The 57,671-nt window shown below is 34.7% G+C and carries 56 protein-coding genes and 4 pseudogenes (1 of these 60 only partly in view); 38 read left to right on the top strand and 22 right to left on the bottom strand.

The features are described 5' to 3' along the window. On the bottom strand, nt 1–1,602 hold the 5' portion of the coding sequence (locus tag ACQ9BO_RS10835; RefSeq protein WP_431244710.1) for a glutamine synthetase III. The gene continues 588 nt to the left of window position 1, outside the view; only the first 1,602 of its 2,190 coding nucleotides appear in the window; it begins with the start codon at nt 1,600–1,602; its stop codon lies beyond the left edge, outside the window. 428 nt (nt 1,603–2,030) lie between these two features. Between ACQ9BO_RS10835 and ACQ9BO_RS10830 the strand changes: the two genes are divergently transcribed. Both ACQ9BO_RS10830 and ACQ9BO_RS10825 read left to right on the top strand, forming a co-directional pair. Then, nucleotides 2,031–3,047, top strand: coding sequence for a glutamine synthetase beta-grasp domain-containing protein (locus tag ACQ9BO_RS10830; protein WP_431244709.1), 1,017 nt, complete (start codon nt 2,031–2,033; stop codon nt 3,045–3,047). A gap of 256 nt (nt 3,048–3,303) precedes the next feature. Beyond that, a pseudogene (locus ACQ9BO_RS10825) lies at nt 3,304–4,277 on the top strand (TerC family protein). 68 nt (nt 4,278–4,345) lie between these two features. Here ACQ9BO_RS10825 and ACQ9BO_RS10820 read toward each other — a convergent pair. From ACQ9BO_RS10820 to ACQ9BO_RS10790, 7 genes are all read right to left on the bottom strand, one after another. Beyond that, entirely contained in the window at nt 4,346–4,846 is a 501-nt protein-coding gene (locus ACQ9BO_RS10820) for a hypothetical protein (RefSeq protein WP_431244708.1), read from the bottom strand. A 208-nt stretch (nt 4,847–5,054) separates the two neighbouring features. Beyond that, a complete protein-coding gene (locus ACQ9BO_RS10815) occupies nt 5,055–6,794 on the bottom strand; it encodes a T9SS type A sorting domain-containing protein (RefSeq protein ID WP_431244707.1) in 1,740 nt (579 codons plus the stop codon). After that, nucleotides 6,760–7,947 carry a hypothetical protein gene (locus tag ACQ9BO_RS10810; RefSeq protein WP_431244706.1) on the bottom strand — a complete coding sequence of 396 codons (1,188 nt, stop codon included), beginning with the start codon at nt 7,945–7,947 and terminating at the stop codon, nt 6,760–6,762. The genes ACQ9BO_RS10815 and ACQ9BO_RS10810 overlap by 35 nt, the downstream gene beginning before the upstream one ends. A 16-nt stretch (nt 7,948–7,963) precedes the next feature. Continuing rightward, on the bottom strand, nt 7,964–8,746 hold the full coding sequence (locus ACQ9BO_RS10805; protein ID WP_431244705.1) for a hypothetical protein: 783 nt from the start codon (nt 8,744–8,746) through the stop codon (nt 7,964–7,966). 571 nt (nt 8,747–9,317) lie between these two features. Continuing rightward, nucleotides 9,318–12,443 (bottom strand): hypothetical protein, encoded by a 3,126-nt coding sequence (locus ACQ9BO_RS10800; RefSeq protein ID WP_431244704.1) that lies wholly within the window; start codon nt 12,441–12,443, stop codon nt 9,318–9,320. Between the two features lie 532 nt (nt 12,444–12,975). After that, nucleotides 12,976–13,836 carry an alpha/beta hydrolase gene (locus tag ACQ9BO_RS10795; RefSeq protein WP_431244703.1) on the bottom strand — a complete coding sequence of 287 codons (861 nt, stop codon included), beginning with the start codon at nt 13,834–13,836 and terminating at the stop codon, nt 12,976–12,978. Nucleotides 13,837–14,008: 172 nt separating this feature from the next. Then, nucleotides 14,009–14,881 (bottom strand): AraC family transcriptional regulator, encoded by an 873-nt coding sequence (locus ACQ9BO_RS10790; protein WP_431244702.1) that lies wholly within the window; start codon nt 14,879–14,881, stop codon nt 14,009–14,011. A 450-nt stretch (nt 14,882–15,331) separates the two neighbouring features. Between ACQ9BO_RS10790 and ACQ9BO_RS10785 the strand changes: the two genes are divergently transcribed. The 4 genes from ACQ9BO_RS10785 to ACQ9BO_RS10770 all read left to right on the top strand — a co-directional run bounded on the left by ACQ9BO_RS10785 (nt 15,332) and on the right by ACQ9BO_RS10770 (nt 18,096). Further along, nucleotides 15,332–15,733 (top strand): secretion protein, encoded by a 402-nt coding sequence (locus ACQ9BO_RS10785; RefSeq protein WP_431244701.1) that lies wholly within the window; start codon nt 15,332–15,334, stop codon nt 15,731–15,733. A gap of 450 nt (nt 15,734–16,183) precedes the next feature. Beyond that, complete coding sequence (locus tag ACQ9BO_RS10780; RefSeq protein ID WP_431244700.1) at nt 16,184–16,585, top strand: secretion protein; 402 nt, start codon at nt 16,184–16,186, stop codon at nt 16,583–16,585. 346 nt (nt 16,586–16,931) lie between these two features. After that, entirely contained in the window at nt 16,932–17,336 is a 405-nt protein-coding gene (locus tag ACQ9BO_RS10775) for a DUF3244 domain-containing protein (protein ID WP_431244699.1), read from the top strand. A gap of 373 nt (nt 17,337–17,709) precedes the next feature. After that, complete coding sequence (locus ACQ9BO_RS10770; RefSeq protein ID WP_431244698.1) at nt 17,710–18,096, top strand: secretion protein; 387 nt, start codon at nt 17,710–17,712, stop codon at nt 18,094–18,096. A 56-nt stretch (nt 18,097–18,152) separates the two neighbouring features. Here ACQ9BO_RS10770 and ACQ9BO_RS10765 read toward each other — a convergent pair whose 3' ends face one another. After that, a complete protein-coding gene (locus ACQ9BO_RS10765) occupies nt 18,153–18,641 on the bottom strand; it encodes a hypothetical protein (protein WP_431244697.1) in 489 nt (162 codons plus the stop codon). Between the two features lie 323 nt (nt 18,642–18,964). On the opposite strand from ACQ9BO_RS10765, the gene ACQ9BO_RS10760 reads away from it, so the two are divergent. Continuing rightward, nucleotides 18,965–19,279: a flagellar motor protein MotB gene (locus ACQ9BO_RS10760; protein WP_431244696.1), complete on the top strand. Its 315-nt coding sequence runs from the start codon at nt 18,965–18,967 to the stop codon at nt 19,277–19,279. Nucleotides 19,280–19,442: 163 nt separating this feature from the next. Then, nucleotides 19,443–20,417: an integrase core domain-containing protein gene (locus ACQ9BO_RS10755; RefSeq protein ID WP_431241922.1), complete on the top strand. Its 975-nt coding sequence runs from the start codon at nt 19,443–19,445 to the stop codon at nt 20,415–20,417. A 138-nt stretch (nt 20,418–20,555) separates the two neighbouring features. Here ACQ9BO_RS10755 and ACQ9BO_RS10750 read toward each other — a convergent pair whose 3' ends face one another. Then, complete coding sequence (locus ACQ9BO_RS10750; protein ID WP_431244695.1) at nt 20,556–21,758, bottom strand: hypothetical protein; 1,203 nt, start codon at nt 21,756–21,758, stop codon at nt 20,556–20,558. A gap of 212 nt (nt 21,759–21,970) precedes the next feature. Here ACQ9BO_RS10750 and ACQ9BO_RS10745 point away from each other — a divergent pair, with 212 nt between their 5' ends. Next, nucleotides 21,971–22,453, top strand: a complete 483-nt coding sequence (locus ACQ9BO_RS10745; protein WP_431244694.1) for a hypothetical protein — start codon at nt 21,971–21,973, stop codon at nt 22,451–22,453. Between the two features lie 436 nt (nt 22,454–22,889). Here the strand turns inward: ACQ9BO_RS10745 and ACQ9BO_RS10740 are convergent, their stop codons facing one another. Next, the gene (locus tag ACQ9BO_RS10740; protein WP_431244693.1) at nt 22,890–26,255 is read right to left on the bottom strand and encodes a methylmalonyl-CoA mutase family protein; all 3,366 of its coding nucleotides are present in this window, start codon (nt 26,253–26,255) and stop codon (nt 22,890–22,892) included. A 373-nt stretch (nt 26,256–26,628) separates the two neighbouring features. Between ACQ9BO_RS10740 and ACQ9BO_RS10735 the strand changes: the two genes are divergently transcribed. The 8 genes from ACQ9BO_RS10735 to purU all read left to right on the top strand — a co-directional run bounded on the left by ACQ9BO_RS10735 (nt 26,629) and on the right by purU (nt 32,637). After that, a complete protein-coding gene (locus tag ACQ9BO_RS10735; protein ID WP_431244692.1) occupies nt 26,629–27,159 on the top strand; it encodes a hypothetical protein in 531 nt (176 codons plus the stop codon). Next, the gene (locus tag ACQ9BO_RS10730) at nt 27,128–28,183 is read left to right on the top strand and encodes a L,D-transpeptidase family protein (RefSeq protein WP_431244691.1); all 1,056 of its coding nucleotides are present in this window, start codon (nt 27,128–27,130) and stop codon (nt 28,181–28,183) included. Before ACQ9BO_RS10735 ends, ACQ9BO_RS10730 begins: the two co-directional genes overlap by 32 nt. A gap of 196 nt (nt 28,184–28,379) precedes the next feature. Next, nucleotides 28,380–28,676 carry a hypothetical protein gene (locus ACQ9BO_RS10725; protein ID WP_431244690.1) on the top strand — a complete coding sequence of 99 codons (297 nt, stop codon included), beginning with the start codon at nt 28,380–28,382 and terminating at the stop codon, nt 28,674–28,676. Nucleotides 28,677–28,859: 183 nt separating this feature from the next. Further along, the gene (locus ACQ9BO_RS10720) at nt 28,860–29,729 is read left to right on the top strand and encodes a hypothetical protein (protein ID WP_431244689.1); all 870 of its coding nucleotides are present in this window, start codon (nt 28,860–28,862) and stop codon (nt 29,727–29,729) included. A gap of 145 nt (nt 29,730–29,874) precedes the next feature. Further along, nucleotides 29,875–30,303 carry a cytochrome c oxidase assembly factor Coa1 family protein gene (locus ACQ9BO_RS10715; RefSeq protein ID WP_431244688.1) on the top strand — a complete coding sequence of 143 codons (429 nt, stop codon included), beginning with the start codon at nt 29,875–29,877 and terminating at the stop codon, nt 30,301–30,303. Continuing rightward, entirely contained in the window at nt 30,290–30,736 is a 447-nt protein-coding gene (locus ACQ9BO_RS10710) for a hypothetical protein (RefSeq protein ID WP_431244687.1), read from the top strand. Before ACQ9BO_RS10715 ends, ACQ9BO_RS10710 begins: the two co-directional genes overlap by 14 nt. Before the next feature lie 221 nt (nt 30,737–30,957). Further along, a complete protein-coding gene (locus tag ACQ9BO_RS10705; RefSeq protein WP_431244686.1) occupies nt 30,958–31,674 on the top strand; it encodes a DUF4197 domain-containing protein in 717 nt (238 codons plus the stop codon). Nucleotides 31,675–31,782: 108 nt separating this feature from the next. Then, a complete protein-coding gene (purU, locus tag ACQ9BO_RS10700) occupies nt 31,783–32,637 on the top strand; it encodes a formyltetrahydrofolate deformylase (protein ID WP_431244685.1) in 855 nt (284 codons plus the stop codon). A gap of 177 nt (nt 32,638–32,814) precedes the next feature. Here purU and katG read toward each other — a convergent pair. The 3 genes and pseudogenes from katG to pyrF all read right to left on the bottom strand — a co-directional run bounded on the left by katG (nt 32,815) and on the right by pyrF (nt 37,799). Then, nucleotides 32,815–35,023: pseudogene (gene katG / locus ACQ9BO_RS10695) on the bottom strand (catalase/peroxidase HPI). Between the two features lie 977 nt (nt 35,024–36,000). Then, on the bottom strand, nt 36,001–36,801 hold the full coding sequence (locus ACQ9BO_RS10690) for an ABC transporter substrate-binding protein (protein WP_431244684.1): 801 nt from the start codon (nt 36,799–36,801) through the stop codon (nt 36,001–36,003). A 157-nt stretch (nt 36,802–36,958) separates the two neighbouring features. Beyond that, nucleotides 36,959–37,799 (bottom strand): annotated as a pseudogene (gene pyrF, locus ACQ9BO_RS10685) (orotidine-5'-phosphate decarboxylase). A gap of 383 nt (nt 37,800–38,182) precedes the next feature. Between pyrF and ACQ9BO_RS10680 the strand changes: the two are divergent. The 11 genes and pseudogenes from ACQ9BO_RS10680 (at nt 38,183) to ACQ9BO_RS10630 (ending at nt 44,931) form a co-directional block, all read left to right on the top strand. Next, entirely contained in the window at nt 38,183–38,656 is a 474-nt protein-coding gene (locus ACQ9BO_RS10680; protein WP_431244683.1) for a Dps family protein, read from the top strand. 108 nt (nt 38,657–38,764) lie between these two features. Beyond that, a complete protein-coding gene (locus ACQ9BO_RS10675) occupies nt 38,765–38,950 on the top strand; it encodes a CsbD family protein (protein WP_012024385.1) in 186 nt (61 codons plus the stop codon). Between the two features lie 164 nt (nt 38,951–39,114). Continuing rightward, nucleotides 39,115–39,666, top strand: coding sequence for a helix-turn-helix domain-containing protein (locus ACQ9BO_RS10670; protein WP_320566681.1), 552 nt, complete (start codon nt 39,115–39,117; stop codon nt 39,664–39,666). A 21-nt stretch (nt 39,667–39,687) separates the two neighbouring features. Next, nucleotides 39,688–40,136 (top strand): annotated as a pseudogene (locus tag ACQ9BO_RS10665) (response regulator). A gap of 14 nt (nt 40,137–40,150) precedes the next feature. After that, a complete protein-coding gene (locus ACQ9BO_RS10660; RefSeq protein ID WP_431244682.1) occupies nt 40,151–41,401 on the top strand; it encodes a CHASE3 domain-containing protein in 1,251 nt (416 codons plus the stop codon). After that, complete coding sequence (locus ACQ9BO_RS10655; RefSeq protein ID WP_431245103.1) at nt 41,290–41,934, top strand: sensor histidine kinase; 645 nt, start codon at nt 41,290–41,292, stop codon at nt 41,932–41,934. Before ACQ9BO_RS10660 ends, ACQ9BO_RS10655 begins: the two co-directional genes overlap by 112 nt. A 405-nt stretch (nt 41,935–42,339) precedes the next feature. Beyond that, on the top strand, nt 42,340–42,921 hold the full coding sequence (locus tag ACQ9BO_RS10650; RefSeq protein ID WP_431244681.1) for a DUF4142 domain-containing protein: 582 nt from the start codon (nt 42,340–42,342) through the stop codon (nt 42,919–42,921). Nucleotides 42,922–42,957: 36 nt separating this feature from the next. Next, complete coding sequence (locus ACQ9BO_RS10645) at nt 42,958–43,602, top strand: porin family protein (RefSeq protein ID WP_431244680.1); 645 nt, start codon at nt 42,958–42,960, stop codon at nt 43,600–43,602. 35 nt (nt 43,603–43,637) lie between these two features. Next, nucleotides 43,638–43,790, top strand: coding sequence for a lmo0937 family membrane protein (locus ACQ9BO_RS10640; protein WP_109192514.1), 153 nt, complete (start codon nt 43,638–43,640; stop codon nt 43,788–43,790). A 371-nt stretch (nt 43,791–44,161) separates the two neighbouring features. Further along, entirely contained in the window at nt 44,162–44,521 is a 360-nt protein-coding gene (locus ACQ9BO_RS10635) for a hypothetical protein (RefSeq protein ID WP_431244679.1), read from the top strand. 32 nt (nt 44,522–44,553) lie between these two features. Then, a complete protein-coding gene (locus ACQ9BO_RS10630) occupies nt 44,554–44,931 on the top strand; it encodes a hypothetical protein (RefSeq protein ID WP_431244678.1) in 378 nt (125 codons plus the stop codon). 359 nt (nt 44,932–45,290) lie between these two features. Here the strand turns inward: ACQ9BO_RS10630 and ACQ9BO_RS10625 are convergent, their stop codons facing one another. The 5 genes from ACQ9BO_RS10625 to prfA all read right to left on the bottom strand — a co-directional run bounded on the left by ACQ9BO_RS10625 (nt 45,291) and on the right by prfA (nt 48,313). Then, on the bottom strand, nt 45,291–45,557 hold the full coding sequence (locus tag ACQ9BO_RS10625) for a hypothetical protein (RefSeq protein ID WP_431244677.1): 267 nt from the start codon (nt 45,555–45,557) through the stop codon (nt 45,291–45,293). Next, a complete protein-coding gene (locus ACQ9BO_RS10620) occupies nt 45,530–46,150 on the bottom strand; it encodes a DUF5723 family protein (protein WP_431244676.1) in 621 nt (206 codons plus the stop codon). The genes ACQ9BO_RS10625 and ACQ9BO_RS10620 overlap by 28 nt, the downstream gene beginning before the upstream one ends. After that, nucleotides 46,147–46,335, bottom strand: coding sequence for a hypothetical protein (locus tag ACQ9BO_RS10615; protein ID WP_431244675.1), 189 nt, complete (start codon nt 46,333–46,335; stop codon nt 46,147–46,149). The genes ACQ9BO_RS10620 and ACQ9BO_RS10615 overlap by 4 nt, the downstream gene beginning before the upstream one ends. Beyond that, complete coding sequence (locus tag ACQ9BO_RS10610; protein WP_431244674.1) at nt 46,332–46,619, bottom strand: hypothetical protein; 288 nt, start codon at nt 46,617–46,619, stop codon at nt 46,332–46,334. Before ACQ9BO_RS10610 ends, ACQ9BO_RS10615 begins: the two co-directional genes overlap by 4 nt. Before the next feature lie 617 nt (nt 46,620–47,236). Continuing rightward, entirely contained in the window at nt 47,237–48,313 is a 1,077-nt protein-coding gene (gene prfA / locus ACQ9BO_RS10605; RefSeq protein ID WP_431244673.1) for a peptide chain release factor 1, read from the bottom strand. Between the two features lie 299 nt (nt 48,314–48,612). Between prfA and ACQ9BO_RS10600 the strand changes: the two genes are divergently transcribed. The 7 genes from ACQ9BO_RS10600 to ACQ9BO_RS10570 all read left to right on the top strand — a co-directional run bounded on the left by ACQ9BO_RS10600 (nt 48,613) and on the right by ACQ9BO_RS10570 (nt 53,961). Beyond that, nucleotides 48,613–49,005 (top strand): hypothetical protein, encoded by a 393-nt coding sequence (locus tag ACQ9BO_RS10600; protein ID WP_431244672.1) that lies wholly within the window; start codon nt 48,613–48,615, stop codon nt 49,003–49,005. 324 nt (nt 49,006–49,329) lie between these two features. Next, nucleotides 49,330–49,950 carry a HEPN domain-containing protein gene (locus tag ACQ9BO_RS10595; RefSeq protein WP_431244671.1) on the top strand — a complete coding sequence of 207 codons (621 nt, stop codon included), beginning with the start codon at nt 49,330–49,332 and terminating at the stop codon, nt 49,948–49,950. Nucleotides 49,951–50,074: 124 nt separating this feature from the next. Next, entirely contained in the window at nt 50,075–50,524 is a 450-nt protein-coding gene (locus tag ACQ9BO_RS10590) for a hypothetical protein (protein WP_431244670.1), read from the top strand. Between the two features lie 2 nt (nt 50,525–50,526). Beyond that, nucleotides 50,527–50,709 carry a hypothetical protein gene (locus ACQ9BO_RS10585; RefSeq protein ID WP_431244669.1) on the top strand — a complete coding sequence of 61 codons (183 nt, stop codon included), beginning with the start codon at nt 50,527–50,529 and terminating at the stop codon, nt 50,707–50,709. Nucleotides 50,710–51,233: 524 nt separating this feature from the next. Then, nucleotides 51,234–51,779, top strand: coding sequence for a hypothetical protein (locus ACQ9BO_RS10580; protein ID WP_431244668.1), 546 nt, complete (start codon nt 51,234–51,236; stop codon nt 51,777–51,779). A gap of 348 nt (nt 51,780–52,127) precedes the next feature. Continuing rightward, complete coding sequence (locus ACQ9BO_RS10575) at nt 52,128–52,532, top strand: hypothetical protein (protein WP_431244667.1); 405 nt, start codon at nt 52,128–52,130, stop codon at nt 52,530–52,532. 610 nt (nt 52,533–53,142) lie between these two features. Then, nucleotides 53,143–53,961: a DoxX family membrane protein gene (locus ACQ9BO_RS10570; protein WP_431244666.1), complete on the top strand. Its 819-nt coding sequence runs from the start codon at nt 53,143–53,145 to the stop codon at nt 53,959–53,961. A gap of 106 nt (nt 53,962–54,067) precedes the next feature. Here the strand turns inward: ACQ9BO_RS10570 and ACQ9BO_RS10565 are convergent, their stop codons facing one another. The 3 genes from ACQ9BO_RS10565 to ACQ9BO_RS10555 all read right to left on the bottom strand — a co-directional run bounded on the left by ACQ9BO_RS10565 (nt 54,068) and on the right by ACQ9BO_RS10555 (nt 55,549). Continuing rightward, nucleotides 54,068–54,526: a DUF5995 family protein gene (locus ACQ9BO_RS10565; protein WP_431245102.1), complete on the bottom strand. Its 459-nt coding sequence runs from the start codon at nt 54,524–54,526 to the stop codon at nt 54,068–54,070. 13 nt (nt 54,527–54,539) lie between these two features. Next, on the bottom strand, nt 54,540–54,875 hold the full coding sequence (locus ACQ9BO_RS10560; protein ID WP_431244665.1) for a DUF5995 family protein: 336 nt from the start codon (nt 54,873–54,875) through the stop codon (nt 54,540–54,542). Between the two features lie 257 nt (nt 54,876–55,132). Then, the gene (locus tag ACQ9BO_RS10555) at nt 55,133–55,549 is read right to left on the bottom strand and encodes a lipocalin family protein (protein ID WP_431244664.1); all 417 of its coding nucleotides are present in this window, start codon (nt 55,547–55,549) and stop codon (nt 55,133–55,135) included. A 220-nt stretch (nt 55,550–55,769) separates the two neighbouring features. Here ACQ9BO_RS10555 and ACQ9BO_RS10550 point away from each other — a divergent pair, with 220 nt between their 5' ends. The 3 genes from ACQ9BO_RS10550 to ACQ9BO_RS10540 all read left to right on the top strand — a co-directional run bounded on the left by ACQ9BO_RS10550 (nt 55,770) and on the right by ACQ9BO_RS10540 (nt 57,551). After that, a complete protein-coding gene (locus tag ACQ9BO_RS10550; protein ID WP_431244663.1) occupies nt 55,770–55,970 on the top strand; it encodes a YqaE/Pmp3 family membrane protein in 201 nt (66 codons plus the stop codon). Between the two features lie 307 nt (nt 55,971–56,277). After that, nucleotides 56,278–56,796, top strand: a complete 519-nt coding sequence (locus ACQ9BO_RS10545) for a hypothetical protein (protein ID WP_431244662.1) — start codon at nt 56,278–56,280, stop codon at nt 56,794–56,796. Between the two features lie 362 nt (nt 56,797–57,158). Then, on the top strand, nt 57,159–57,551 hold the full coding sequence (locus tag ACQ9BO_RS10540; protein ID WP_431244661.1) for an SRPBCC family protein: 393 nt from the start codon (nt 57,159–57,161) through the stop codon (nt 57,549–57,551). Nucleotides 57,552–57,671: the final 120 nt, after the last annotated feature.

Below are 57,671 nucleotides of genomic sequence, written 5' to 3'. Positions count from 1 at the left end.
AAGAATTTTTTTAGATTGTTTGATATATTCTCTCAAGACATTAAAGATAGCATCATCTTTTTTCATGTCTTTATTTTCAATCAAGTTTTCAACTTCATTCTTAAAATCGATTAATTGTTTGGCAACAATCGCATTCAAAGTTGTCATTGCATTTGAACAGTTTGAATTTGAACCTACAGCTCTAAACTCAAATTTGTTTCCTGTAAAGGCAAAAGGCGAAGTTCTGTTTCTGTCTGTGTTATCTAATAATACGTCTGGAATTTTTCCAACAACGTTTAATTTAAGATCTGTTTTTTCTTCTGGAGAAAGTTTTCCTGTTGTTACACTTTCTAGTTCAGATAAAACTTTAGTTAATTGCGCTCCAATGAAAACCGACATAATTGCTGGCGGTGCTTCGTTTGCTCCTAACCTGTGATCGTTGCTCGCAGTTGCGATTGATGCTCTCAATAAAGTTTCGTTGTCGTTTACCGCTTTGATTGTATTAATAAAGAAAGTCAGAAACTGTAAATTACTCATTGGCGTTTTGCTCGGACTCAATAAATTAACGCCAGTATCTGTAGCTAACGACCAGTTATTGTGTTTTCCAGAACCGTTTACTCCTTTAAATGGTTTTTCATGGAATAAAACTTTAAAATCATGACGCTCAGCAACTCTCTGCATTACATCCATTAATAAAGAGTTGTGGTCAACTGCAAGATTTGTTTCTTCAAAAATTGGCGCTAATTCAAACTGATTTGGTGCAACCTCATTGTGACGCGTTTTTACCGGAATTCCCAACAACATACATTCTTGCTCCAAATCTCTCATATAAGTAAGAGCACGAGTTGGAATCGATCCAAAATAATGATCGTCTAACTGCTGTCCTTTTGCAGATGTATGTCCTAATAATGTTCTTCCAGTCATCATCAAATCTGGACGAGAATTTGCCAAAGCTTTATCAATTAGGAAATATTCCTGCTCCCAACCCAAAGTTGCAGTTACCTTTTTTACGTTTTTATCAAAATAGCGACAAACTTCGGTCGCGGCTTCATCAATTGCCGATAATGCTCTTAATAATGGAATTTTATTATCTAAAGCTTCACCAGTGTAAGCGATAAAAACTGTAGGAATACATAAAGTTGTACCATATATAAATGCTGGCGAAGTTGGATCCCAAGCGGTATATCCCCTCGCTTCAAATGTATTACGGATTCCTCCATTCGGGAAACTAGATGCGTCTGGTTCTTGTTGCACTAATTGCGCACCGCCAAATTTCTCTACAGATTCACTTCCATCATATGAAGTTTCAAAAAAAGCATCGTGTTTTTCTGCAGTTGTTCCTGTAAGAGGCTGAAACCAGTGCGTATAATGCGTCACACCTTTAGACAAAGCCCACTCTTTCATTCCCATAGCAATATAATCTGCCAGTTTTCTGTCGATTTTAGTTCCATGCTGAATGGCATCTCTTACTCCTTTTAATGCATCTGAAGTCAAGTACTGCTTCATCGCTTTTTCGTTAAACACATTTGATCCGAAAAGATTTGATTTTCGACCAATTTCTTCAAAATGCACCGGCTTTCTGTTTGAAGCTTGTTGTAAAGCTTGGAAACGTAATGTTGACATGGTATGTAAAGTTTTAATTCGTACTAATTTTCATAAAAAAAATGAAGAACAAATATAAACAATAAAAGTGCCTGTTCAGAATATAAATTTGAGTTTTTTGAGCTATGAATTCTCAACAGATCAGTCTTTTTTCAGAGAATAAGCAAAGGCATTTGAAGAAATATAACAATTAACAGCAATATTCTCTATTAAATAAACATTTTTTCATAATTCCTTAACTCAAAAATTCAAAAATAGCCCTTAATTATTACGAATTTATTTTTTATACCCGTCTAAAATTGCTTTTTTAAAAATATACCCCTACCAAAATTACGCTTCTCTAAAAAATTATACTCTGCAAAACAAAATAGCCCCCTAATTTTTAGGAGTAAAAAAATAAATCTATATTTGACCCAGCGAAAAAACAAAAAAAATAAATTTATATTATTATGGCTAAAATTAAGTTAGAGTACATTTGGTTAGATGGATACGAGCCAACTCAAAATCTTAGAAGTAAAACTAAAGTTGAAGAGCACGAAAATTTCAAAGGAACATTAGAAGAACTTGGAAACTGGTCATTTGATGGTTCGTCAACTAAACAAGCTGAAGGTGGTTCTTCTGACTGTCTTTTAGTTCCTGTTGCAATTTATCCAGATCCAACTCGTATCAATGGATGGTTAGTAATGTCTGAAGTTATGTATGCAGACGGAACTCCACACCCATCTAACGGAAGAGCTACAATTGATGATGAAGATGATGATTTCTGGTTCGGATTCGAGCAAGAGTATTTCATCATGGATACTAAAACTCAACTTCCACTTGGTTTCCCAGTTGGAGGATACCCTGCTCCACAAGGGATGTACTACTGTTCAGTAGGTGGAAAAAACACTCACGGTAGAAAATTAGTTGAAGAGCATGCTGATTTATGTATCGTCGCTGGAATCAACTTTGAAGGAATCAACCAAGAGGTTGCTTGCGGACAATGGGAATTCCAATTATTCGCTAAAGGAGCTAAAAAAGCTGGAGATGAAATCTGGGTTGCTCGTTACTTATTAGATCGTTTGACTGAGAAATATGGCTATTATATTGAATATCACCCAAAACCTCTAGGAGATACAGACTGGAATGGTTCTGGAATGCACGCTAACTTCTCTAACTCAGTTCTTAGAACTTGTGGTTCTCAAGAAACTTATGAGAAAATCTGCGAGGCTTTCCGTCCTGTTACTAAAGAGCACATTGCTGTTTACGGAGCTTACAACGAGCAACGTTTAACTGGTAAGCACGAAACTGCTTCTATCAACGATTTCTCTTATGGAGTTTCAGACAGAGGATGTTCTATCAGAATTCCTTTGATGACTGTTCAAAAAGGTTGGAAAGGTTGGTTGGAAGACAGAAGACCAGCTTCAAACGGAGACCCTTACAAAATTGCCGCAAGAATTATCAAAACTGTTAAATCAGCGCTATAATTCAAAGCTTAAATTATATTCTAAAAAGTGCCAACTTAATTGTTGGCACTTTTTTTATGCTATTAATATTCCTGATTAAACCCGACAGGTTTTAAAAACCTGTCGGGTTCAACAGCAACAACTTTGACAAAGTTCCAACAACCAACACCAACAACCAACAATTAACAATAAACAATTATTAAGAATACCTTTCTTATAAATAATTTTTAATTTAAACTTCAAAACTTATCTTTGTAGATCATTAAAAAAAATTGTTATGATAGTCTGGTCACTCTTTTTACTTGCTGTAGTTTTTATTCTTGCTTTAGACCTTGGTGTCTTCAACAAAACTCCTCATATTATTAGCACCAAAGAAGCCAGCAAATGGACCTTGATTTGGGTTACATTATCTTTTTTGTTTTCGGGAGTAATCTATTGGCTTTACACTACAGATTATATTGCAAATCCTGACAAACTGCAACCTGCAGTAGCTTCAATGAAGTTTATCACGGGTTATCTGATTGAGCTCTCACTGAGCGTAGACAACATTTTTGTGATTGCAATTATTTTTGCTTCGTTCAAAATTCCGCAAAAATACCAGCATCGTGTTTTGTTTTGGGGAATTTTAGGCGCAATAGTTTTCCGCGGCTTGATGATTTTCTTTGGCGTAATGCTGATTAATAAATTTACTTGGACAACGTATTTATTTGGTGCATTCTTAATTTTTACAGCTGTAAAAATGTTATTTTCTGGCGACGATGAAGATTTTCACCCAAAAGATTCTTTTATATATAGAATATTAGGAAAAGTTATGCCAATTACCTCTGAAATGGATGGCGAGAAATTTTTTATTTCGACCAAAACTGCAAAAAAGTCGCAACGCCATTATTTGTAGCGTTGATTGTAATTGAAGTAATGGACGTTTTATTTGCAGTTGACAGCGTTCCAGCAATTCTAGCCATTACTAAAGATCCGTTTTTAGTATTCAGTTCTAATATTTTTGCTATTCTAGGATTACGTTCTATGTATTTCTTCTTGGCAAATATGTTGGCAAAATTCAGTTATTTGGAATATAGTTTAGTTGCGATTTTAGCTTTCGTAGGATTAAAAATGCTTCTCCATGATTGGATTGAAGTTCCAGAATGGGCTTCTTTAGGATTTATTGCATTATCACTTTTAGTGGGAGTTTTAGTTTCTCTTAAATTTGGAAAAGAAAAACTATTGACTGATTCAGATGTAACTGAGAAATAATCTTTGTAAAACATATAGACATAAAAAAAGGAAATCTTGCGATTTCCTTTTTTTATTTGTTAATTCACTTAATTAAGTTTTTTCACATTTGAATCATCAATGTTGTATCTCTTAATAACTTCATTATAATTAGAATAATCAGGTTTAGTAGTCGATTTACTAAACACAGCACCTGGAATAATAACAACTCTAAATGTTTTATTCGCTGTAAAACTAGAAGGTAAAGAATTCAATGCAAGATTAGAATCTATAAAAATTGAAAATTGATCAAATGAAAAATCAAAATTATATTGTGCAGTTCCATTAGGGAAATAATATACTTGTGGCAATAGCGCCCATGCATCAATTCCGTCATTAGTATTAACTAATTCATAGACCAAAATATTGTCAGTTTTCGCTATAACTGGATCAAGCACAAATGTCCTTCCGTAATTATTAGCACTAGTAAAATCAAAAGTGACCTCAAAAACTTCATTAACTCCAGTTGGTCCGGGAGGCCCTTCCGGTCCTTCACAGCTTGAAAACACAATTAATCCAACAATGGCAAATAAGGTAAGTATCTTTTTCATAATATTTGTTTTTTAAAGTTTATAAAGGTATTCCAAAAACCAAACCAAAAAAAGAAAAACATGATTTTTCCTTTATTTTTTTTATCTCACCTACATTTAACAAATCGTTTTACTCGTAAAACACACATAATTAAAGGATAAAGAAAAAATAATTTTCAAAAAAAGCATCCGCTTTTAACGGATGCTTTAAATAAGATTTATAAATTAATTAATTACTGGCAGAAATGATTTTTTTAGTACTACTGCCTTTACTAGTCGTAATTTGTAGAATGTAAACTTGAGATTTGCCAACATAGAAATCAATATTAAAGTTGTATTCTTTTACTAAATAAGAATTTGTATCTGTTTCTGAAGCTAACAATTTTCCTGATAGATCAAACAATTCAATTTTAACATCGCTCGCATAATCAAAGTTATAACGTATGGTAATATTATCTTTGAATGGAACAGGATAAGCATCAAAACTAGGTTTTTTACTTTCTTTCGCATTGCTTTCTACAACAGCTGTTTCTGTAGTAGTAGGTGTCTGAGTAACTATTGACCCTTGAGTAGCAGTACAAGCAAGCGGCTGAATGTTGTATCCCATTGATATTCTACATTCATCAAATGCATTATTTATCAAATCTACCAAACTTGCAATGTCAGAAAGAGAAAGTCCATAAGTGTTTCCGCCTCCCAATGCTTGATTAGCCAAGCTAAACAAATCACCAACTGTTTTATCTCCCGCTAGTTTACTAACCACATTATTCGGAATAGTGTAATATTTGTATTCATTACTTACTGTTCCGTCAGGATTACAAGAACGTACTTTTGGAGTTTTAGATCCGCAACCACCTTCAGGTTGAGCAACTGCCAATATACCTGCCTGCAATTTGAATTTACTTAACTCACTATCAATACCTAAATTAAGTCCTAAGGTAATGGTTTGAGCCAATAAGGTATTATCAATCGTTCCTTTTTTAAGATACGATGCAGGCAATGCACTAATATGAGGATTTCCATTTGCCAACACTTTACTTGGTCCTCCTCCTGGTAGAACTGCTATCACAGCATTAATATCAGTTTGATTGTTAGATATTAAAACAGATTTTCCAATTAAACCAATTGTCATTGTTCCTCCTGGATAACTACTTAATGCTTTCGCAATAAGCTGTACGGTATTATAAGATTGTCCTCCTACACATGCATTACCACCAGGGCTTCCATAAGCTCCTTGGGTGTAAGTGCAAATTGGAGTTGTACATGGAGTAATCAAAAATGTTGATACTTTTTTAATCGTTTCACAACTGTTCGAAACAACATATTCAATAACTAATGCCGTTCCTACCTGAGGTTTCACAAATTGAGATAAATCTGTAGCCTGAACATTTCCAGCACATCCTCCAGTAAATTTAAATCCAGCAATCCATGCTAAAAATGCACCATCTGGATCTTCACCGCAAACAACAGTTTTATTTGGAGGACTCAAAACATTAAGCAAATTAACTTTAGTAATAGTGAAGTCTCGGCTAATAGTTGTTTCATAACATTTATCGGTTACTTTATAAGTCACTGTCACTGTTCCGCCGTCGCATAGTTTCGGTGCAACCGGACTGCCTTGGATGACTCCTTTCGCATCGCATCCGCCACTTACTTTAAAGCCCGCTTTGAAGGTCTCGAAAGCGGCATCCAATGCGGCTTGATCCACATAAGCGCAGGCTGAGGAATTCACTGCTGTCGGAGCTTCAGTGCTTACCGCTGAAGGAACGGTAATAGTGAAGTTTTTAGTGATTGTAGTGGTATAACATTTATCAGTGATCTTGTAACTTACACTCGTAGTTCCACCCTGACATAAGTTTGGCGCCACTGGACTGCCTACAAATACACCTTTTGCATCACAACCTCCGCTCACCTTAAAGCCTTCTTTGAAGGTTTCAAAGGCGACGTTTACAGCAGACCTGATCGGCATACGCACAGGCTGAGGCGTTCACTGCTGTCGGAGCTTCAGTGCTTACCGCCGCAGGAGCCGTGATGGTGAAGTCTCGGCTGATTGTAGTCTCGTAGCATTTGTCGGTCACTTTATAGGTCACTGTCACTGTGCCTCCATCGCATAGTTTCGGAGCCACCGGACTGCCTTGGATTGCTCCTTTCGCTTCGCATCCTCCGCTCACTTTAAAGCCCCCTTTGAAGGTCTCGAAAGCAGCATCCAGTGCGGCCTGGTCGGCATAAGCACAGGCTGAGGCGTTCACTGCCGTCGGAGCTTCAGGGGTTACGGCCGCTGGAGCTGTGATCGTGAAGTCTCGGCTGATGGTAGCAGTGTAGCATTTATCAGTCACTTTATAAGTAACTGTCACTGTTCCGCCGTCGCACAATTTTGGCGCTGTCGGACTGCCTTGGATCTCTCCTTTTGCATCGCATCCGCCGCTCACCTTAAAGCCCGCTTTGAAGGTCTCGAAAGCGGCATCCAGTGCGACCTGGTCGGCATACGCGCAGGCTGAGGCATTCACTGCTGTTGGAGCTTCAGGGGTTACGGCTGATGGAGCTGTAATGGTGAAGTCTCGGCTGATGGTTTGCTCATAGCATTTGTCGGTAACTTTATAGGTCACTGTCACTTTTCCGCCGTCACATAGTTTCGGCGCTGTCGGACTGCCTTGGATCTCGCCTTTTGCATCGCATCCGCCGCTCACCTTAAAGCCCGCTTTGAAGGTCTCGAAAGCAGCATCCAGTGCGGCCTGGTCGGCATACGCGCAGGCTGAGGCATTCACTGCTGTTGGAGCTTCAGGGGTTACGGCTGATGGAGCTGTAATGGTGAAGTCTCGGCTGATGGTTTGCTCATAGCATTTGTCGGTAACTTTATAGGTCACTGTCACTTTTCCGCCGTCACATAGTTTCGGCGCTGTCGGACTGCCTTGGATCTCGCCTTTTGCATCGCATCCGCCGCTCACCTTAAAGCCCGCTTTGAAGGTCTCAAATGCGACATCCAATGCGGCCTGGTCGGCATACGCGCAGGCTGAGGCATTCACTGCCGTCGGAGCTTCAGGGGTTACGGCTGATGGAGCTGTGATGGTGAAGTCTCGGCTGATGGTTTGCTCATAGCATTTGTCGGTAACTTTATAGGTCACTGTCACTGTTCCTCCATCACATAGTTTCGGAGCAACCGGACTGCCTTGGATCTCGCCTTTTGCATCGCATCCGTCCGCTCACCTTAAAGCCCGCTTTGAAGGTCTCGAAAGCGGCATCCAATGCGGCCTGGTCGGCATACGCACAGGCTGAGGCATTGACTGCCGTCGGAGCTTCAGGGGTTACGGCCGCCGGAGCTGTGATCGTGAAGTCTCGGCTGATGGTTTGCTCATAGCATTTGTCGGTAACTTTATAGATCACTGTCACTGTTCCGCCGTCGCATAGTTTCGGAGCCATCGGACTGCCTTGGATCTCGCCTTTTGCATCGCATCCGCCGCTCACCTTAAAGCCCGCTTTGAAGGTCTCGAAAGCAGCATCCAGTGCGGCCTGGTCGGCATACGCGCAGGCTGAGGCATTCACTGCTGTCGGAGCTTCAGGGGTTACGGCCGCCGGAGCTGTGATGGTGAAGTCTCGGCTGATGGTTTGCTCATAGCATTTGTCGGTCACTTTATAAGTAACTGTCACTGTTCCTCCATCACATAGTTTCGGCGCTGTCGGACTGCCTTGGATCTCGCCTTTTGCATCGCATCCGCCGCTCACCTTAAAGCCCGCTTTGAAGGTCTCGAAAGCGGCATCCAATGCGGCCTGGTCGGCATACGCACAGGCTGAGGCATTGACTGCTGTCGGAGCTTCAGGGGTTACGGCCGCCGGAGCTGTGATGGTGAAGTCTCGGCTGATGGTAGCAGTGTAGCATTTGTCGGTCACTTTATAGGTCACTGTCACTGTTCCGCCGTCGCACAATTTTGGCGCTGTCGGACTGCCTTGGATCTCGCCTTTTGCATCGCATCCATGCGCTCACCTTAAAGCCCGCTTTGAAGGTCTCGAAAGCGGCATCCAGTGCGGCCTGGTCGGCATACGCACAAGCTGAGGCATTGACTGCTGTCGGAGCTTCAGGGGTTACGGCTGATGGAGCTGTGATGGTGAAATCTCGGCTGATGGTAGCAGTGTAGCATTTGTCGGTCACTTTATAGGTCACTGTCACGGTTCCGCCGTCGCATAGTTTCGGAGCCATCGGACTTCCTTGGATCTCTCCTTTCGCATCGCATCCATGCGCTCACCTTAAAGCCTGCTTTGAAGGTCTCGAAAGCAGCATCCAATGCGGCCTGGTCGGCATACGCGCAGGCTGAGGCATTCACTGCTGTCGGAGCTTCAGGGGTTACGGCCGCTGGAGCTGTGATCGTGAAGTCTCGGCTGATGGTTTGCTCATAGCATTTGTCGGTAACTTTATAGGTCACTGTCACGGTTCCGCCGTCGCATAGTTTCGGAGCCATCGGACTGCCTTGGATCTCTCCTTTCGCATTGCATCCGCCGCTCACCTTAAAGCCCGCTTTGAAGGTCTCGAAAGCGCATCCAGCGCGGCCTGGTCGGCATACGCGCATGCGGAAGCGTTCACCGCTGTCGGAGCTTCAGGGGTTACGGCCGCTGGAGCTGTGATGGTGAAGTCTCGGCTGATGGTTTGCTCATAGCATTTGTCGGTAACTTTATAGGTCACTGTCACTGTTCCGCCATCGCACAATTTTGGCGCAACCGGACTGCCTTGGATCTCTCCTTTCGCATCGCATCCGCCGCTCACCTTAAAGCCCGCTTTGAAGGTCTCAAATGCGGCATCCAGTGCGGCCTGGTCGGCATACACACAGGCTGAGGCATTCACTGCCGTCGGAGCTTCAGGGGTTACGGCCGCTGGAGCTGTGATGGTAAAGTCTCGGCTGATGGTTTGCTCATAGCATTTGTCGGTAACTTTATAGGTCACTGTCACTGTTCCTCCATCGCACAATTTTGGTGCAACCGGACTGCCTTGGATCTCGCCTTTTGCATCGCATCCTCCGCTCACTTTAAAGCCCGCTTTGAAGGTCTCGAAAGCGGCATCCAATGCGACCTGGTCGGCATAAGCACAAGCTGAGGCATTGACTGCTGTCGGAGCTTCAGGGGTTACGGCTGATGGAGCTGTGATGGTGAAGTCTCGGCTGATGGTTTGCTCATAGCATTTGTCGGTCACCTTATAGGTCACTGTCACTGTTCCGCCATCGCATAATTTTGGCGCTACAGGACTGCCTTGGATCTCTCCTTTCGGATCACATCCGCCGCTCACCTTAAAGCCTGCTTTGAAGGTCTCGAAAGCAGCATCCAGTGCGGCCTGGTCGGCATAAGCACAAGCTGAGGCATTGACTGCTGTCGGAGCTTCAGGGGTTACGGCTGATGGAGCTGTGATGGTGAAGTCTCGGCTGATGGTTTGCTCATAGCATTTGTCGGTAACTTTATAGGTCACTGTCACTGTTCCTCCATCACATAGTTTCGGAGCAACCGGACTGCCTTGGATCTCGCCTTTTGCATCGCATCCGCCGCTCACTTTAAAGCCCGCTTTGAAGGTCTCGAAAGCGGCATCCAATGCGGCCTGGTCGGCATACGCGCATGCGGAAGCGTTCACTGCTGTCGGAGCTTCTGGCGTTACGGCTGATGGAGCTGTGATGGTGAAAGTTGCAGAACATGATTTCTGCAATCCGCAAGAATCGGTAACATTGTAGTTTACGGTTACAGTTCCTCCGCATAGAGCTGGAGGAGTCAAATTCTCTAGCCCAGTAATTGTTAAGGTCCCGTTACCTCCTGAAGCTGTAAAGCCTTGCTTAAATGTCTCAAAAGCGGCATTAACTGCGGCTTGATCGGCATAAAAACAGGAACTTTTTATATTATCTTCAGGACAAGTTATATCAATAGGTGTTGGCGGAGTGTTTGTTACAACTACATCATCTGCCTTTTTACATCCATTTACAGGATCGGTAACTGTCAGGGTATATGTTCCTGCCTTATCAATTGTTGGTGTGAGAGTTGTACCACCTGAAACAATGTTTCCGTCCAATGTACTCCATAAATAAGTAGCATTAGGAGTACTTGACGAACCCGACAATTTTATTGACGTTATCAAACAAGTTAAGGCTTTATCCCCTCCTGCATTAACATTTGGCAGTTCTTTATTTTCAAGAACAGTGACCGTTTTTTTAGCAAAACAGCCTTCCAAATTTGTATAAGCATATACCGTATAAATTCCCTTAACAGATACAACCGGTGCATTTCCTGGTATAAATGGTCCATCGGCTATACCATCAGGTGAAGGTCCGTACCATTTTATAGTAGCATTTGCTGGAGTTGGTGTTGCGGTTAAAGTAGCTGTTGGATTAGTACAAGTCAATGTATTACTAACATTCCCTACTACGGCTACATCCGTAATATTTCCAAATAAATAAGGTCCTGAAAAATCTTTTAATTCTGCAGTAAATGAAGATGAAGATCTTGTTTTTACGATCAAACTACCTAATAAATTTGAACAAGGCGCTTGATTAACATTTCGGCTATCAAGTCCTAACGCTGTCAAATTAAGTCCGAACTCTGTAAACTGCAAAGCCTGATAATTATCTTGAAAAGAGGCTTGCGAACCTTCTAAAGTTCCCCATGGTGGTCCTAATGTAGCGACCGTTACATTAACAACTGCAAAAACATTTGTAAGTATACCTCCTCCTTTTGCTTTTATTTCAGCATATCCGTAAGGCGGCGCGCCATTGCCTTGGTCAAAAACACCAGTAAGATCAAATGGTCTATCAGGTTTTGAGTTAAAACTAGCGATATCAACGCTAGACATCCAAACTCTTACACTACCCAGCGGTTTTGTACCACCATTTTCAAAATCGATGGCAACAAGTACATCACCGGGAACAAGTATTTTTCCAGTAGCATCAAAAGTCCATGCTGTATGTCCTGCTTGACTTCCTGTACCGACTAATGCGCTACCGTTAAAGCTAACTTCTGTTCTAAAAAATTCAAAATCAAAATGTGAATTCCCATCAGAAGAAATTTTAGATGCTCCTCCATATCCCCATAAAATTCCATTAGGATTAATTGCTAATGCGACCGGAGATAAATCCCTTCTTAAATAGCCGTACACATCAACAATATCATCCTTTTGAGGAATACTCCCTGAGCCTAAAGCCCAAGTAGTTGGATTATCACCATTCTTGTTAGAATTTCCAGAAAAAATATTAGAGTCGTTGTTACTTTGTGTTGAATTTCCATCACGTCCATAAACAGCATCAATCCACAAATAATTACCAACCATGGTGTTTTTGGGTTTCGACATTCTTTTTTCGAATGTAAAATTATTATTAGCCTGGATTGATGTTTTCAGTCCCGCCGCATTGGTCTGATCGATAATATTTTGACCCGTTCCATTGGCAAAAGCCGAACTGAAAAACCAGTCATCATAAATACCTGAAACCGTAGGGGGAACTAAAAATTGTTCTTTGTTTGCGTAAACATCTGCATCAATACCAAAATTAGCTTGTACAGTCGCTCCAGATATAGCTTGTGAATACGAATAGGGATGAAAAGCAAATAGCATAAAAAATACCATCAAGTAATAATGATACTTCTTGTGCACAACAACTTTCACCAAACTAAAATTTGGAAAAACCAAATTAATAAGAGAACAACGAAAGATTTTACAAAATTCATGTATAATCTTCATGTGATAAAGGATAGTTTTTTTCATAATAATAGTATTTAGAATACCATTACATTAGCGAAAAAACAGATAGTTTGCAGATTTGGCAATTACATGTAAATAATAAACCATCTTCAAAAGTGATGAAGTACAAAATCTAAAAAACTCTTATAAAAAGACTTGACCCTCAGAAATAAATCTGACTTTTACGATCAGGGGGATAAACATTTGTTAAAATTAGTTAATAACACAAATGCTCTCAATTAAAAAGAAGTAAAATCGATATCATTCAAAAATAATCGATGAACGGAATAGTACACGTAAGAAAAGTATCACTCAGCAATTTAAACAAAACATAAAAAACAGGTCTTTATTTTTAAAAACAAAAAATAAAGACCTGTTTTTTATCAATTTATTAAAAACGCAACATCAAACTAACGCAATAAAAACATATTCCAATTAAAAAACATTAATTTCGCAATTACTTCGTTTTAGTTTTAAGCAAGATTTTATTGAAAAACAGCACGTGATATGGCAGTGAATTTTCCCAATACTCCCAAGTATGTGCGCCAGGGCGTTCTGTATAATCGTGCTCAACTTTGTTGTAAACTAATCTTCGGTGCAATTCTCTGTTTGGTTCAATCAAGAAATCATCAACACCACAATCTATAATCAACGGCAGTTTGTTTGCTTTTATTTTGTCAAGCATATTCATAACAGCGTACTGCTCATACATTTCAGTACTGCCGCTTTTATCGCCAAAAACAGGTCGCATCAATTTTACCACTTGAGCGGCAGAATCACGATTCAACATTGTACTCATATCTACGGCACCGCTCATGCTTCCTGCGGCGCAAAATAAATCAGGGTGTTTTGCTGAAAGATATAAAGCGCCGTGGCCTCCCATTGAAAGTCCGGTAATTACTCTTCCGCTTTTATTGCTAATAGTTCTGTATGTTTTATCTACTTTTTGAATGACTTCCTGTGTTATAAAAGTTTCAAACTGGCTTTCTTTGTTAACTGGACTATCCAAATAAAAACTGAAAACCTCACCTTCAGGCATTACAATAATCATATTGTATTGATCGGATAAAGTTTGAACTAATTTTTTGTTTGGCGTATTTTTAAGCCAGTCACTAAAGTGTCCGTAAGCGCCATGTAAAAGATACATTACCGGAAAAGCCGATTTGCTTTTTGCATAAGTATTAGGTAAAACTACCGCGACTTTGTAGGTTTTCCCCATAGCGGCACTGGCAACTTGTAAAGTGTCTACTTTTGCCGCATATGTCATGGTAGTCAAACAAAGCAAAAATAAAGACAGCGACATTTTAAATTTCTTCATTTTAATATATTTTTTTCTGATTAGGGAATGTAAATATACCTTTTTCAAAATAAATTATATGAAAAATCCGACTAGCTTTTGAGCTAAAAAAGTAGCCACGAATTCACGAATTTATGTTAATTAAATTCGTGAATTCGTGGCTAAAAATTATTTAACCAGCAATATAAAAATTCTAACTAATTATAGTCTTATGCTCTAAACGGTATTGCGATGCGCTTTTACCTGTATATTGTTTGAACGATTTGCTGAAATGGCTGAAATTATTAAACCCGCTTTCGTAACAAACTTCATTAATACTGATTTGTTTTTCCGCCAAAAGCTTAGAAGCATGCACCAAACGGTATTCGTTTACAAATTCAGTAAATGTTTTATTCGAAATCTTTTTGAAATAACGACAAAATGAAGGCGTCGTCATACTAACCAGATTCGAAACTTCATCAATAGCAATTGATTCTTGAAAATGATCTTTTACATAATTAAAAATCAAATTCATTCGGTCATTGTCCTGATTTTGCAATTCTAACGAAAATCCGTCAGCATTTAAAACCGTATATTCATCTGATGATTCCAACTCATCTAAAATACTCAAAAGTGTCAATAAGCGCTCAAAAGGAAGCTGATGCTCCATCATTTCGATTTTTTTGCCTATCTGTTTTTTGGTTTCGCCATTAAAAGCAATTCCAGTTTTTGACTGATTGATAATATTTTGCACTCTCTTCATTTCAGGAGCGACAAAAAAATCATTTGCTAAAAATTCCGGTTTGATGTGAATAACAGTTTCTTTTTTATTTCCCGTTTGTTCATTTGTAAAACCGCAATGTGGCAAATTGGCACCTATTAATATCAAATCTCCGTTTGTATAATAAGAAACATGGCTTCCTATTTGCCTTTTTCCCGCACCTCCATTAATATAAACCAACTCAATTTCTGGATGATAATGCCACAAATGGGCTTTACTGTTGGTCTTTTCGGCATGTTTGGTGTAGGTAAAAGAACTTCCGTATGAGTTTGATATCACTTCAAGAGCTGGGGCGACTGTTTTCATGATATATATCTTTAAAAAATAATAGCAAATTTAACAAAAACACCTAAAATAATTTAAATTTTAACCTATAACGGTTTCGTAACTGCGAATTATTCATGAAATCACACAAAACCATAATACTGTTTTTATACCAAAACAGCATTTTTTTTGAAGGCTCATTTTTTTATCCGTGATTTTTTCTGAATATCATATTTAAAACCGCTTTTTTATAGAAATACATAATTTCTGTAAGAAAACCAGAACTTTTTAACATATCTCAATTTCACCAAAACGTTAGAAAAAAGTAACCGAATTAACAAAAACACCTATAATAATTCAAATTTTAACCTATATCGGTTTCGTAAATGAAAATATAGCATATAAATTGGAAAATAGAGTTGTGTTCAAAAAGCAACTCCTGCAGTAATTTTACATCAGAGAAATGAACTAAAAATTTAAACATAAAGAATTATGAAAAAGATATTAAAATTAAGTTTAGTAGTTGCAGTATTATTATCAGGATTAAATACTTATGCAATTGATGGAGATGCAGAATTTGGTCTTCACGTATTAAAAGGAAATGGAAAGCTTATTACGTTTGCTTTAAACCAAACTAAAAAAGCATACTTATCTATATATGATAAAGACGGATCTTTATTGTATTCTGAAAATGCATCTGGAAAAGATGGTATCTTAAGAACTTTCAGCTTAGAAGAATTTCCAGCTGGAACTTATTATTTAGAAGTTGAAGACAGCACTAAAAAAGTAAGACACGAAATTACAGTTTCTGATGATGCTACAGTTTTATCATCAAAAGCAGTTTCAGCGGTTTACAAAAATGTCGCAAAAAATACTAGCGTAGCAGTACGCTAAAAGATTTATACTCGCATACAGTATAAAAATGAGGTTAGATAGTTAGTAAAGTTTAAAAACCGAAAGGTTTTAGAAACAGCTCTTTGTGGTTATTGAGCTGTTTTTTTTGCATTTATACCACAGAGATTCACAAAGTCTATCGCAGAGATTCGCTAAGTTTTTTAAACCTTTGCGAATCTTTGCGTTTCTTTCTTTGTGAATCTTTGTGATAAAATTAATTCGTCATGTAAACAAATCATCAATTCAACGCAAAGCCAAAATCATCAAAAATTTAAAAAATAATTACCAAATTAACAAAATCATTAAATTAAATTCAAAATTTAACCTATAACGGTTTCGTAAATGAGAATACAGCATAGAAATTGGAAAATAGAGTTGTGAGAAAATCATTATAACATAAGTAATTTAGCATCAGAGAATTAGAACTATTAATCTAAAAAAACTAATGCTATGAAAAATTTAAAATTAAGTTTAGTAGGTGCAGTGCTTTTCACAGGATTTAGCGCTTTTGCAATTGGCGGGAATGAAGATTTTAATCTTCATGTATTAAAAACAAATGGTAAATTGATCACGTTTGCACTTAATCAAGTGAAAAAAGCAAATGTTGCAATTTATGATAAAGATGGAACACTGCTTTATTCTGAATATGCTTCGGGTAAAGAAGGAATTTTGAGAACTTTTAACTTAGAAGAATTTCCAGTTGGAACTTATTATTTAGAAGTAGAAGACAATGTAAAAAAAGTGAGACATGAAATCACCATTACTAGTGATGCTTCAGTTTTATCAAGAAAAGCAGTTTCTTCTGTTTACAAATCAGGATTTAATAAAGAGTCTAGCGTAGCGGTACGCTAAAAATTACACCTATATAATTAGGTATAAAAAATTGGTAATAAAAATATAACAAACAAGAACAGCTCTTTGTGGTAATGGAGCTGTTTTTTTTGTTTTATGCTATTTTGAAGTAACTGACTTTCTTTCAGTTAATTCTTAAGAAATTGTTATTTTAAGATTAACTAAAACATTGAAAAATAATAGCTGTTTTTGCAAAAACGATAAATATAATTCAAATTTTAACCTATAACGGTTTCGTAAATGAGAATATAGCATAGAAATTGGCAAATAGAGTTGTACTCAATTACCCCTTGTTGAAGTAATTTTACATCAGAGAATTAGAACTATTAATTTAATAACTAAGATTATGAAAAAGATTTTAAAATTAAGTTTAGTATGTGCAGTACTTTTCGCAACAAGCAATGCTTTTGCAATTGACGGAAACGACCTTTTGAATGTTCACGTTTTGAAAGGAAATGGAAAAGTGATCACTTTTGCTCTAAATCAGGTAAAAAAAGCTAATGTAGCTATTTACGACAAAAATGGAGAATTGATTTATTCTGAAAGTGCTTCAGGTAAAGACGGAATCCTAAGAACTTTTAGCTTAGAACAGTTTCCAGAAGGAACTTACTATCTAGAAGTTGAAGACAGTACAAAAAAGGTAAGACACGAAATTACAGTTTCTGATGAAACATCTGTTTTATCAAAAAAAGCAGTTTCTACAGTTTATAAAGCAGGTTCTGCTAAAAATACTAGCGTAGCAGTACGCTAAAAAAGTTATACTTCTCATAAAAGTATAAGGTTAGATAGTTAGTAAAAACGTGATTGTTTTACAAACAGCTCTTTGTGGTTATTGAGCTGTTTTTTTTGCTCTAAACTGAACTGTTTTTCTTTTGTTTTTCTTTTTTGGAAAACAATTCCTAATAATTTTAAAAGTCTGACTTTTACACTTTTAAAAAAATCGACAAAAAAACATCCAATACTTTAAAAATTTCGTACATACTGTAAGAAAATTATTGAAACATCTTTAATTCAACAACTTAAGCGTTTGAAAACGGCTTTTTTTTGCAGAAAATTAAATTTCTTTTGTAGTTTTACGCGCCACTATTTTAGTATTAATCTTAAAAAAAACAATTAAAAAAAACATGACAAAATTTGCCAAAATGGGCTTGATTGCGGCCTTGTTCCTATCAGCAATTTTTACCTACGCAAATGAAGGAAAAGGTGATTATATTTTGAATATAGTTACTGGAAACGGAAAAGTAGTAAGCTTTACTCTTGACACTGTTGAAAATTCTTCTTTTTCAATTTATGATGAAAACCATAATTTAGTTTACACAGGAGAATCTGTCGCAAACAAATTAGAAGTTTCGAAAACAATAAGCTTAGAAGGTCATCCAGCCGGAACTTATGTTTTAGAAGTAACTGAAAATGGTAAAACTGCAAAACACGAAATTAAAGTTGTAGCCAAAAAAGTGAAGGCTGTAAAGTTAGATGAAACAGTGAACCAAAGTCCATCTTTCCGTCGCTAACCCTTTTTGTCCCCAACAAAAGCAAAAGCGACTCGTTCCAGGAGTCGCTTTTTTATTTATTGAATTTCCTTCTTCCGAATATCATTTCCTATTTGAGCTATTTTCCAAAACACATCGCCATCATCCAGAAATGGAATTTTTTGATTCACATATTCAACGCCGTTTTCATAAATCGATGAATGTAGAATTGCATAAATGAAATCGAGCAAATCTAGTATTCGAAAACTTTGTCTAAATTCTGTTCGCAATTCTGTACTACTTGCAAAACAAACATTTTCGACTTCTTTTTCATTTAGGAATAATAAACCAACTTGTTTTGAAATTAGGTTTGCCGTTTCAATATTTAGTGTAGTTTCTTCAGATGATTTTTGAAAAAGAGCTTGGAGAGTAAAATAGTTTTCGCTTCTATTCAAAGCATTTTTTGAAATGAGATTTTCTAATTCGGTTAAACCAAAATCTTTTATTTCGCTTTCTTCTCCATTCCAATTATTTATTTTATCCAAATATTGCCGAACTGTCATGATGCTCGCCAATTTAATAATCATAAAGTTAGATTTTAAATTTTCAAAAATAAAATTGCCCTCACTAAAATTATTTCATTGTAAAAACGTTATAAAAAACAATCGTAAATAGTTTCGCACATTCGTCTTAAAAAGTCGACCAAATGAGAAAAAAACAGCCCATTTACACGTTATATTACTGATTTAGATATATTTGCAAAACGAATTAAAAATACACGATTAAAATTATCGAAGACAAAATGACTAACAAAACCAATCTTTTAAACTAATACTTATGCAACAAAAATTTCTTGTTTTAGTATTATTGATTGTTTTTTCATTTCGTGTCACTGCCTCAAAATGAAACCGTGTATATAACCGACAAAGTAAGCGACAAATACGCTTATGTTGATGTTATTAAAACCTACGAAAAAATCGTCGCAAAAGGCTATAAATCTGTAGATTTATTCCAGAAATTGGGAGATTCCTCTTACCAACACGACAAGCTGGAAAAAGCGACCGATTGGTATGATAAATTATTTGCCATGACTTCTGACTTAGAACCGGTATATTATTATCGCTACGCAGAATCACTAAGATTCATTTGCCAAGATGAAAAAGCAAATGCTATTCTTGAAAAATTGAAGCGAAAATCAAAAGGAACAATCAAGAAGAAAGTTTAGATACTAAACTGATTTTCAGAAAACATAAAAAAACCTCTCAGGAATGGGAGGTTTTTCAATTTTTAATATTTTCTTTTTTATTGAAAATTAACCTTCATATTGTCATTTCTGTAAAGGTTAGATATTTCGGTAACAAAATTTAAATTTAATAAATTTTGTTACGATGAGAAATAATAGTCAAGATTGTACATTAGAGAGGAACTATTTAGAGAAATATCGTTTCTTGATAAAAGAATATGAGCAGGTGAAAAACAAAACTCATCCACTTTATAAAAAGGCGATGGATTTTTACACAGCAAATGACACGTGCAGAAAAAGTTTCTTAAAGTATTATAATCGCTATAAACAGAGTGGGAAATCTCAGGATCTATTGCCTCAAAAGCGAGGTCCAAAATATAAAACCCGACGTCCTTTGCCTTTTATAGAACAAAAAGTAATCGAATTAAGAGAAAAAGGAAACAACAAATATGAAATTGTTAGTATCTTAAATCCCAAATTAGGAAAACATGCACCATCATATTCTGGAGTTTATAATATTTTAAAAAGGCATAAAATAAATAGATTAACTCCGAAGATTAAAAAGAATCATCAGAAAATAATCAAGGAAAGAATGGGACAGCTAGGTCATATTGATTGTCATTATTTAAGTAAAAGCATAATTCGTGGAGAAAATAAAAAACTCTATTTAGTCTGTGTAATTGATGATTACAGCCGAATTGCCTGGGCAGAATTAGTTCCAGACATTACCAGTTTAACAGTGATGTTTGCGTCATTAAAATGCTTAAACATCCTAAGCAGTCATTATGAAATAAAATTTGAAGAGATATTATCTGATAATGGGGCTGAATTTGGACCTAAAACAAGCAAAGTCAAAAATAACCATCCATTTGAAAGAATGCTGATGGAATTAGGAATCGTGCACCGATATACAAAACCTTACCGTCCACAGACAAATGGTAAAGTAGAGCGGTTTTGGAGAACTCTGGAAGACGATTTATTAAGAGACACGGATTTTGATTCTCAAGAAGAGCTAAAAGAAGAATTATTACAATATTTATATTATTATAATCACGAAAGACCACATCAGGGAATCGATGGAAAAAAGCCAATTGAAATGATAAATCCGTTACCGAAATAAGTGACTTTTACAATTTCGACCGAAGGGAGAAATCGCACTCGAAGCTCGACAATACAAATCACCAATCTTTGTAGAATTACTAGTGTGATTTCTCCCTTCGGTCGAAATGACAAACTTTATGGAATTTTTTAAATGAGCTCAATTTTTTTCCGTAATAATTTTATACAATTCCTGACAGTAAAGAAACTTGTCATTTTGTTGGTTTCTTTTAAATTCTTGTCCTGTTTCATAAACCATAATTTGAAACCAGTTTAACACCCTAATGGCCATATTTTGTGCTAATAGATTTTTGTTGTCAAGCTTCATCTCATTCAATTCCTCAATTTCAGATTTCCAGTACTTCAAATCAGTATTACTCTTAGCCGTTTTCAATTCCTCTTGAAAACGAAGTGAAAGTTTATCTAGGATTTTATTTTCCTCAAATTTTATCTTCTCCATTTTTGCAATTTCATCTTTATAGGCTCCAGATTTTTTGATTTCGGCAATCTTGGCTCTTAAAGCATTATCTCCATTTGTATTAAAAAAAGTAATTCCTTTTTCATAGGCATTTACCGAAAGTACGAGTTCATTATTTGCTTTTAAACTATCACCTATTTGCGTATTAATCTCGTAAATTCTTTTGATAATAGTGTCGTTCTTAGGCCTTATATTTTTTTTGTAAGCCTCGATTTCTAACCAGCCAAATGCACGAAGCATTTCAGATTGTTTAGGCCAAGAATGACCAGCATGAGTTACAAAAAGCGTATTTACAATCTTAGTTTTGTCCAGCCATTCTTTATTTTCAAGCATTTCATGATAATTCATATCCCGATCTCCAACCATACCAACGTATGAAAATTTATTAGACGGAGGTATAAACTTATCCATAGCATTAAAAGAAGCACCACAAGCAATAACGCCTTGAAAAGCGCCTGTAGATATCCCAAAAAGACTTGCTAATCTTGCACCTCCTGAAAAACCTGATATATAAAGTTGGGAAGTATCAATCGCATAGGTTTGCAATACTTGATCAAATAATCTATTGGCAATGGCAATATTATTTTGGACTAATCCATTTTTTAAAGTATTGGAGCAAACCAAAATATAATGATACGTTTCTGCGGCGAGAATAAACGGCGCAATTCCTTTTTTGCCTCTTGCCGCTGGATCAAAAATAAAAACCAATGCCATTGGGGTTTTAGAATCGTATTTTTTAGGGAGATATATGGCATAGGATTCTGTTGGAGCAGTTGTAATTTTCACGGAATCGATGATAATTCCCGTTTTTAATAATTGCTTGTCTTGGCTATATCCAAAAACCATAACAAAAAGAAACAGAATATAATAGATAGTGTTTTTCATAACACTAAAATTAAAAAAACCTTTCGTTTCTGAAAGGTTTTATAAATATTAAAATCCATCTGCTGGCGCGAGCGTCTCGCTCGTGCATTACTTTGCGCTCACTAGCGAGACGCTAGCGCTAGCAAGTAAGGTTGTTATTGAATAATGAAAATAATTATCAAATATGTTTGTATTTTTACTACTATTTAAAAGACTAAAAAATAGAATATAAAATGCCTAGAAGAATAGAATTAGAAGTTGATTATGACAATTCAGATGCACCAGGATTTTACACAGATTTTGATAGTTATGGAGTAATCTTGTATTATGCTTATTCGGTCAATAAAGATTTAGCACTAGAACTCTATAAAGCTATGGTCAGTGAATATTATTATAAATTAGAAACTGGCATGCCATTAGAAGGATTAACTGACAAAGATTCAAATGTTTATTTACCATTGAACGATTTGCCTCAGGTAATAACATTTATAAACAATCAAGTTTTGCCTTCTTTAGAAACATTACCATTAGACTTAGATTTAAGCACTACATGGAATATAGGAAATAGCATTGAAGCATTTTTAATGAATCAGGGTAGTTTTTTTGAATATTTTAATATTGATGATATAGAGCAGGACGGTTATACTGTCCAATATTTTATTGGTTCTTTTAAACAATTGAATGCTTTTTTCAAGATGTTGTTAACCAAAATCTAATTTATATGGTGTCAATTGTTTAATAATTAACCAATCTATAATCACAACGGATGTCTTACATAATTAATTTATTCTGATGGCACAAGCGTCTTGATTCCGCATTGATTAAAAGCCTACATAAAAAAGCCTGAAAGGCTAACAGCTCCAAAATAGGGCAACGCCCTATTAGAGAACAACCCTCCCCCTTCTACACAAAATCCAATACAAACCGAAACCCTGAAAGGGTGATAGCTATTCTCGTTATCTAATTACTTAAGCCCTTTCAGGGCCTTCCTATTGGGTCTTATTACAGACATTGGGCAAAACCCAATGCTGAACGATTATAGTCCTTCGGCCTTGTTTAAATATTCATTCAAACAAAAAACCTCTCATTTCTGAGAGGCGTTCTATAATGAATAAACGTTCGATAATTTCGGACATTCAAAAATGCATTTTTCTACATATTCCTTCTATACTGCCCGCCAACTTCAAACAACGCCGAAGTAATCTGCCCCAAAGAACAAACCTTTGTAGCTTCCATTAAATGATCGAATAAGTTTTCGTTTTTAATTGCGGCTTGCTGTAACGTATTCAAATGCTCGTTTACTTTTGCTTCGTGGAAATTATGCAAATTATCCAGCATCGTAATTTGATATTGTTTTTCTTCTTCGGTTGCACGAATAACCTCAGCCGGAATTACTGTTGGTGAACCTTTTGAACTCAAGAACGTATTTACACCCACAATTGGGAAATCTCCGTTGTGTTTTAAAGTTTCATAATATAAACTTTCTTCCTGAATTTTAGATCTTTGGTACATGGTTTCCATTGCGCCTAGAACTCCTCCTCTTTCTGTAATTCTGTCGAATTCTTGAAGAACTGCTTCTTCCACTAAATCCGTTAATTCTTCGATGATGAAGGAACCTTGAATTGGGTTTTCGTTTTTCGCTAAACCTAATTCTTTATTGATAATCAACTGAATCGCCATTGCACGACGTACAGACTCTTCTGTTGGCGTTGTAATCGCTTCGTCGTAAGCGTTTGTATGAAGCGAATTACAGTTATCATAAATTGCATATAAAGCCTGTAAAGTGGTTCTGATATCGTTGAAATCAATTTCCTGCGCGTGCAACGAACGTCCGGATGTCTGAATATGATATTTCAGCATTTGCGCTCTTTCGTTGGCTCCATATTTGTTTTTCATAGCTTTTGCCCAAATTTTACGCGCCACACGTCCAATTACTGAATATTCTGGATCTACTCCGTTTGAGAAGAAGAACGACAAATTTGGTCCAAAATCGTTGATGTTCATTCCGCGGCTCAAATAATATTCCACGTAAGTGAAACCATTTGAAAGCGTAAACGCCAATTGCGTAATTGGGTTTGCTCCTGCCTCAGCAATATGATATCCTGAAATCGAAACCGAATAGAAATTACGAACGTTTTTGGTAATAAAATATTCCTGAACGTCGCCCATTAAACGCAAAGCAAATTCGGTTGAGAAAATACAAGTATTCTGTGCCTGATCTTCTTTTAAAATATCGGCCTGAACTGTTCCACGAACTTGCGATAATGTCTTTATTTTTATTTCATTATAAACTTCTAAAGGTAAAACCTCATCTCCGGTAACGCCTAAAAGCATTAATCCTAAACCGTTGTTTCCTGCTGGAAGTTCACCTTGGTATTTAGGTCTTTCGATTCCTTTGTCTTTGTATAATTTGTTGATTTTAGCCTCAACTTCTTTTTCTAAATCATTTGCTTTAATGTAAATCTCACATTGCTGATCGATTGCCGCATTCATAAAGAAACCTAACAACATCGGCGCAGGCCCGTTGATCGTCATACTTACCGAAGTCAATGCGTGAACCAAATCGAAACCTGAATATAGTTTTTTAGCATCATCCAAACAGCAGATTGAAACTCCGGCATTTCCGATTTTTCCGTAAATATCCGGACGCAAATCAGGATCGTTTCCGTATAAAGTTACACTGTCAAAAGCCGTAGAAAGACGTTTTGCAGGCATTCCCGCACTCACATAATGAAAACGTTTGTTGGTTCTTTCTGGTCCGCCCTCGCCCGCAAACATTCTTGACGGATCTTCGCCTTCACGTTTAAACGGATATAATCCCGAAGCAAAAGGAAATTCTCCAGGAACATTTTCCTGTAAATTCCAACGCAGAATATCGCCCCAGCCTTCATATTTAGGCAAAGCAATTTTCGGAATCTGCAAATGCGATAAACTTTCAGAATGTGTGGCAATCTTGATTTCTTTATCACGTACTTTAAACGAGTAAACCGGATTTTTGTATTTCGCTACTTTTTCATCCCAATTCAGGATAATTTCCCAATTGTACGGATCTAAATCCATTTTTACTTTATCAAATTGATTCAGTAAAAGATTTAAAAAGATTCTGTTTTCGTCGTGTTCTTGAATGCCGCTTGGTAAAACAGTCGAATCATCGATTCCTGATTTATTGATTTGAGGCACTTTTCCAGAAACTGATTCTATGGTTTTGAAAATTCCGTATAGTTTTTGAGCGACTTTTTGCTGGGCAATTGCGGTCTCATCATAACTTCTGTTATTCTCCGCAATTTCAGACAAATAACGCGTTCTTCCTGGAGGAATCACGAAGATTTTCTCGCTCATTTCTTTTGTAATTGTAAAAGTCGATTTCAAATCTGAAGCCGTTTTTTCAACCACTTTATCCATAATCGCTTTGTAAAGCGTGTTCATTCCCGGATCATTAAACTGCGAAGCAATTGTTCCGAAAACTGGCATTTCGTCTGGGCTTTTATCCCAAAGATTATGGTTTCTCTGATATTGTTTTTTTACATCGCGCAAAGCATCAAGCGCGCCTCGTTTATCAAATTTGTTTAAAGCCACTAAATCGGCAAAATCAAGCATGTCGATTTTTTCCAATTGTGTTGCCGCTCCAAACTCTGGTGTCATTACATATAAAGAAACGTCTGAATGATCCATAATTTCGGTATCAGACTGACCAATTCCTGAAGTTTCTAAAATAATCAAATCGTATTTTGCGACTTTCAAAACCTGAATCGCTTCGGCTACATATTTAGACAATGCCAAGTTCGACTGACGTGTCGCCAGCGAACGCATATAAACACGAGGATTATTTATGGCATTCATTCGGATTCTGTCTCCTAAAAGCGCTCCTCCCGTTTTTCTTTTCGAGGGATCAACAGAAATTAATCCGATTGTTTTTTCTGGGAAATCAATTAAAAAACGGCGAACCAATTCATCTACCAAAGAAGATTTTCCGGCACCACCCGTTCCTGTAATTCCTAAAACTGGAATTTTTGAAGTTGCATTGCTTTCGTGAATTTTATCAAAAACTGGTTTTGCAATTTCTGGGAAATTCTCAGCTGACGAAATTAAACGCGCAATTGCTGTTGGAACTTTATTCTCGATATGATCGATTTCTCCATTTAATTTATCTCCAATAGGAAAATCGGCACGTTGTACCAAATCATTGATCATTCCCTGAAGTCCTAAAGAACGGCCATCATCTGGAGAATAAATTCTTGTAATTCCATATTCATGCAATTCTGAGATTTCGCTTGGCAGAATTACACCGCCTCCACCTCCGAAGATTTTAATGTGTCCTGCTCCCTTTTCATGAAGCAAATCATACATATATTTAAAGTATTCGTTGTGACCGCCTTGATACGAAGTCATTGCAATAGCGTTTGCATCTTCCTGGATTGCGGTATTTACTACTTCTTCAACACTTCTGTCATGACCAAGGTGAATTACTTCAACTCCTGTTGACTGAATAATTCGACGCATGATATTAATTGCGAGCATCGTGCCCGTCAAATAGCGAAGCCGCTGTGACAATTCTTACTTTATTTTTAGGAATATATGGTATTTGTGGTTCCATTTTATGAATATGATAATTTTAAGCGACCAATGTACAAATTATTTTAATATTTGATTACGAGAATAGCTTTATGTTAACAAAAAAAGAAAAATGTTTTTTTTGATAACAGGGGGTAACAATTTTGAAGACGAATTGATATAAGTTAAAGAAAGCTTAAAGACATGGCAATTTCGCAACATTTAAATAAAATCTAAAAACGTGTTTCAAGCCTTCTGATAGTAATTTAGCAGTGTAGAAAGCCCCAAATTTTTACCAAAAACTTGCCATTTAAAAAGTATAACGTAAAAATTTAAAAAAATGAAAACACTATATTCATTCACCGTAATTTTAGGTTTGAGTTTTTTTGTATCCTCTTATAACAGAATTGAAAACAGTAATTCCTTAAATACAAAAACTCCAAACTCTACTGCAGTCACAATTAATTCTAATGATGACGAAAATGAAATTTCAAACGACTTCTTTAAAAGATACTCTGATTTGAAAAAATATAAATCTGATGTCATGTCATTGTACAAAAACAGAACTTTAGGAACTATTTGGTATGATGAAGATCAGATCAATGAATTTGCTTCTGTTTTATATGATAAAGCAAAAAAAACAAACGATTTGGTAATTCCGTATCAAAAAGAAATTGACCTACTTTTTGATTCATCTGCAACAACAAATCTTTCTAAAACAGACGCAGATATGCTTTTAAGCTCACTTTATATTATGTATGCTAAAAAAAGCAATTCTGAAACCACTAAAAAAGTTTCTTATGATGCTATGCTGAAAGATTTTATGAATTACAGTACTATTGAAGAAGTCAGCCGCACCAGAAGACAATAAAGTTGCTTTTGATCAATATTACAAATTGCAAAATGTTTTAAAACAATACAAAAAAATAGAACGATCAAACAAATGGAAACCAATTGTTCCAGCAGAAACTCCGTACAAAGATTTACGTCCGGATGCAGTTTCAAATACCATCGCTCAAATTAGAACTCGTTTATACATTTTAGGCGATTTGAAACAAGATTCTAAAAGTGATGTTTATGACCGCGAATTGATGGATGCTGTAATGAAATATAAAGTAAGAAACGGATTCAAACCTAACTATATTCTTGCAGAAGAACATATCAAAGAAATGAATATTCCGATTTCTGATAAAATGGAAACGTTGAAATTGAATATGGAAAGATGTCGTACCATTGCAACCGAAATGAATAATGCAGACGAATATGTTTTGGTTAATGTTCCTTCATACGAATTGGTTTATGTGAAAAACGGAAAAGTCGTTTTAAGATCTAATGTATTCGTTGGTTCGCCTTTAACTAAAACTACCATTTTTAATGGCGAAATTGACAGAATTGTTTTCAGCCCTTATTGGACGGTACCACAAAGTATTGTTCAAAACGAATTAAAATCTAAAATCGCCGCCGATCCAAATTATCTTGCTGATCATAATATGGAAATGGTCAATGGTCAAGTAAGACAAAAACCAGGACCAGAAAACTCTTTAGGATTAGTGAAATTTATGTTTCCAAATCCTGATGATATTTACATGCATGATACACCAGCTAAAACACTATTTGATTTTGAAAAAAGAACTTTCAGCCACGGTTGTATTAATGTGAAAATGGCTAAAGAACTTGCGACAGCAATGCTTAAAGATTATCCAGAATGGACGCAAGACAAAATTGATAAGGCTATGGCTGGAAAAACAGAAAACAGTTTTAAATTAACTAAAAAAGTACCTATCTATATTACTTATTTCACTTCATTAGTAAACGAAAATGGAGAAATTGGTTTCTTTCAAGATGTTTATGAAAAAGATCAAGAAGCAGTTTCTCAAAGTGTAGTTTCAAATTAAGAACATAGTAAACTTAAGTTTTAGAGAGAATTTATCAAAGTTATGATAAATTCTCTCTTTTTTGGAGCCTTTTAAAAATCATAAAAAAACCTATTTTAATGATTTTAAACCTTTTACGTCTTAAAAAAACTTTACTAAAATTTGAACTTTGCAAAATAATATACCACTACTATTAATTTACAAAAATGAATTTATCATGAAAACAGAAAATATAGATGGATTAACACTTTTTGAAATCAATTTATTGATCCAACAAGGCGGAAGATTTGTTACTTTTCCTAATACAATGACCAAACAAAAAAGTTCAACAATTTATTTTCTACGTCCAGGAGAAAAAGTATTCAAGTATGCATTAAAGCATTTTATTAAAAATTTAGTGCAAGGATGGAAATCAATTCCTTTAAGACCTTTTCATGTATCTAAATCTTTATTTTATTTAGCAATTGGTGGCAGAGATCACACCTATTCAATTTTAGCCGACATAAAAAAATGAATCCTGTTTACAATCCTAACTTATATTCTTTATACGATTTGAATAGCCTGCAAGAACTGTAAAGCAACTATTTTATAGGCTTAATCTATTAGTTTTAAAACTTTTTAGGTCGTGAATTGCGGTTTTTAAACCTGAAGTTTGCCAGATTTTTAATCTTTAAAGCAAACCTCAAATAAACCCGCAATGAAAAAACAAATTTCCCTTTTTGCCATTATAGCAATTATTTTTACTGCTTGCAATAATAAAGGAAATGATATAACTATCAACGCTGATGGAATCGTAAAACCAAAAGCACCAAAAGCAGAAGGTTTTAAACGTTTATTATTTATAGGAAACAACCATACAGAATACTTTGTCAGCGCACCAACTTTGTTTCAGGAATTATGCAATGCAAATAATCAAGCTGTAATTGTCCAGCAATTGACAACAATGGGAGTTCCGCTCGATAAAGTTTATGATACTAATAAAACAGAAGCAAATCAAAATTTTTCAAATCGAGATAAAGATGGAAATTATTATGATTATGTAATACTTCAAGAATCGACTCCAATAGCATTAACTGATCTTGAAAAATACAGATCAAATTTGAAAATGATAGTCGAAAAAATTCATGTAAACAGCCCCGATGTAGCTATTTATATATACGAAGGAATGTCTCCTGTACCCTACACTGATTCAAAATTTAATGAATATCATGAAGAAATGCGTAAAAATGCTCTTTTAGCCATGGTATATATTAAAAATGCGGGTTTGTTACGAGTTGGGGATGCAATTAAAGACGCCTATGAAGGCAAAAGCGGCTATAATTATTTAGTAAACAACAAAGACAATCTGCGTTTTGAACAAAATAACACATTCCTTGTTTTAAACGATGGCGGATTTTTACAAGCAACTTTATTATATGCTACAATTTTCGACAAAAAGCCAATTATTCCCAAAAAACTAATTTTAAGCACAGGAACCGGCAATGATGATTGCATGAGAAGGCAAGAAGTTGCAAAAGTAATAAGCAATCCAAAAGCTTTGGAAGATCTCGCGTTTAGGAATAGATAAAACATAATAATTTTAAACCTTAAAAATCGCTTTATAAAATTTATAAATGAATTTTTAATTTAATACAAAACACTTAAAAACAATTACAATTAATTCTTATTTTAGCTTTGATATACAACCAATTAAATTAAATCAAATCTAAATTATGGAAGATCCAAACGAAGTTATAGTAGATAAAAGAAGCTGGTGGGCCAGAAACTGGAAATGGTTTGTTCCTACTGGATGTATGAGTCTTATTGTATTATTTGCTTTATTTTTATTTGGAGTTTTCTTTGAAGTTACTTCAATCATGAAAGATTCTGAAGCTTATAAAGAATCTATGACACTCGTTCAGCATAATAAAATATTGATTGAAAAATTGGGGTCGCCTATTGAAACTGATGGAATGCTTTCTGGAAGTGTAAGCACTACAAATGACGTTAGAAAATGCGATGTGCAAGTTCCTCTAAAAGGCCCAAAAGGCAAAGCTACTTTGTTTGTTGTTGGCGAAAAAAGAGGGAAATGGAAATACAGTGAAATGTCTGTTTACATTGAAAAGACAGATGAGAAAATTGATTTGCTTGAGAAAGAATAAAACGTATGCAAAAATATATTTTCATAATGTTTTTGGTCTTCTTTTTTCTTGCAACAAGATTGAAAACAATAAAAGCTTAAATCAGGAAGATATTAAGTATATCCAAAATCTCAATATTTTAGACCAAAACGAAGTTATTATCAAGTTTTACAGTGAATTTAAAAAAGAATTTGCAGGTAATTTTTTCACTAACAAAAGAGTTGCAACTTACTGGATTGATAAACGAAATTCAGAAAAAAATATAATTGATTTTGCATTTTATCCATCTATATCGAAAATTGACACTGTGTATAATGCCGGAGTAACTTACTGCCCTTATGCATTAATTACCAAAAAAGATGGAAGCAGTTTTAAAATAAGCGTTGAAGGCGATAAGCAAGAAATTAAATCTTTCTTTGAAGATTTATTACGCGAATGGCATAAAAGGAGATAAACAAATTTTCAAATAGTTTTTTGCTCTTAAAAAACGAAAAACTTCTAGTCTAGCCCCGATAGCAGTGGAAATCCTTTTATGCCGGGGTTCGGCATGAAAGATTGCAACGAATAGCGGGACGAGTGTTAATTATGAAACAAAATCTTTCTGCTCCTAAAATAAAATTGTGGCGTTGTTTTTGAATAAGTAGTATTTTTGAAACTTAAACAACCCCCAAATAAATGAAAAAGATTTTATTATTCGCCCTTACATTTTCACTTGTTTCATGCGCCGAAATGCAACAGACTTTAAATCAGCTTCCGCAAATTGCATCACAAATACCTGCTGGTGGTGTCGATATTTCGGCTGGATTAAAAGAAGCTTTAAATAAAGGAATTACGCAACAAGTGAGCAAATTAACTGCCGTTGATGGTTTTTATAAAAATGAAGCTGTAAAAATTTTAATGCCTGAAGAATTACAAAAAGTTGATGCCACGCTTAGAAAAGTTGGTTTGAGTTCACTGGCAGATGAAGGAATCAAGATGCTGAATCGTGTCGCCGAAGATGCGGTGAAAGAGGCAACGCCAATATTTGTATCGGCAGTGAAAAATATGTCATTTACAGATGCTAAAAACATTTTATTAGGAAACGATAGCGTCGCGACAACCTATTTACAAGGAAGCACAACGACTGCTTTGTACGGAAAATTTAATCCGGTAATTAAAAATTCATTTGCAAAAGTTGGAGCTGATGCCGTTTGGACTAAAATTATTACCAAATACAATACGATTCCGCTTGTGAAAAAAGTAAATCCTGATTTGACTGATTATACAACCAATCAGGCTTTATCAGGCGTTTTTAAAATGATTGCTGTTGAAGAGAAAGAAATCCGAAATAATATCAGTGCAAGAACAACGCCTTTGTTGCAGAAAGTTTTTGCAATGCAGGACGGAAAATAGCTTTTTTTCAAAGGTACAAAGAGACAAAATAACAAAGGTACAAAGAAGCCTTTGTTACCTTGAACCTTTGCAACTTTGTAACTAACCAAAATAAACCAAAAGACCAAAATGCAAAAAATTACCATTCTTATTCATTGTAAAGACCAAAAAGGAATTATTGCCGCAGTGACTACTTTTATCGCTAAAGTAGAAGGAAATATCACTTACATAGATCAGCATGTTGATGTAGAGCAAAATGTGTTTTTTATGCGCTTGGAATGTGAATTTGCCAATCAAAAAACTACGATTGAAAGCTTTAAAGCCGACTTCGACCAAGCCATTGCATCCGATTTTGATATGTCATGGGATTTGTACAATCAGGAACAAAAACCAAAAATGGCTTTGTTTGTGTCTAAATATGATCATTGCCTTTTTGATATTTTGGGCCGTTACAGCGCTGACGAACTAAATGTTGAAATTCCTGTTATTATTAGCAATCACAACGACTTAAGATGTGTCGCCGAGCGATTTAATATTCCGTATCACTGTGTTCCTTTTACAAAAGACAATAAAGAAGAAGGCGAAGCAAAACAAATTGAGCTTTTAAAAAGATACGATATCAATTTTATTGTTCTGGCGCGCTATATGCAGATTATTACACCAAAACTGATTTCACTTTACGAAAACAAAATCATCAATATTCACCATTCATTTTTACCAGCATTTCCGGGCGCAAAACCATATCACTCGGCATTTAAACGCGGTGTAAAAATTATTGGTGCAACAAGTCATTATGTTACCGAAGAATTAGACGAAGGTCCAATCATCGAACAAGATATTGCTAGAGTTTCGCACATTCACTCTGTTGAAGATTTTATCATGAAAGGAAGGGATTTGGAAAGAATAGTTTTGGCAAGAGCGATCAAATTACATGCTGAAAGAAAAACAATGGTTTATAGCAATAAGACGGTGGTTTTTTCTTAAAAGGTACTGAGTTGCTAAGATGCTAAGGTTCTAAGTTTTTTTACTTTGAACATTGAATAAACAAACCCGATAGGTTTTAAAACCTATCGGGTTTTCATTTGGAAGCAGGTCTTGTTTTAGACCATTTCCTAAAGAGCTTAGCCCCTTAGTATCTTAGTATCTTAGTATCTCAGATTCTTATTTAACTAAATCAAATCGGTCAGCGTTCATAACTTTTGTCCATACAGCAACAAAATCTTTTACGAAACGTTCTTTTGCATCGTTAGAAGCGTAAACTTCTGCAATAGCACGCAATTCTGAGTTTGAACCAAAAATAAGGTCTGCACGAGTTGCTGTCCATTTAATTTCACCTGTTTTGCGGTCACGTCCTTCAAAAGTTTCACCCGTTTCATTGATTGCTTTCCATGCCGTACCCAAGTCTAATAAATTGACAAAGAAATCATTATTCAATGTTTCTGTATTTTTTGTCAACACACCATGTTTAGAACCATCATAATTCGTATTCAAGACTCTTAAACCTCCAAGCAAAATTGTCATTTCTGGTGCAGTTAATCCAAGCAATTGTGCTTTATCTACTAAAAGTTCTTCAGTTACTTGATTACATTGAGCGCTTTTGTAATTTCTGAATCCGTCAGCTTTTGGTTCTAATGCGTTGAAAGAATGAACATCAGTCTGTTCTAAAGTCGCATCACCTCTACCTGGCGTAAAAGGAGCGTCAATATTTATTCCGGCATTTGTCACGCTTTTTCAATCCCTACAGATCCTCCTAAAACTATCAAATCGGCAATAGAAACTACTTTTCCAGTAGCTGTGAATTCATTTTGTATTTTTTCATACGTTGCCAATACATTTTTTAATTGCGCAGGCGAATTCGCTTCCCAATTAATTTGAGGCTCAAAACGAATACGAGCACCATTAGCACCTCCACGTTTATCAGAACCTCTAAAAGTTGAAGCCGAAGCCCAAGCAGTCGATACCAATTGAGAAATTGAAAGTCCGCTAGCTTGAATTTTCTCTTTTAAAAGAGCAATATCGCTATGATTCAATTCGCTTTTAGCGGCAGGAATCGGGTCTTGCCAAATCAAGATTTCACTAGGAACTTCTGGCCCTAAATAACGGCTAATTGGCCCCATATCTCTGTGTGTCAGTTTGAACCACGCTCTTGCAAAAGCATCAGCAAATTTGTCGAAATTCTGCATGTAGTCTCTTGAAATTTTTTCGTAGGCAGGATCCATTCTCATGGCCATATCTGCTGTTGTCATCATTGGCGCATGTCTTTTTGTTGGATCATGTGCATCTTCTACAGTTGTAGCGGCGCTCTCATCTGTTGGTGTCCATTGATGCGCTCCTGCTGGACTTTTAGTCAATTTCCAGTCGTATTTAAATAAGGTTTCAAAATAACCATTATCCCAAGTCGTCGGATTTGGTTTCCATGCACCTTCAAGACCACTCGTAATAGCATCTCCACCTACTCCTGTGCCATATGAACTTTTCCATCCCAATCCCATTTGTTCAATGCTTGCTCCTTCAGGCTCTGCTCCTACTAATGCCGCATCTCCCGCTCCATGCGCTTTCCCAAAAGTATGTCCACCAGCTGTTAAAGCTACCGTTTCTTCATCGTTCATCGCCATACGGGCAAACGTTTCTCTAATATCTCTACCAGAACCTAGTGGATCTGGATTTCCATCTGGACCTTCTGGGTTTACATATATTAATCCCATTTGCACAGCGAGCAAGAGGATTCTCTAAGTCTCTCTCGCCAGAATATCTGCTATTTGGTTTGTCACTAGTAGCTAACCATTCTTTTTCATTACCCCAATTTACATCTTGTTCTGGTTCCCAAACATCTTCTCTACCTCCTGCAAATCCAAAAGTTTTAAAGCCCATCGATTCCAAAGCACAGTTTCCTGTCAAAATCATTAAATCGGCCCATGAAATTTTATTGCCATATTTTTGTTTTATTGGCCAAAGCAAGAAACGAGCTTTATCTAAGTTACCATTATCCGGCCAGCTGTTAAGAGGCGCAAAACGTTGGTTGCCTGAACTGGCACCGCCGCGTCCATCAGAAATACGATACGTTCCTGCACTATGCCAGGCCATACGAATAAACAAAGGCCCATAATGACCATAATCAGCAGGCCACCAATCCTGAGAATCTGTCATTAATGCAAAAAGGTCTTTTTTGACTTCATTTAAATCTAAAGTCTTAAATGCAGCAAGCATAATCAAAACCTTTTTCCATAGGATCTGATAAACTAGAATGTTGACGCAATATGTTCAAATTTAAACGATTTGGCCACCAATCTTTATTAGATGTTCCTGCTCCAGATGTTTCTTTCATTTGTCCGTTATGATATGGACATTTACTTTCATTTGATTCGCTCATTTCTTTTGTTTTTTATGTTGCTGTTATCTATTTTTCGGTCAAATGCCAATTTTTATTTAAATTTCATTTCATTGATATTTAACGCTTTACCAAATATACAAACTTATCTTTAGCATATTGATAATCAAAATTGATTGTTATTATATTTTAATAGCCAAAAATTATTTAACGCCGCAGAAAGCTCAAAAAGACGATTTTACAAATCTTAACTTATGGTCAACAAAGTAATAACAAAACCTTAACAGCAAAAGATTGATATATGTCGGACATTTGTAATGTAATAAACTGGTTATTTATTATTTTGGTTTTGGTTAGTTAAATGATGCCGGCATCTTCGAGATGCCGGCATTCTTTTTTATACTATTTTGTTTCAGGTTTCATGTTTTCTTTGTTTCATGTTGCTTTACTTTGAACATAATTTAACCGCAAAGCACGCAAAGTTTTTTATTTATCGGTTGTCTATACAAAACGCAAAGTTCGCAAAGCTTTGTGTAAAAAAATTCCGAACTTTGCGTAATTCTTTGCGCTCTTTGCGGTTAACTATGCGCTCCAACAACAACCTGAAACTTGGAACTTGGAACAAAAAATTAAGACATTAACTTTTGTCCAACAAAGTAATAACAAGACCTTAACAGCATAACATTGATATATGTCGGATCTTTGTAATGTAATAAACTGGTTATTTATTATTTTGGTTTTGGTTAGTTAAATAATGCCGGCGTCTTTGTGATGTCGGCATTCTTTTTTAATATTAATTTTGTTTCAGGTTTCAAGTTTTCTTTGTTTCAAATTGCTTGACTTTGAACATAATTTAACCGCAAAGACGCAAATTTTAATCATTGAAACTTATAAAACGTAAAGTTCGCAAAGCTTTATGTAAAAAACTTTGCGAACTTTGCGTAATTTTTTGCGCTCTTTGCGGTTAGATAAATGTTCTGTAAATCAAACTTGAAACCTGAAACAAAGAAAACCTAAAACTAATTTTTCAACCTTTCATGAAGTAATTTAAAATAAGCGAAAGCCTTTAATAATCGGCTACCATGCCAAGAGAACATTTCGCCATCTACAAAAATGGTTTTGGCATGATGTGTAAATCTTCCTATTTCGAAAGCATCTTCTTCTTTAAAAGGGTAAGGTTCAGAAGAAAGGAAAACAATATCAGGATCTCCCTCTAAACGCATTTTTTTGAGTTCAATTTCAGGATAACGACCTTTGTCTTCGTAGATGTTTTTAAAATGATTCAGTTTTAGTAATTCATTTATATAGGTATCATTTCCTGCAACCATATACGGATTCTTCCATATAAAATAGGTCGCTTTCTTTTCTTCTATATTATGGATGTATTTTTTGAAATCGGTTAAAGCGAAGGCCAATTTATCGTTCCATTTTTGAGCTTCGGTTCTGCAATTGAATAATTGCCCGAAGTCAGAAATCATCTGAAAATTATCTTCTATAGAAACAATATTTGTCACCCAAACTGGACAAATTTCTTTTAATTGGTTTACAATCTCTTCGGTGTTTTCTTCTTTATTGCAAATGATAATATCGGGCTGTAAAAGCTTTATTTTCTCAAAATGAATCTTCTTTGTGCCGCCAACAATCTTCTTGGTAGATTTTAAATGATACGGATGAACACAGAACTTTGTGATTCCGATGATTTTTTCTTCTAAACCTAAATCATATAATAATTCGGTTTGCGAAGGAACGAGGGAAATAATTCGTTTTGGAGCTGTTTCAAAAGAATGTATTGTGCCAAGCTGGTCCGTTAATTGTTTCATGTTTCAAGTCTTTTTGTTTCAAGTTATTGGTGTGTATACTTAACCGCAAAGTTCGCTAAGATTTACGCTATGAACGCAAAGTTATTTTCTTTGCGAACCTTGCGAAAAACCTTTGCGAACTTTGCGGTTAATTTATGTTCAAAGCAAACTTGAAACTTTAAACCTGAAACTTTAAACAAATAATCTCTTCCATTTCTTTTTGAACCGATAAAGCTTCTTCTCTTGCCTTTTCAGCAAAATCAGTTCCTTTTGAAGCGTAGATAATGGCTCTTGCCGAGTTCACCAAAAGTCCAACTTTATCATTCATTCCGTATTTGCAAACTTCCGACAAACTTCCGCCTTGAGCGCCAATTCCTGGAACTAATAAGAAACTATCCGGAACAATTTTTCTGATATCAGCAAAATACTCTGCTTTAGTTGCACCTACAACATACATTAAGTTTTCGCTGTTTTTCCACGTTTTTGACGTTTCTAAAACTTGTTTGTACAATTCTTTAGCTTCGCCTCGAGTTCCGTTTGTATTTAAAGTCTGAAAATCGAAAGCACCTTCATTTGAAGTTAAAGCCAACATAATTGTATGTTTATTTTCGAAAGCAAGAAAAGGCTCAACAGAATCTTTTCCCATATATGGAGCAACAGTTACGCTGTCAAAATTCAAATCTTCAAAAAAGCTTTTGCATACATGCTTGACGTATTTCCAATATCGCCACGTTTTGCATCGGCAATTGTGAAAATATCCGGGTAATTTTCGTTGATGTAATTAATTGTTTTTTGCAATGACATCCAGCCTTTAATTCCATACGCCTCAAAAAATGCCGTGTTTGGTTTATATCCAACTGTCAAATCGTGAGTTGCATCAATTATAGCTTTATTGAATTCGAAAATAGGATCTTCGGTTTCTAATAAATGTTGAGGCATTTTAGATAAATCAGGATCTAGACCAACGCATAGAAATGATTTTTTTGAAGAATTTGTTCGTGTAGCTGTTGTGTTGTCATAGTGTGTTTTAATAGTGCGGCAAAATTACAAATTATAATTGTGAATTGTAAATGGTGAATTGTGAATTGTTGTTAGGCTACCAATTGAGCACCCTTTGACTTCGCTCAGGGCGACAATAGAAGTTATTTCACGTTTCATGCTTTATTTATGTTGTCAGGCTGAGCGATCCCGAGGCTTCGGGAGAAGCCCACGTTCTAATTGGACCGCCCTTCGACTCCGCTCAGGGTAACAATAGAAATCTATCAAACTTCATTATCTAATTGCCAAATTATCTAATTATCTAATTTAACATTGAATTCCTGTAACAACTCTTGAAAATTATGTAAGAAAAAAGAAAGGCTTCTTCTCTAATTTTGAAACTGAACCTAAAAATCAGACCATTATGAGCCCAAATATTGGAATTTCAGCATCACATTTAAAAAAGAGCACTAGTATATTAGCCACTATTTTGTCAAACGAAATGACGCTTTATGTCAAAACTCGAAAGTTTCACTGGAATATTTCTGGAAACAGCTTTATGGAATTGCACAAATTATTCGAAGAACAATATCGCGTTTTAGAAGCTCAAATTGATGAAATTGCTGAACGCATTAGCCAGCTTGGCGAGAAAACAATTGGAACTATGAAGGAATTTATCGAAAATTCGACTTTGAAAGAATCCCCAAAAGAATATGCATCACAAAAACATATGCTGGAAGAGCTTCTTGAAAACCACGAACAATTGATAAAAGAATTTCGAGATTATATTCCGGTTTTTGAAAACGAAACGCAAGACGCCGGATCTGCTGATTTTGTAACGGGATTACTTCAGGAACATGAAAAAATGGCTTGGATCTTACGACGCTATCAAGCTTAAAACCGAATGGAAAGTGCAAATTATGCAACAATATTCAAAATTAATGTAACGACTTTCATCTTTAAAAATTGGAACTTTACATTGTAATTAATTTCAAATAAAACAGTCATGAATACTACCGAAATAAAAGGAAACTGGAATGAGCTAAAAGGGAAATTAAAACAAAAATATGCTGAACTGACAGATGATGATTTAATGTTTGCTGAAGGAAAAGAAGACGAGATGTACGGAAGACTTCAGCAAAAATTGGGTAAAACCAAAGAAGAATTTCATCAAATCCTTTCAGATTTGTAAAAAGAACTTGAACTCAATTCAGGGAAATACCGTCTAGTAACACAAATATTAGGCGGTATTTTTTTGAAAAATTTATTTCTTTTTTATCTGTTTCAACATTCTTACCAAAGATTAAACATTAACGCCAAAAATAAATTAAGTATCTTTAACCAAATTTTTATAAAATGAAGCTATTTATAAAGTTCGACATTAATACCATTTGTTCTCTTTATCTTAAGCAAAATCTTGAACAGCAAAATATCAATTTTACAAGTTTAGGTTTTGGCGAGATTGAGATTGCCGACAATCTTGATGCTGATGCACTCGAAACTTTAAAAAATAATTTAAGCCCGTGCGGTTTTGAGATTGTAGAAAATCAAAAAAGCGTTTTGGTTCAAAAAATAAAAGACGCCATAATTGAACTGGTTTTCATGGAGGACAGCAACAACTACAAAAGTTCTGTTTTCTTGGCCGAAAAACTAAACCACAGTTACGGCTATTTATCAAATGTTTTTTCGGAAGTAACCTATTCTTCAATCGAAAATTTCATCATTTTACAGAAAATTGAAAGAGCTAAACAATTGATTATAATCAATGAAATGAGCTTAACCGAAATTGCTTTTTTACTCAACTATTCAAGTGTTGCGCATTTGAGTACGCAGTTTAAAAATACGACCGGCATTACGCCATCGGCATTTCAGAGAATTATCAAGAAGCGAAGAGAAAATTTAAAATAAAAACCCAAATACCACACTAAAATGCAAAAAAACGCATTATATATTTTATTGGCTGATGATGATGAAGATGATCGTCTTTTTTTAAGGATGCATTTGAAGAAATAAAAATCCAGACCAACGTAGATTTTGTTCATGACGGAATGCAATTGATGGATCACTTAAACGATCCTGACAACAAACTTCCGGATATTTTATTTCTGGATTTGAACATGCCAAAAAAGACAGGAAAGGAATGTTTGATCGAAATAAAAAAGACTGAACGTCTCAAAAATATTATTATTGCCATCTACTCTACTTCATCATCTGAAGAAGATATTGAAGATACATTTATTCAAGGTGCCAATATTTATATCAAAAAGCCAAGTGATTTTAATACACTCAAAAAAATAATTAATGAAGTCGTGACCGTAAACTGGCACTATCATACCTCTGGGTTAAACCGTGATAATTTTCTGCTCCGACTAAAATAGAATAAGCTTGCCAAATGAAATGGATACCAAATTTTAATTCTTCAAACTCTTTGAGAGTTATTTTTGTAATCGCAGTTTTCATTCTGTTATTTCTTTCTTCAATCGCTTACAAACATAACCAAGACTTGAATGAATCAAGCAAATTGGTTATGCATACCTACGAAATAAACATTCAATTGGAGCGATTAATGTCGGCTATAAAAGATGCTGAAACAGGCCAGCGCGGTTACATCATAACACGCAATGGCCGTTTCTTAGCGCCCTATCTTTATTCCCGCGACAAAGTAAATGCTTCTTTCGTTACTCTTAAAAAACTGACCGCCGACAATCCGATTCAGCAACAAAATCTCGAAAATTTATTCAAGCTAATTATCCAGCGATTTGTCTCTTTTGAAAATTGCCTGAAATACAGCGATCCCAAAACATACGATAAAAGAAAACTTGACAATCATATGTTTGGTGGCCGAATTCTAATGGAAAACATTCGTTTTCAAGTGGATAAAATGAATGACATTGAGAAAAAATATTTAGAAAACCGACTTAAAATTTATGATCAAGAGATCTCGTTAAGTCCGATTTTCTCTATTTCATTATTCTTGACTGCGCTTACTTTTATTTTATTGGCTTACAGACAAATCAGCAGAGATTTTGAGCGATTGAAAGTCTTCAATAAAAAGCTTTTAATTTCAAGCGGTTTGATGGCTGAATCTGAAAAAATTGGAAAATTCAGCACTTGGCAATGGGATTTGGATTCTAATAAAATCGACTATTCTGACAATCAATTTAGGCTGTTGGGCGTTGAACCGGGTTCTTTTGTTCCTGAAAAAGAGACTTTTCTTGAATTTGTGCATCCAGAAGATAAAGATGCGGTGGTCGCTTCGATGGAAGGAATTATCCAAAAACGAAATCTTCCTTTCATTTACTACAAAATTGTGCGTCCAGATCATGAAATACGATATTTTAAATCTACTGGAAAATTATTGACTGATCAACAAGGAAGCAAAATCTTGCTCGGAATCAATTTTGATATTACAGATGAGCATCTTTTAAATATTGAACTTCAGGAACGAAACCGCGAATTAGAAAAAGCAATAAAGAGCTGGCTTCTTTCAATCACGTTGCGAGTCACGATTTGCAAGAACCACTCCGAAAAATCCAGACTTTTATCTCCAGAGTTTCTGATGCTGATAAAGCCATTATGTCTGACAGCGCACGCGAATATCTTTCTAAAATTGAAAGTTCGGCCAAAAGAATGCGTGTTTTAATTGATGATTTATTGCTTTTTTCAAGAACCAATACCACTAAAAAAGAGTTCCTAAAATCGAATTTGAATGAATTGCTCCATAATGCAGAATCTGAATTGACAGAAATTATTCATGAGAAAAAAGCCGTCATTACAGCTTCAAAATTGCCGAAACTAGATGTTATTCCGTATCAAATCGAACAGCTTTTCATCAACTTAATTGGAAATTCTTTAAAATACAGCCAACCAGGCCGAATTCCGGAAATTAATATTGAGAGCACAAAAGTGCTTTCTGCAGATTATCCAGATTTATTGGAACAAACAACTAAGAAATTCCATAAAATAACTTTTTCAGATAACGGAATGGGATTTGATCCGCAATTTAAAGAAACCATATTTATTCTTTTCCAGCGTCTGCATTCAAAAACCGATTATCCTGGAACCGGAATTGGATTAGCGATCTGCAAAAAAATTGTTGAAAACCATAAAGGTTATATTTTGGCTGATAGCACTCCTGAAAAAGGTTCTGTCTTTACTGTTTTTCTTCCAGACTAAAAAAATACAAATTCTTACAAATAGGCTGTCCAAAAAGTGACAGCCTATTTGCTTTTTTATCTATTTTTTTAAGCCCCAGCGGGGCAGAATATTTATAGATATTCAATTACACAGATGCAATAAGAGCTCCAGATGAGCGAAATACACCAATATTAAAAAAGATGTCGCTCCTCTGGAGCTATTTTATCGATAATAAATATAATTTCTATAAATATTTCGCTTCTACGAAGCTGATCTTTAATCATCCAATATTTCTTGCACAGCCTCTTTTTTTATTTTAAAAAAAACGCTTAACCCCTTTATATAAACAGATTATGGGAATTATATAACGTTTCTTTTTTATGCTGTAAGGCAAAACTTCTTATTCGTTAGCACCTTTGTAATGTAATACTTTATGAAGTAATAATGAAAGCAAAGCCCGAAATAAAAGCGACTATTTTAAAAGTCGTTTTCTTATTGACAATACTATTTTTTTCAGCATGCGGAAAGAAAGAACATCAAAAAGCAAACGTCTTTAAAAATGAAACTTTTAGCCAAAACAATAAGCGACAAAACGATCAGGATTTAGCAGAAACATCCTTTTTTATTGCGGTGGCCAATGTAAGCAATGCTCTTATTTCAAAAAGTCAATTTGCACAAAAACGTTCAGAAAATCCGATACAGGATCTGAGCAAAAAAATTGAAGACAATCAAAATCAATTGCTTCAAAAAATAGCTGAAATGGCAAACAAAAAACTAGTCATCATTACCGATATAAATGTGAGCCATAAAAGAGATTTATTTGAATTGATTGATACAAATGAAAACACTTTTGACAGAATTTATCTGAATTCAATTTCAGAGTCGCTTTCAGAACAAATTAAGTTGTTTGAAAAGATTTCGACAGAAACGAATGACGAAACCATTTTAAAATTAGTGCTTCAATATTTGCCAGAACAGTATCAGCTTTTAAGAGAAACCGAAAGACTTAAAACAGAATTTATTTAAACGCCTTAAAATCTATTATTAACTAATTTTTTTACTATGAAAATGCAAATCAAATTTTTATGCGCCTTAGCCTTATTTTTCTCAGCTTCGTTTGGAATGCTTCAAGCCCAAAACGACGAAAATGTAACTACCGAGTTTGGTGTTAAAGGAGGATTCAACATGTCAAATTTATATAACAATAATGCTGACGACGAAAATATTTTATACGGTTTCAATGCCGGTGTTTATGCAACTTTGCCAATCTCAGATTTTATCGCGATCCAGCCTGAAATCATATACACGACAAAAGGTGCAGAATTAGAATACAACAACGCTTTTGCAAGCGGAACAGGAAAATTTAAACTGAATTATATCGAAGTTCCTTTGTTAGTGCGCGTAAACGTTACTAAAAACTTTAATATTCATGCCGGAGGATATGCATCTTATCTCGTAAGTTCTAAAGTTTCTGGTGACGGCGATTTCAACTTTGACCAAGAAATCGACACTGATGATTTAAACCGATTTGATGCTGGTTTATCTGCCGGTGTTGGAGTTGATTTTAGTCCGATCAGTATTGGATTACGATACAATTATGGATTAACAACGATTGGAAAAGAGAGAACTGTTGCAGGAACCACTTTTACAATTCCTGATGCAAAAAACAGCAATTTGTCTTTATACTTATCGTATAAACTGAATTAGAAAAACATTTTAATTAACCTCTAAATATAAAAACCATGTCAAATTTATTATATACAATCGCAGTTATACTGGTTATTCTTTGGGCACTTGGTTTCTTTGTTTACAGCTTTGGAAGCATTATTCACATCTTGTTAGTGATCGCCATTATTGCTGTATTGCTTAGACTAATCAAAGGCAGGGAAATTTAAAACAAATCATATTAAACAATTATATATTAATCATTAAAATCAAATATTATGAAAGCAAGTAACACCATTTTAGGAATTGTTGGAGGCTGCAGCAACAGGAGCATTATTAGGAGTATTGTTTGCACCAGATAAAGGTTCAGAAACAAGAAAAAAATCAAAGATAAATCGAAAGATTACGGAGATAATTTAAAATCAAAGTTTGACGGAATTGTAGACACAATCAAATCAAACGGAAAAGAGCTTGTAGACGAAGGAAAATCAAAATTTAACCAAGTTAAAGACGACTACAATGCAATTAAAGACGAGGCAAAAACCGTAAAATCAAACTATTAATCAAAAGTGCGATTTTTAAACCCTAAATACCTTATATCATGGAACCAAATGCAACAACAAACGAGAATCTAAATCTTTATGAAAAAGCGGAAAACTATACTAAAACGAGTTTGGAATTACTTAAACTCAAAACAGTATGTTCTGTCGCAGATGTGGTATCAACCTTAACATCAAAGATAGCGGTCGGCGTTGTTGTTGCATTTTTTACCCTGTTCCTTAATATCGGGATTAGTTTATGGGTTGGAAAAGAACTTGGAGAGTATTACTACGGCTTTTTTATCATGGCACTATTTTATTTAATCGTTGCCATTGTGATTCATAAAACGCATCACTCATTAATAAAAACTCCAATTGGCAATACCATCGTTTCGAGTATTTTAAAAGAGAAACAAAACTGATTTAAAACTATTAATAACTAAAAAAGACTGTTATGGAGCCTATTTACACTATTGATGAATTAAATCAGAGAATAAAGTTGTTAGAAGATCGTCAGGACGCCGAGTGGTGCTCCATAAAAGATGAAATCGACGATATCAAAGAGAACTTAAAACCTATAAACCTGATTAGAAATACGGTCGAAGAAATCAACGAAACGGTTGGTTTCAAAAGCCACATTGCACAATCGGCAATCAGCATAGGAATTGGATATTTAGCCAAAAGGTTTATTGTCGGAAAAGGCGATTCTATGTTTAAAGGAATTTTAGGCTCAATCGTTCAATTGGTTGTTACCAATTTGGTTTCAAAACCTCATCACGAATCTTCAGATGAAACTTCACCAGAAGCCTCATCACAATACGAACCATCATAGGAGTAATTTGTCTAACTTAAATTTAATATTATGGAAAAGTTAAGCGAAATTGTAATAAAAAATGGAGTTTACATGTACTCTAACCTATATAAATGTTTTGAATACACAAGAGTATTTCTCGGTATCTAACACGTTTATACGTTTTTTCTAATAGAATGTTTTTCTTTTAAATCAAACGATTAAACGGTTAATACACACTATATTTTTAAGGCTCTAAGGGACTAAGGTTCTAAGGGACTAAGGTTTTTGTAAAAGCTAGCGCTTTTCTTAACCAAAAAAGTGGCTGTTTCACAATGTGAAACAGCCACTTTTTCTTTTAAAAAACCTTAGAACCTTAGTACCTCAGCATCTTAGCCCCTTTAATTATAATTCTGATAAATCGGCAATTTCAAGCCAACGTACAAATTGCAAGCTTTTGAAGTATTCGAAAACAAATTTGAGATCAAAGAACCTGAACCTACAAACAACGGACCAGCTCTAAAACCAGTTCCAATTTGTGTACCGCTGAATTCCATGTACGTTACCGGAACGTAAAAACTGAATTGTCTGGTTTCGTATCTCGGCGTAAATGTAACCGAATTTGCAATTGCTGTTCCGTTTACTTTTTTGCATAAACTAAACTCCAATCAGTGCTTAAATTTAGGTAGAATTTATTATCAATATTCCAATCAAAATTCGTGTGAACCGCAGTTGGCAAATTCGCTTTCACACCTGTTTTTGATGAGACTTTTGTATAATGCGTATCAAAGAATTCGAAAATGTTTTCAGCGTTGTCAATATCAGCCTGTGAAACGTTCCCAGCAAGATTATATGTGTTTTCGACAATATTTTTATAATTGATTTTTCCGATATCTGTTACCGAAGTCGCCACTTTGAATTTGTATCGATTCCCGATACAAGTATGGCAATTTGTGCGGTACTCATAAGTAAAACCCAAATCAAGCCCCACGCCTGCCGATGAACCATCAAACTTAGGATCATTTCCGTTTTGATAATCATAGCTTGCTGAAGTTCTCAAAGTTCCAGTTGACAAATATTGGCTTTGATCTGGATTGGCATTATTTTTAATAAAAGCTACGCTCAAATCATTTCCATTGATATAGCCGTTTACTCCTGCCATCAAATATTTGACTGTCAAACCACCTTTAATAAAATGATCGTCATGATCCATTAAAACTGTCGCGTAACTCGCGCCAATTTCTGCCCAGGAATTAGTCACACCATTTGGATTTCCCCCTGAATCAGGAAACTGTTTGAAACATCAAGATCTTTGCTCACCTCATCAATCAACTGGCCGTTTACATCGACAAGACTTGTAATGCTTCGCACGCGCGAATAAAGCGCAATACTATGAACGGGCGTAATATTCAGCGTAAAAGACGGCCCCATAATATCGAGATTCAAATTCCTCGATTGTTTGTTTTGATGTTTTTGCTGGCATCGGTTTGGATATCATAATTTCCGTCAAAAAGCTCAGCAAAATTTAATCCGTACAAATCATTTTGACCTGTTGCGCTTGCCGCGAAAATCGTAACATCCGATTTGTATTTCGAATCTACAATACAAGACGGATTAAATAAAACGCCCTGAATTCCAGCATAATTATCATCCCTGAATCCAAAATAAGATTGCGATCGTGCATAAAAAAAGCTCCCAAAGAAGCAAAATAAAAGTAAAGTTCTCTTCATAGATTATTTTTAAAACGGGTTGGTTGGTTTGTGCCTTTTTTGAAAAAGCACACAAATATTAACAAAAAAATGGCAAAAAAAAACTTGCCAATCTTGGCGATTGGCAAGTTTTTTTTGAGATTCTTAGATACTAAGTTTCTAAGTGACTAAGTTTTAACAAAAAACAATATTAATCCTACTATGTTAAAACACATTGTAGTATTACCTTTATTTTAAATTAAAGAGTTTAAGAAAATTCTTTAAACACTTATTAACAATTTAATCTCATAAATTTAACAACTTCTCAAAGAAAAAACCCGAAAAATTAAAAATCTAAGAAGGTTCTTGCATTTTTCTCTAAAGATACTAAGACTCTAAGTTGCTAAGATTCTAAGCTTTTCTTGTTGGGATGAAGACAACGTTTAAACATAGCCCGTGGTTTCAACCACGGGAAACGTATCGTAAATTTATCGCATCCAATGAATCGTCATCACGTAGCGTCCCCGTGGTTGAAACCACGGGCTAAATTTTAATATTTTGGAAACAATTCAAAAAAAGCCGAACAAAAGTTCGGCTTAAATTTATGTTCAAAGAGAAAAACTTAGTCCCTTAGCAACTTAGAATCTTAGTAGCTCAGATTAGTAAACTTCAGAAGCTTCCTTCAATTTCTCCATATTGTTAACCAACTGAAGCTCAGAAACGATTTTTTGGATATCACCGTTCATGATGTTTCCTAAATCGTAAAGCGTTAAACCAATACGGTGATCGGTTACACGGCCTTGTGCGTAGTTGTATGTACGGATTTTTGCCGAACGGTCTCCAGAACTTACCTGAGAGCTACGTTTTTTAGCATCTTCCTCTTGCTTTTTGGCCAATTCCATTTCGTACAAACGAGAACGTAATACCATTAAAGCTTTATCTTTATTTTTGTGTTGTGATTTCTCATCCTGACATTGCGCCACCAAACCTGTTGGAATGTGCGTTAAACGTACAGCCGATTTCGTTGTATTTACCGACTGACCTCCAGGTCCAGACGAACAGAAGAAATCTACACGAACATCATTCATATCTACCTGAACATCAAACTCCTCCGCTTCTGGCAAAACCATAACCGTTGCGGCCGAAGTATGTACACGTCCTTGAGTTTCTGTCTGAGGCACACGCCGCACACGGTGTACACCCGCTTCAAACTTCAAAGTTCCATACACATCTTCTCCAGTAACTTCAAAAATAACCTCTTTGAAACCTCCAGAAGTACCTTCGTTCATATCTACAACAGATGATCTCCATCCCATTGATTCGCAATATTTCGTGTACATTCTGAACAAGTCACCTGCAAAAATACTCGCTTCGTCCCCACCTGTACCGGCGCGGATCTCCACCATAACGTTTTTAGCATCTTCAGGATCTTTAGGAATCAGCATGAATTTGATTTCCTCCTCCAATTCCGGCAAACGCTCTTTTGCTTCGTCCAATTGCATTTTAGCCATTTCTACCATTTCGGCATCGCTTCCGTCTGCAATAATTTCGTTTGCTTCGTCAATATTTGCTAAAACTATGATGTATTCTTCTCTCTTTTCAACCAGCGCTTTAATCCCTTTATATTCTTGGTTAAGTCGCTTATAACGTTTTTGATCAGAAATAACATCCGGCTGAATAATCAAATCCGAAATCTCATCGAAACGTCGCTTTACATATTGAAGTCTATCTAACATTTTGTTTTTCCTTTATTTTGGACTGCAAAATTACAAAATATTTGTGGAAAATTCTAGTGGTTATTTTTTGGGGAAATTTACTGTTTTTGTTTTTGAAAAACAGGGGTTTTTACTTGGTGTTGGGTTTGGATTTTGTCCGATGTTTGTTTTAGTATGTAGAACAGAACACATTATTTAAAACATGTTCTTTCTATTAAGCTACAAATATTAGACTTATTTAGAGTTTACGGTTTTCCGTAAGGTAATTGGATTCTAAGCAATTAATTTTGAAATACTAATTAATAACCAAGAGTTTTAAAATGAAAAAACTGTTTACAATATTCATATTTCTTTTTGTAATAACTCAAAATTATTCTCAAAAAGGAAACTCTCAAACCCGACAGTTTATTGAGAATGCAGAAATCACTCAAATAAATAAAGATTGGACTATAACTGCTGAATTTAGATCTGGAATTGGAGAAATAGTATCTTTTTTTCCCGTTGAAGCAATTGACTTGAAATCAAATAATAAAATAAAATCATTGCAGATGGATCTTGGAAGAAACGTTAATAGTTATTTCAAATCTTCATGGATCGATTTGGATGAAGTAGATGAGTTTATATTATTTATTGAACAATATGTCATTCCAAATCTTAAAGACAAGACCGAAAAAAACAATCTACCACATACATTTTTAATTCAAGAGAAATAACATTTAGTTTTAAAATTGAAAACACATCTAGAAGAATATCAATATATCTTAAAGATAATGGCGTTACAGATTATGGAAATTATTTCTGGACAGAAACACAAGTAGGTAAAATTCCTGAGTTATTAACAATGTTGAAAGAAATTAAATAATTTAAAGAGCTTAATTTCTGATGTTGTTATTGTCTTATTAAAAAAGAACAAGTAAAAATACTTATTGATCAAAGCCTATTTTGTTGGTATAATTGTCAGATAATAATTTTTAAGACAAGGTTTCAATAAAATGATATTTTGAAAATTTATGAAGTATTAAAAATAAAATCAATTTATGCATATAGATGATAAAGATAATATAATGTTGATTTTTGATAAAAATTATGGAAGAATAAGTAATCTTCTAAATATTTACAAATACTTAGACACCAATAAAGGTAGAGGAAGAAGACCCACCTATAATCTTGATATTTTAAGGACTTCTATTGTCTTTACTCATTCAACTTTAGAAGATTATTTAAGAAATGTTCTAACGATATTGTTACCTAAGGCAAACGCTCTCGTATTAAACAATATTTCTTTAATCGGAACTTCTGAAAATGGCCGGAAAACTAAATTTGACTTAGGAGATTTAGTTGCTCTTAAAGAATTAAAAGTTGAAGAAGTCATAAAAAAATCAGTAAAAGAATATCTTAATTATGTTAGTTTCAACGATGCGAATGACATAACTTCAAATTTATCTAAAGTCAATATTATTATTACACCTGAAATTGCTCAATTATTACCGACCTTAAATGAATTTATAAAGCGCAGACATAATATTGTTCATAACGCAGACAGAGAATCAGAAATTAAAAAGGGAAATCATAAAATAAAATCAATTAATTATAGAAAAGTTCTCAAATGGCAAAAAACACTAGATCAATTTGTCAGTAATATAAATAACCAATTATAACATCCTCGCTCATGCAAGCGTCCCACAAGTGAACATGATTAAGATAAATTTAAATTAACAAATAGTCATGAGCATGATGCTCGTGCTAACCGGCGAAATATAACCAAAAGCAAGAAAAAAACATATGAAAACAGAATTTAACGAAATTTATGAGAACCTATTTGCTGATTATCAATACGATTTCGAATTTGGAAGACGTAATTATTTAAGAGAAATTAATAGAAGACAATATTCTGAATTTGATTTTATCAGAATAATAAGAAGAGCTATTGATCGATCTGATAAAGAATTACTTAGAGCTGATGCAAAATATTTCCTTCTTGTTAATTTCCATCATCTCGTAGTTTTACCCGTTTTAGAAAATAATTTATTTCGAAATCGTGAATATGAAATTAATCTTTATGAATTTCAAAAATCAATCGAAGCTGATATCGAAATAATAATTCAAACAAGTTTTGCAGAAAATAAAATAGAAAATACAACTGAAGGCTTTATCAGTGGACATCAAATTATGATAACTATTGATAGTTTATGGAAGAAATTAAGCACAACTGCATTTGATATTTGGGGATAATTATGTCTGATAAAAAAGATGCCGTAAACATTGGTATTACATTAAGTACTCAATTAATCGCTGTAGCATTAGCTATGATTGCTGTTCTCGCAACTTTTGTGGCATATACAATTGATAAAAAAGAAGTTGGCGGTTTGTATTTTTGTACGATTGGTTGTGCTTTTTTTCTTTTGCATTTAGCATAATGAAAGGTGGAAAAGGAATTGACAAAGCAAGAAAAAGCGGATTCAATAGTAATTGGAATCTAGATGATACGAAATCATCATTTAACCTTCAAGCTATATTTTGCTTAATAGGAGTATTTTTATTTATAAGTAGTATTTTTTTGGAAAAAATAAAGATGATGAATTTAAACTTCAAATTATAAATCACGAGAAGAAAATTATTCAATTGGAAATTACAGATTCCTTAAACAAATTAGAACAAGTAAAATTAAATAAGAGGATTGATAGTTTACAGAAAATTTATTCTAAGAAACCAAAAATTAAAACAAACAAAAAAACTAAGAATTGCTGTGGAACTATAATTATACAGAATATAGGAAAAGATACAATTTACAAACAATAAGATACCCCGATAGTGCGGATTTAATTCACCACAGCTCTACAAAGTGTTTTTTTTAAAAATTCGATGATCGCTGTGCGAAGTCCCAGCTGTAGTACCAAGACGTTAGTCGCAAGCAACAAGAACATAACCAACAAAAAAACATATGAAATTCACAAAAAACCTTTGCACAGTCCTTTTGTGCATATCGTCTATTGCAATCTCGTTTGCACAAACTGATTTAAAAGAGAAAGAAAAAAGTAACGCAGAAAAATTTTCAGATAAATCAGGAACTGTAATTCAAAAAGAATTTATCGATGTTGGTGATCTGAAAAAGTGTAAAATTCAAATTGCAAAATTTACAGATTTGGTTAGCAATCAAAAAACAAGTGCGGTTAGATTTGAATATAGTTATGTAAGTTCATATTCAAGCGACACAAAACTTGCCTTACTAGATTCTGACGAAATAGATGGCTTGATAAAATCTTTGAAATTAGTTCAGGAAAAAATTCTTCCTACGACCGCGACAAGCTATACAGAAGTTTCCTTTAGGAGTAGAAGTGGTTTTGAAGCCGGTCGCTATTCAAAAAAGAATAGTTGGGATTTTTACATGAAACTAGAAAGATATGATGGAAAATCTTATGTGTTCTTAGATAAAGAAGATTTACCTAAACTGCTATCAATTTTAGAACAAGCGAAAGCCAGTTTGTAAAATTGTCAGCTCCTGTCAGCGCAGATTTGCAATCTGTGCCCGCAACAATAAAACACAATACAAATCATCAAAAACAAAAAGCTACAATATCATGTAGCTTTTTTTATATTTACAAAGAGAACAAACCAATTTTTGTGGGCACGGATTACAAACCCGATCGCGCAGATATATCTCTGCAGTTCGTTAGCGCAGATTTGCAATCTGTGCCCGCAACAGTAACACACAATACAATTCATCAAATACAAAAGCTACAAAAATCATGTAGCTTTTTTTATATTTACAGAAAACAAAATAATCTTGGCGGAAACTAATAGTCAAATTTTGAACAACGCCTAATTAAACTGGAATATGAAACCTACAACAAAAAACAAAATAGTGCTTTTTATTTACATTGTAACATTAGGATTATTAGTTTTTTTAACCATTGATCAAGTTAAAGGATCCTGGGGAAAATCAGCTTTTATACTTCTATCCGTTTTTACAGTGGTATTAGCCATTATAAACTCAAACAGGATAAAGTATTTTACTTTGCTGGAAGACCGATTGATTATAAGCCAAACTTTCTCCAAACAAAAACAAATTAGTTTAAAGACCGTTATTGATTGGAATGAAAATCAATACGAATTATTTGGAACTAAAACTAAACGCGAAATCGTATTAAAAACATTTGATGGAAAGAAAATCAATCTATTCGAAAAAAACTCGAAAGATTATGAAATGTTATCCGATTATTTGAATAAAAACATTTCTTAATGCCCACACACACCCGTTAGCTTGGATTTGCCCACGAGCGATAGCGAACTGACGAAGTAATCCGTGCCCGCAACAGCAAGACACAATACAAATAACTTAAAAAAGCCAATCTTTGCGGGCACGGATTGCAAATCCGCGCTATCGGACGGTGAACTAGAAGAAGAATAAAAATAAAATACAAAATGGATAATCTTTGGTTTTGGAATGATATCGAGGATATCTATTGCACTATTGCAGGCTTTGCACTAATAATTTTAGGCTACTTATTTACGAAGTTTTTTGGAAATGGTGGAAAGAAGTTAAGAATCGAAAAACTTCTGTTAGTCAATCTAATGCTTTACAAGGATTTAGCGGAGGTATCGTATTTTTTGCAGTTGGACTAATGTTGCTCTATTATTCATTAGTTTTACCTCTTCTAAGATGGATAAAAGGTTAAAAGCTACTTGCGAATCCAGATTAGTTAAAAAAGCATAAATAGTTCTACTTCACGCTCGCACTAGCTCTTTTTTTATCACAAAAACAACACTAAATCAATATCTTAAAAATAAATTTATACATTTGATACTTGCCAAAATCTAATCATTAATAATTTTTTCTAACCAAACCACTAATGAAAGAACTTATTAAAATTGGCCGTATCTTTTATGGTATCGGCGTTGTTGCTTTAGGAATTCATCAACTTATTCTCAAAGATTTTCGATCAGAAATTTTAGCTCCATTTCCTGCTTGGGCGCATCAAAATAGCATTTTCCCTATTCTTGTCGGAATCATTTTGATATTGGCTGGAATCATCATTTCTGGCGTATTTAAAATTAAATTTATTGATACCAAAAAAGTCTGTCTTTATTTAGGTTTTGCCTTTCTTGCTCTTGTACTCGTTTCTCATTTGCCTTATATGATAATGCTCAGCGCAGAAAAAACTCCAGATTTTCAAGTCTGGATAAATGCTATCGAAGCCTTAACGTATAGCGGCGGAGCGTTTGTAATGGCTGGCTCATTTACAGAAAACAATGCCGCCGGAGGCGAAAAGAATTTCACGGCATTATTAGAAAAACTTATTCCGTGTGGGCGTGTTTTTTATTCCATTTTGATCATCATATTTGGATTGAGTCATTTTGCTTTTGCCAACTTTATCGCTTCAATGGTTCCAAAATGGTTGCCGTCGCCAATGTTTTGGACGTATTTTTTTGGCGTTGCGCTTGTCGTTTCAGGAATATCCATTATTTTCAAAATACTGATAAAACAAATTGCGCTTCTTTTGGCCTTTACTCTTTTATTATTTTTTCTGTTCTTTCATATTCCGGATGCCATTGCAAACCCGTCAGCTGGTGGCGGAAACGAAATTGTACGTGCATTTGTATGCTTGCTTTTTTGTGGTATTGCATTAGTAATCGCATTGACAAATGATTGTAAAAACAGATTTAGTTGAACTAATACAAATTCTAATGAAGAAAAAGAAAAATTGGTTAAAAATATTTACTGAGACTTTACTTGATTTTATTTTAGACTGGAAATAATCTCTACATATTATATCTTTAATAGAAACTGTGGTTCAAATCACGCCACAACGCATTCCATATTTTTTCTTCTATAATCTGCATGTCGATTATTTTTTGAGCAACGATTCCTTTTTCGAATAAACGAATGAATTTGAAAACGGCGCTGACAAAATATCCCGGATTCGAAACCAATCGGGCGATTTCTGTTATTCTTTTGTCTCTTAATTGTGTACAGGCTTCTCTTTCATTTTCTGGAACTGCTACAAATTCATTGGTAAATTTCCATGCCCCATTTCTTGCAGTTTCCATACTGAAATCAATAAAGAAATTATCTACTTTTCCTGTATATTTTAATATCCATGTAAGTGTCGGCCAAATTTTGATCAAGCATTTTTCGACACCTTCTACCAAATTGCTAAGAATGAAGTTTATTTTATCAAAATCGGCTTTTAAATCTTCGATATCTTCAACCGTACTGACTTGAGCAGAGGCAATTCCTAAATCGAGGTTAATATGTGCATTGATTCCAAGTAATAAATGCTCGCAAAACTATTGGCCAGAATTTTTCGGCTTGTTCAAAAGCAAAAGCCCAACATTCTGAAGGCTTTTCTTTGGCTTGGTATTGATAATAAGCTTTCAAATATCGATTGGCAAAAATAACATCCAGTTTTTCCATTCGCTCACCGTTTTGAAAAGATCCTGCTAATATGCCTTCTTTTACTCTTACCGTAACTTCGCGGTATAAAATGGCAAATAAACCTAAATTGCTTTGGTCTATTTTTGATTTTTCTATTATTTGATCTAATAAAAGAATTACCTCGTCTATAGTATTGGCTTGCTTCATGCTCATTTATAATTGGTTGCGATTAATATTGAGAAGAACGAATTTAATTATTTTTAATCTTCTGATGAACATTATTTGAAGTAATTATCTTATTATTTCGCCCGTTTTTTTCAAAAACTTACAACCCGATAGCGAGGATTTGCAATCCGTACCCACAACTATAAGACACAAAACAAATCATAAAAACAAAAGCTACAAGTAAACTTGTAGCTTTTGTTCTTTTACAGTAATCACAAATTAATCTTTGTGGGTTCATATTATCTTGTATAAACCGTAATTACACCAGTAGTTTTATCCTTTAATTTCAACTCTTTGTTGGTAAGATTCATGATGTCGCTTGTCGAACTTACATTACCAACAGTAATAGTCAAATCATTATGAGATCTTGCATAAACACCTGTAGTTTCTACCAAGCTACAGTTAGAACCACTATAATCGCCAATTACTGCTGTATTGCTCAATCTTAAATCTAAATAATCTCGATTACAACCCGCCGCATTTTGTGGCGCGTCAGTTAATACTTCTTTTCCGTCTATAATCGTACCTTGTTGGCTTAGATTGTATTTACCTTGTATCGGAATTATTGTTTCTCCTTCGTTATCGTCACTGCCGCACGATGTTGCAAATACTCCAATACTCAATAATATCCCTAATAATATTCTTTTAGTTTTCATGTTTGATTTATTTAAAATTATTAATGCTAAATTATGCCCAAAGTTTTAAAGGAATGTTTTACAATTACTGGAATCATTTACATAATTTTACTCTTATTGAAAGAATTAACCTATAAATAAAATAATGCCACTTTTAAATAATTTTGCCAAATCAAAAAATAGAGTTTAATTTAGTCCTCAATGTTGCGAGACTTGAAAACAACTTATATAAATCAAGATTATGACACTAATTGCAATTTTCTTTCCGTTTGCTTCTTTCTTTTTGAGAGGACGAATATTAACTTCTATTATTTGTTTGATCTTGCAAATCACTTTAATTGGCTGGATTCCTGCGGCGATTTGGGCTGTTATTTCTTTACAAAACGCAAGAGCTGATAAACGCAACGAGAAACTGATAAGAGCTATGAAATCCAGATCTTAGGCATTTGTTTCATTTTATATGAATAATGAGATGAAAATCAAATTAGCAAAACACACTTATTTCCAAAACAAAACAAGTTATCTCATTAAAAATCAATAACTTTACACTTTCAAGTTATATATCTCCAAAACTTGACAACTTACCTGCTGGATTAAAAAATCATTCCTCAAATCTAAAATTATGAACCTCAGAAAACTATTTTCATAGTATTCTGATTATTTTCTGTTTGCAACTCTTTATATGCTTTAATCAGGAAAAATAGAATGCCCCTCTTAAACTTTGCATGTAAACAATTAAATCTACGAAAATGAGAAAGTTTATTTTTTTAGTATTGTTGCTCTTGTACGCCAATAATTTTTATTGTCAAAACCTGACCATAGACGAATTAATTGATTTGAGAAAAAGTGATGTGGCAGAAGTCGAAGAATTTGTTACCCAGAAAAACTGGACATTTCTTTCGGCAAATGCACCTCAATATAATGAAATGGGAACCGCAACGTTTACTTTCAATAAAAGCAATGAAAGTGATCGTGCTGAAAGTTTTTTGACTTATGCCTATTCAGGCACGGGTAAAGCAAACAGGTTAAACTTGCAGTTTTCAAACCAAGAAAAATACAATTCTTATTTAAATAGACTCAAAATTTTAGGATATGATTTTGTGGTATCTAAAGTTCAAAACGATTCAATTGTCAAATTATATCTTGGCAAAGGGCTTACAATAGAAGTTACTGTTTCTTCAAAAAATGAAAATAATATTACCAGAACGAGCTACAATATATTAATTACGGCTTCTGATGATTATCTTGTCACTTTAGTAGATCAATAACGATTTTGTTTTCAAAAAACTGACGAAAAATGTCTTTTTTTATTCCTTTCAAAACCTAGATCACAAAATGTATCAGATTTGCACACGAGCGATAGCGAACTGGCTAAGTAATCAGTACTTGCAAAAATAAAACATAGTACAAATCATCAAAACAAAAGCTACAAATAATGATGTAGCTTTTTTATATTTACATAAAGAACAAATGGCGCGATTAGAGCAAAAAAATCTTAATCGTAATAACTAGTAAAAATGTGCTAAATCATGGAAAACTTCGACTGGACATCCTTTACAAAAAAAATAGCAATTAAAGCTAAAATCAGCGACATTTATAATGCTTGGACAATTGCAGATGAACTAGAAAAATGGTTTCTGGAAAAAGTTTCTTTTTTAATGATAATCAGGAACCAATTGGTAAAGACCAAAATGTTTCAGAAGGCTTTACTTATGATTGGCTTTGGCATTTGTACAATGATTCAATGTTAGGAAAAATAACAACTGCAAACGGAAAAGATTATTTGCAGTTTACATTTGAGGGAAATTGTCTCGTTGATATAAAATTGAGCGAAACCAATGATTATACTATAGTCGAACTCCGTCATCATAATATTCCAACAGATGATTACTCAAAACAATACATCAGATTGGGCTGTTCAAACGGCTGGCATTTTTATTTAACCAATCTGAAATCAGTTTATGAAGGAGGATTGGATTTACGTAATAAAGATGAGAATTTGAACCCAATGATTAATAATTAAGCTAAAACAGTTTCGGCTCATTTAATTGCAAACTTTTTCTTATTTTTAAAATTACACAAACCAGATTATCAACATAATACAAAACCGATAATCTGTTTTTTTTATGCAGTTCGTAATTCC

Source organism: Flavobacterium sp. P21, from assembly GCF_050632225.1.
Classification (GTDB): domain Bacteria; phylum Bacteroidota; class Bacteroidia; order Flavobacteriales; family Flavobacteriaceae; genus Flavobacterium.
Note: the sequence above shows the minus strand (reverse complement) of the source record. Positions and strands in the feature narration are given on the sequence as shown.

Excerpts from the sequence above, each read along its gene's own strand:
- ACQ9BO_RS10650 (WP_431244681.1), top strand. The coding sequence starts at position 42,340 with ATGAAAGCAAAGCCCGAAATAAAAGCGACTATTTTAAAAGTCGTTTTC.
- ACQ9BO_RS10815 (WP_431244707.1), bottom strand. The coding sequence starts at position 6,794 with ATGCCGATCAGGTCTGCTGTAAACGTCGCCTTTGAAACCTTCAAAGAA.
- ACQ9BO_RS10660 (WP_431244682.1), top strand. The coding sequence starts at position 40,151 with ATGAAATGGATACCAAATTTTAATTCTTCAAACTCTTTGAGAGTTATT.
- ACQ9BO_RS10590 (WP_431244670.1), top strand. The coding sequence starts at position 50,075 with ATGAAAACAGAATTTAACGAAATTTATGAGAACCTATTTGCTGATTAT.
- ACQ9BO_RS10575 (WP_431244667.1), top strand. The coding sequence starts at position 52,128 with ATGAAACCTACAACAAAAAACAAAATAGTGCTTTTTATTTACATTGTA.
- ACQ9BO_RS10775 (WP_431244699.1), top strand. The coding sequence starts at position 16,932 with ATGAAAAAGATTTTAAAATTAAGTTTAGTATGTGCAGTACTTTTCGCA.
- ACQ9BO_RS10675 (WP_012024385.1), top strand. The coding sequence starts at position 38,765 with ATGAATACTACCGAAATAAAAGGAAACTGGAATGAGCTAAAAGGGAAA.
- ACQ9BO_RS10670 (WP_320566681.1), top strand. The coding sequence starts at position 39,115 with ATGAAGCTATTTATAAAGTTCGACATTAATACCATTTGTTCTCTTTAT.
- ACQ9BO_RS10540 (WP_431244661.1), top strand. The coding sequence starts at position 57,159 with ATGGTTTCTGGAAAAAGTTTCTTTTTTAATGATAATCAGGAACCAATT.
- ACQ9BO_RS10640 (WP_109192514.1), top strand. The coding sequence starts at position 43,638 with ATGTCAAATTTATTATATACAATCGCAGTTATACTGGTTATTCTTTGG.
- ACQ9BO_RS10635 (WP_431244679.1), top strand. The coding sequence starts at position 44,162 with ATGGAACCAAATGCAACAACAAACGAGAATCTAAATCTTTATGAAAAA.
- ACQ9BO_RS10785 (WP_431244701.1), top strand. The coding sequence starts at position 15,332 with ATGAAAAAGATATTAAAATTAAGTTTAGTAGTTGCAGTATTATTATCA.
- ACQ9BO_RS10750 (WP_431244695.1), bottom strand. The coding sequence starts at position 21,758 with ATGAAAAACACTATCTATTATATTCTGTTTCTTTTTGTTATGGTTTTT.
- ACQ9BO_RS10830 (WP_431244709.1), top strand. The coding sequence starts at position 2,031 with ATGGCTAAAATTAAGTTAGAGTACATTTGGTTAGATGGATACGAGCCA.
- ACQ9BO_RS10740 (WP_431244693.1), bottom strand. The coding sequence starts at position 26,255 with ATGCTCGCAATTAATATCATGCGTCGAATTATTCAGTCAACAGGAGTT.
- ACQ9BO_RS10790 (WP_431244702.1), bottom strand. The coding sequence starts at position 14,881 with ATGAAAACAGTCGCCCCAGCTCTTGAAGTGATATCAAACTCATACGGA.
- ACQ9BO_RS10745 (WP_431244694.1), top strand. The coding sequence starts at position 21,971 with ATGCCTAGAAGAATAGAATTAGAAGTTGATTATGACAATTCAGATGCA.
- ACQ9BO_RS10645 (WP_431244680.1), top strand. The coding sequence starts at position 42,958 with ATGAAAATGCAAATCAAATTTTTATGCGCCTTAGCCTTATTTTTCTCA.
- ACQ9BO_RS10545 (WP_431244662.1), top strand. The coding sequence starts at position 56,278 with ATGAGAAAGTTTATTTTTTTAGTATTGTTGCTCTTGTACGCCAATAAT.
- ACQ9BO_RS10715 (WP_431244688.1), top strand. The coding sequence starts at position 29,875 with ATGGAAGATCCAAACGAAGTTATAGTAGATAAAAGAAGCTGGTGGGCC.
- ACQ9BO_RS10585 (WP_431244669.1), top strand. The coding sequence starts at position 50,527 with ATGTCTGATAAAAAAGATGCCGTAAACATTGGTATTACATTAAGTACT.
- ACQ9BO_RS10630 (WP_431244678.1), top strand. The coding sequence starts at position 44,554 with ATGGAGCCTATTTACACTATTGATGAATTAAATCAGAGAATAAAGTTG.
- ACQ9BO_RS10795 (WP_431244703.1), bottom strand. The coding sequence starts at position 13,836 with ATGAAGAAATTTAAAATGTCGCTGTCTTTATTTTTGCTTTGTTTGACT.
- ACQ9BO_RS10770 (WP_431244698.1), top strand. The coding sequence starts at position 17,710 with ATGACAAAATTTGCCAAAATGGGCTTGATTGCGGCCTTGTTCCTATCA.
- ACQ9BO_RS10550 (WP_431244663.1), top strand. The coding sequence starts at position 55,770 with ATGACACTAATTGCAATTTTCTTTCCGTTTGCTTCTTTCTTTTTGAGA.
- ACQ9BO_RS10705 (WP_431244686.1), top strand. The coding sequence starts at position 30,958 with ATGAAAAAGATTTTATTATTCGCCCTTACATTTTCACTTGTTTCATGC.
- ACQ9BO_RS10720 (WP_431244689.1), top strand. The coding sequence starts at position 28,860 with ATGAAAAAACAAATTTCCCTTTTTGCCATTATAGCAATTATTTTTACT.
- ACQ9BO_RS10600 (WP_431244672.1), top strand. The coding sequence starts at position 48,613 with ATGAAAAAACTGTTTACAATATTCATATTTCTTTTTGTAATAACTCAA.
- ACQ9BO_RS10755 (WP_431241922.1), top strand. The coding sequence starts at position 19,443 with ATGAGAAATAATAGTCAAGATTGTACATTAGAGAGGAACTATTTAGAG.
- ACQ9BO_RS10580 (WP_431244668.1), top strand. The coding sequence starts at position 51,234 with ATGAAATTCACAAAAAACCTTTGCACAGTCCTTTTGTGCATATCGTCT.
- ACQ9BO_RS10680 (WP_431244683.1), top strand. The coding sequence starts at position 38,183 with ATGAGCCCAAATATTGGAATTTCAGCATCACATTTAAAAAAGAGCACT.
- prfA (WP_431244673.1), bottom strand. The coding sequence starts at position 48,313 with ATGTTAGATAGACTTCAATATGTAAAGCGACGTTTCGATGAGATTTCG.
- ACQ9BO_RS10610 (WP_431244674.1), bottom strand. The coding sequence starts at position 46,619 with ATGAAGAGAACTTTACTTTTATTTTGCTTCTTTGGGAGCTTTTTTTAT.
- ACQ9BO_RS10595 (WP_431244671.1), top strand. The coding sequence starts at position 49,330 with ATGCATATAGATGATAAAGATAATATAATGTTGATTTTTGATAAAAAT.
- ACQ9BO_RS10780 (WP_431244700.1), top strand. The coding sequence starts at position 16,184 with ATGAAAAATTTAAAATTAAGTTTAGTAGGTGCAGTGCTTTTCACAGGA.
- ACQ9BO_RS10725 (WP_431244690.1), top strand. The coding sequence starts at position 28,380 with ATGAAAACAGAAAATATAGATGGATTAACACTTTTTGAAATCAATTTA.
- ACQ9BO_RS10560 (WP_431244665.1), bottom strand. The coding sequence starts at position 54,875 with ATGAAGCAAGCCAATACTATAGACGAGGTAATTCTTTTATTAGATCAA.
- ACQ9BO_RS10820 (WP_431244708.1), bottom strand. The coding sequence starts at position 4,846 with ATGAAAAAGATACTTACCTTATTTGCCATTGTTGGATTAATTGTGTTT.
- ACQ9BO_RS10690 (WP_431244684.1), bottom strand. The coding sequence starts at position 36,801 with ATGAAACAATTAACGGACCAGCTTGGCACAATACATTCTTTTGAAACA.
- ACQ9BO_RS10765 (WP_431244697.1), bottom strand. The coding sequence starts at position 18,641 with ATGATTATTAAATTGGCGAGCATCATGACAGTTCGGCAATATTTGGAT.
- ACQ9BO_RS10555 (WP_431244664.1), bottom strand. The coding sequence starts at position 55,549 with ATGAAAACTAAAAGAATATTATTAGGGATATTATTGAGTATTGGAGTA.
- ACQ9BO_RS10735 (WP_431244692.1), top strand. The coding sequence starts at position 26,629 with ATGAAAACACTATATTCATTCACCGTAATTTTAGGTTTGAGTTTTTTT.
- purU (WP_431244685.1), top strand. The coding sequence starts at position 31,783 with ATGCAAAAAATTACCATTCTTATTCATTGTAAAGACCAAAAAGGAATT.
- ACQ9BO_RS10570 (WP_431244666.1), top strand. The coding sequence starts at position 53,143 with ATGAAAGAACTTATTAAAATTGGCCGTATCTTTTATGGTATCGGCGTT.